Annotated in this window: 50 protein-coding genes (1 of these 50 running past the window's edge); 29 read left to right on the top strand and 21 right to left on the bottom strand. The window is 63.1% G+C overall.

All coding sequences use genetic code 11. From position 1 onward, the window contains the following. On the bottom strand, nt 1–1,923 hold the 5' portion of the coding sequence (locus ACIPW4_RS13945; protein WP_400658716.1) for a transglycosylase SLT domain-containing protein. 6 nt of this gene lie to the left of the window's left edge; the window shows 1,923 of its 1,929 coding nt (coding positions 1–1,923); its start codon is at nt 1,921–1,923; the stop codon falls past the left edge of the window. A gap of 222 nt (nt 1,924–2,145) precedes the next feature. Between ACIPW4_RS13945 and ACIPW4_RS13940 the strand changes: the two genes are divergently transcribed. Further along, nucleotides 2,146–4,074 (top strand): ATP-binding cassette domain-containing protein, encoded by a 1,929-nt coding sequence (locus ACIPW4_RS13940; RefSeq protein WP_400658715.1) that lies wholly within the window; start codon nt 2,146–2,148, stop codon nt 4,072–4,074. 58 nt (nt 4,075–4,132) lie between these two features. On the opposite strand, the gene ACIPW4_RS13935 is transcribed toward ACIPW4_RS13940, so the two are convergent. After that, nucleotides 4,133–4,573, bottom strand: a complete 441-nt coding sequence (locus ACIPW4_RS13935) for a universal stress protein (RefSeq protein ID WP_400658713.1) — start codon at nt 4,571–4,573, stop codon at nt 4,133–4,135. Between the two features lie 110 nt (nt 4,574–4,683). Here ACIPW4_RS13935 and ACIPW4_RS13930 point away from each other — a divergent pair, with 110 nt between their 5' ends. Beyond that, entirely contained in the window at nt 4,684–5,121 is a 438-nt protein-coding gene (locus ACIPW4_RS13930) for a hypothetical protein (RefSeq protein WP_400658711.1), read from the top strand. A gap of 32 nt (nt 5,122–5,153) precedes the next feature. Here the strand turns inward: ACIPW4_RS13930 and ACIPW4_RS13925 are convergent, their stop codons facing one another. Continuing rightward, the gene (locus tag ACIPW4_RS13925; protein ID WP_400658710.1) at nt 5,154–5,576 is read right to left on the bottom strand and encodes a hypothetical protein; all 423 of its coding nucleotides are present in this window, start codon (nt 5,574–5,576) and stop codon (nt 5,154–5,156) included. A 17-nt stretch (nt 5,577–5,593) separates the two neighbouring features. On the opposite strand from ACIPW4_RS13925, the gene fadB reads away from it, so the two are divergent. The 6 genes from fadB to ACIPW4_RS13895 all read left to right on the top strand — a co-directional run bounded on the left by fadB (nt 5,594) and on the right by ACIPW4_RS13895 (nt 12,978). Further along, on the top strand, nt 5,594–7,741 hold the full coding sequence (fadB, locus tag ACIPW4_RS13920; protein ID WP_400658709.1) for a fatty acid oxidation complex subunit alpha FadB: 2,148 nt from the start codon (nt 5,594–5,596) through the stop codon (nt 7,739–7,741). Between the two features lie 31 nt (nt 7,742–7,772). Beyond that, entirely contained in the window at nt 7,773–8,948 is a 1,176-nt protein-coding gene (gene fadA / locus ACIPW4_RS13915; protein ID WP_054883485.1) for an acetyl-CoA C-acyltransferase FadA, read from the top strand. 79 nt (nt 8,949–9,027) lie between these two features. Next, a complete protein-coding gene (locus ACIPW4_RS13910) occupies nt 9,028–9,279 on the top strand; it encodes a DUF1653 domain-containing protein (protein WP_400658708.1) in 252 nt (83 codons plus the stop codon). 100 nt (nt 9,280–9,379) lie between these two features. Further along, nucleotides 9,380–11,992, top strand: coding sequence for a type I DNA topoisomerase (gene topA, locus ACIPW4_RS13905; RefSeq protein WP_400658707.1), 2,613 nt, complete (start codon nt 9,380–9,382; stop codon nt 11,990–11,992). A gap of 186 nt (nt 11,993–12,178) precedes the next feature. Next, the gene (locus ACIPW4_RS13900; RefSeq protein ID WP_400658705.1) at nt 12,179–12,694 is read left to right on the top strand and encodes a DUF6586 family protein; all 516 of its coding nucleotides are present in this window, start codon (nt 12,179–12,181) and stop codon (nt 12,692–12,694) included. Nucleotides 12,695–12,744: 50 nt separating this feature from the next. Next, nucleotides 12,745–12,978, top strand: coding sequence for a hypothetical protein (locus ACIPW4_RS13895; protein ID WP_133970879.1), 234 nt, complete (start codon nt 12,745–12,747; stop codon nt 12,976–12,978). A 39-nt stretch (nt 12,979–13,017) separates the two neighbouring features. Here the strand turns inward: ACIPW4_RS13895 and sulA are convergent, their stop codons facing one another. Together sulA and lexA are read right to left on the bottom strand one after the other, a co-directional pair. After that, complete coding sequence (gene sulA / locus ACIPW4_RS13890; protein WP_400658703.1) at nt 13,018–13,494, bottom strand: SOS-induced cell division inhibitor SulA; 477 nt, start codon at nt 13,492–13,494, stop codon at nt 13,018–13,020. Nucleotides 13,495–13,507: 13 nt separating this feature from the next. Next, complete coding sequence (lexA, locus tag ACIPW4_RS13885) at nt 13,508–14,116, bottom strand: transcriptional repressor LexA (RefSeq protein ID WP_400658701.1); 609 nt, start codon at nt 14,114–14,116, stop codon at nt 13,508–13,510. Between the two features lie 212 nt (nt 14,117–14,328). On the opposite strand from lexA, the gene ACIPW4_RS13880 reads away from it, so the two are divergent. From ACIPW4_RS13880 to nagZ, 3 genes are read left to right on the top strand one after another with little or no spacing between them, the layout of a single operon-like run. Continuing rightward, nucleotides 14,329–15,036, top strand: a complete 708-nt coding sequence (locus ACIPW4_RS13880) for a TetR/AcrR family transcriptional regulator (RefSeq protein WP_400658699.1) — start codon at nt 14,329–14,331, stop codon at nt 15,034–15,036. A 40-nt stretch (nt 15,037–15,076) separates the two neighbouring features. Then, on the top strand, nt 15,077–15,601 hold the full coding sequence (locus ACIPW4_RS13875) for a L,D-transpeptidase family protein (RefSeq protein ID WP_400658697.1): 525 nt from the start codon (nt 15,077–15,079) through the stop codon (nt 15,599–15,601). Between the two features lie 22 nt (nt 15,602–15,623). Continuing rightward, complete coding sequence (gene nagZ, locus ACIPW4_RS13870; protein WP_400659145.1) at nt 15,624–16,622, top strand: beta-N-acetylhexosaminidase; 999 nt, start codon at nt 15,624–15,626, stop codon at nt 16,620–16,622. Nucleotides 16,623–16,731: 109 nt separating this feature from the next. On the opposite strand, the gene ACIPW4_RS13865 is transcribed toward nagZ, so the two are convergent. From ACIPW4_RS13865 to mfd, 3 genes are read right to left on the bottom strand one after another with little or no spacing between them, the layout of a single operon-like run. Continuing rightward, nucleotides 16,732–20,076, bottom strand: a complete 3,345-nt coding sequence (locus ACIPW4_RS13865) for an SNF2-related protein (protein WP_400658695.1) — start codon at nt 20,074–20,076, stop codon at nt 16,732–16,734. 1 nt (nt 20,077) lies between these two features. Beyond that, a complete protein-coding gene (locus ACIPW4_RS13860) occupies nt 20,078–20,650 on the bottom strand; it encodes a CsiV family protein (protein WP_400658692.1) in 573 nt (190 codons plus the stop codon). 9 nt (nt 20,651–20,659) lie between these two features. Continuing rightward, nucleotides 20,660–24,109, bottom strand: coding sequence for a transcription-repair coupling factor (gene mfd, locus ACIPW4_RS13855; RefSeq protein ID WP_400658690.1), 3,450 nt, complete (start codon nt 24,107–24,109; stop codon nt 20,660–20,662). A gap of 168 nt (nt 24,110–24,277) precedes the next feature. Between mfd and ACIPW4_RS13850 the strand changes: the two genes are divergently transcribed. The 3 genes from ACIPW4_RS13850 (at nt 24,278) to sthA (ending at nt 28,572) form a co-directional block, all read left to right on the top strand. Then, nucleotides 24,278–25,741, top strand: a complete 1,464-nt coding sequence (locus tag ACIPW4_RS13850) for a glyceraldehyde-3-phosphate dehydrogenase (RefSeq protein WP_400658688.1) — start codon at nt 24,278–24,280, stop codon at nt 25,739–25,741. A 236-nt stretch (nt 25,742–25,977) separates the two neighbouring features. Continuing rightward, the gene (locus ACIPW4_RS13845; protein ID WP_400658686.1) at nt 25,978–26,976 is read left to right on the top strand and encodes an FAD:protein FMN transferase; all 999 of its coding nucleotides are present in this window, start codon (nt 25,978–25,980) and stop codon (nt 26,974–26,976) included. A 201-nt stretch (nt 26,977–27,177) separates the two neighbouring features. Continuing rightward, a complete protein-coding gene (sthA, locus tag ACIPW4_RS13840; protein WP_400658684.1) occupies nt 27,178–28,572 on the top strand; it encodes a Si-specific NAD(P)(+) transhydrogenase in 1,395 nt (464 codons plus the stop codon). Between the two features lie 48 nt (nt 28,573–28,620). Here the strand turns inward: sthA and ACIPW4_RS13835 are convergent, their stop codons facing one another. Then, nucleotides 28,621–29,337 (bottom strand): glycerophosphodiester phosphodiesterase, encoded by a 717-nt coding sequence (locus ACIPW4_RS13835; protein WP_400658683.1) that lies wholly within the window; start codon nt 29,335–29,337, stop codon nt 28,621–28,623. A gap of 30 nt (nt 29,338–29,367) precedes the next feature. After that, nucleotides 29,368–29,952 carry a PilZ domain-containing protein gene (locus tag ACIPW4_RS13830; RefSeq protein ID WP_400658681.1) on the bottom strand — a complete coding sequence of 195 codons (585 nt, stop codon included), beginning with the start codon at nt 29,950–29,952 and terminating at the stop codon, nt 29,368–29,370. A 93-nt stretch (nt 29,953–30,045) separates the two neighbouring features. On the opposite strand from ACIPW4_RS13830, the gene ACIPW4_RS13825 reads away from it, so the two are divergent. From ACIPW4_RS13825 to ACIPW4_RS13815, 3 genes are read left to right on the top strand one after another with little or no spacing between them, the layout of a single operon-like run. Continuing rightward, nucleotides 30,046–31,296: a lipoprotein-releasing ABC transporter permease subunit gene (locus tag ACIPW4_RS13825; RefSeq protein ID WP_400658680.1), complete on the top strand. Its 1,251-nt coding sequence runs from the start codon at nt 30,046–30,048 to the stop codon at nt 31,294–31,296. A gap of 7 nt (nt 31,297–31,303) precedes the next feature. Beyond that, nucleotides 31,304–31,987 (top strand): lipoprotein-releasing ABC transporter ATP-binding protein LolD, encoded by a 684-nt coding sequence (lolD, locus tag ACIPW4_RS13820; protein WP_400658678.1) that lies wholly within the window; start codon nt 31,304–31,306, stop codon nt 31,985–31,987. 59 nt (nt 31,988–32,046) lie between these two features. Next, the gene (locus ACIPW4_RS13815; RefSeq protein ID WP_400658676.1) at nt 32,047–33,288 is read left to right on the top strand and encodes a lipoprotein-releasing ABC transporter permease subunit; all 1,242 of its coding nucleotides are present in this window, start codon (nt 32,047–32,049) and stop codon (nt 33,286–33,288) included. Nucleotides 33,289–33,404: 116 nt separating this feature from the next. Here the strand turns inward: ACIPW4_RS13815 and ACIPW4_RS13810 are convergent, their stop codons facing one another. Then, a complete protein-coding gene (locus ACIPW4_RS13810) occupies nt 33,405–34,748 on the bottom strand; it encodes a heavy metal sensor histidine kinase (RefSeq protein WP_400658674.1) in 1,344 nt (447 codons plus the stop codon). Continuing rightward, a complete protein-coding gene (gene cinR / locus ACIPW4_RS13805) occupies nt 34,748–35,428 on the bottom strand; it encodes a two-component system response regulator CinR (protein ID WP_400658673.1) in 681 nt (226 codons plus the stop codon). The genes ACIPW4_RS13810 and cinR overlap by 1 nt, the downstream gene beginning before the upstream one ends. Before the next feature lie 244 nt (nt 35,429–35,672). Between cinR and ACIPW4_RS13800 the strand changes: the two genes are divergently transcribed. After that, nucleotides 35,673–36,176 (top strand): plastocyanin/azurin family copper-binding protein, encoded by a 504-nt coding sequence (locus ACIPW4_RS13800; protein ID WP_400658671.1) that lies wholly within the window; start codon nt 35,673–35,675, stop codon nt 36,174–36,176. 68 nt (nt 36,177–36,244) lie between these two features. Then, entirely contained in the window at nt 36,245–37,075 is an 831-nt protein-coding gene (gene queF, locus ACIPW4_RS13795; RefSeq protein ID WP_400658669.1) for an NADPH-dependent 7-cyano-7-deazaguanine reductase QueF, read from the top strand. Nucleotides 37,076–37,107: 32 nt separating this feature from the next. On the opposite strand, the gene ACIPW4_RS13790 is transcribed toward queF, so the two are convergent. Together ACIPW4_RS13790 and ACIPW4_RS13785 are read right to left on the bottom strand one after the other, a co-directional pair. Continuing rightward, nucleotides 37,108–37,371: a DUF4404 family protein gene (locus ACIPW4_RS13790; protein WP_400658667.1), complete on the bottom strand. Its 264-nt coding sequence runs from the start codon at nt 37,369–37,371 to the stop codon at nt 37,108–37,110. Nucleotides 37,372–37,494: 123 nt separating this feature from the next. After that, on the bottom strand, nt 37,495–38,058 hold the full coding sequence (locus tag ACIPW4_RS13785; protein WP_400658666.1) for a phosphonoacetaldehyde phosphonohydrolase-related protein: 564 nt from the start codon (nt 38,056–38,058) through the stop codon (nt 37,495–37,497). A 189-nt stretch (nt 38,059–38,247) separates the two neighbouring features. Between ACIPW4_RS13785 and ACIPW4_RS13780 the strand changes: the two genes are divergently transcribed. Continuing rightward, nucleotides 38,248–38,955, top strand: a complete 708-nt coding sequence (locus tag ACIPW4_RS13780) for a VacJ family lipoprotein (RefSeq protein WP_400658665.1) — start codon at nt 38,248–38,250, stop codon at nt 38,953–38,955. 51 nt (nt 38,956–39,006) lie between these two features. On the opposite strand, the gene ACIPW4_RS13775 is transcribed toward ACIPW4_RS13780, so the two are convergent. Then, nucleotides 39,007–39,306, bottom strand: a complete 300-nt coding sequence (locus ACIPW4_RS13775) for a PilZ domain-containing protein (protein WP_400658663.1) — start codon at nt 39,304–39,306, stop codon at nt 39,007–39,009. A gap of 270 nt (nt 39,307–39,576) precedes the next feature. Between ACIPW4_RS13775 and rssB the strand changes: the two genes are divergently transcribed. Together rssB and rssC are read left to right on the top strand one after the other, a co-directional pair. Continuing rightward, a complete protein-coding gene (rssB, locus tag ACIPW4_RS13770) occupies nt 39,577–40,761 on the top strand; it encodes a two-component system response regulator RssB (RefSeq protein WP_400659144.1) in 1,185 nt (394 codons plus the stop codon). Beyond that, nucleotides 40,758–41,240, top strand: a complete 483-nt coding sequence (rssC, locus tag ACIPW4_RS13765) for an anti-sigma factor antagonist RssC (protein ID WP_400658662.1) — start codon at nt 40,758–40,760, stop codon at nt 41,238–41,240. Before rssB ends, rssC begins: the two co-directional genes overlap by 4 nt. A 3-nt stretch (nt 41,241–41,243) precedes the next feature. On the opposite strand, the gene ACIPW4_RS13760 is transcribed toward rssC, so the two are convergent. The 6 genes from ACIPW4_RS13760 to ACIPW4_RS13735 all read right to left on the bottom strand — a co-directional run bounded on the left by ACIPW4_RS13760 (nt 41,244) and on the right by ACIPW4_RS13735 (nt 48,375). After that, nucleotides 41,244–43,109: an alkaline phosphatase D family protein gene (locus tag ACIPW4_RS13760; RefSeq protein ID WP_400658660.1), complete on the bottom strand. Its 1,866-nt coding sequence runs from the start codon at nt 43,107–43,109 to the stop codon at nt 41,244–41,246. 96 nt (nt 43,110–43,205) lie between these two features. Next, nucleotides 43,206–44,132: a transaldolase gene (tal, locus tag ACIPW4_RS13755; RefSeq protein ID WP_400658658.1), complete on the bottom strand. Its 927-nt coding sequence runs from the start codon at nt 44,130–44,132 to the stop codon at nt 43,206–43,208. Nucleotides 44,133–44,306: 174 nt separating this feature from the next. Further along, a complete protein-coding gene (gene dusA, locus ACIPW4_RS13750; RefSeq protein WP_400658657.1) occupies nt 44,307–45,317 on the bottom strand; it encodes a tRNA dihydrouridine(20/20a) synthase DusA in 1,011 nt (336 codons plus the stop codon). Between the two features lie 129 nt (nt 45,318–45,446). After that, entirely contained in the window at nt 45,447–45,887 is a 441-nt protein-coding gene (locus tag ACIPW4_RS13745; protein WP_400658655.1) for a type II toxin-antitoxin system YafO family toxin, read from the bottom strand. An 8-nt stretch (nt 45,888–45,895) separates the two neighbouring features. After that, nucleotides 45,896–46,399, bottom strand: coding sequence for a hypothetical protein (locus tag ACIPW4_RS13740; protein ID WP_400658653.1), 504 nt, complete (start codon nt 46,397–46,399; stop codon nt 45,896–45,898). A 203-nt stretch (nt 46,400–46,602) separates the two neighbouring features. After that, nucleotides 46,603–48,375 carry a phosphoethanolamine transferase CptA gene (locus tag ACIPW4_RS13735; protein WP_400658651.1) on the bottom strand — a complete coding sequence of 591 codons (1,773 nt, stop codon included), beginning with the start codon at nt 48,373–48,375 and terminating at the stop codon, nt 46,603–46,605. A 481-nt stretch (nt 48,376–48,856) separates the two neighbouring features. Between ACIPW4_RS13735 and ACIPW4_RS13730 the strand changes: the two genes are divergently transcribed. From ACIPW4_RS13730 to ACIPW4_RS13700, 7 genes are all read left to right on the top strand, one after another. Beyond that, nucleotides 48,857–49,114, top strand: coding sequence for a hypothetical protein (locus tag ACIPW4_RS13730; RefSeq protein WP_400658650.1), 258 nt, complete (start codon nt 48,857–48,859; stop codon nt 49,112–49,114). Between the two features lie 217 nt (nt 49,115–49,331). Beyond that, on the top strand, nt 49,332–49,619 hold the full coding sequence (locus tag ACIPW4_RS13725) for a DUF3077 domain-containing protein (protein ID WP_400658649.1): 288 nt from the start codon (nt 49,332–49,334) through the stop codon (nt 49,617–49,619). Nucleotides 49,620–49,964: 345 nt separating this feature from the next. After that, on the top strand, nt 49,965–50,597 hold the full coding sequence (locus ACIPW4_RS13720; RefSeq protein ID WP_400658648.1) for a hypothetical protein: 633 nt from the start codon (nt 49,965–49,967) through the stop codon (nt 50,595–50,597). Between the two features lie 252 nt (nt 50,598–50,849). After that, nucleotides 50,850–51,332 carry a formate dehydrogenase subunit gamma gene (locus ACIPW4_RS13715; protein WP_400658646.1) on the top strand — a complete coding sequence of 161 codons (483 nt, stop codon included), beginning with the start codon at nt 50,850–50,852 and terminating at the stop codon, nt 51,330–51,332. After that, entirely contained in the window at nt 51,326–52,885 is a 1,560-nt protein-coding gene (locus ACIPW4_RS13710; protein WP_400658645.1) for a formate dehydrogenase beta subunit, read from the top strand. Before ACIPW4_RS13715 ends, ACIPW4_RS13710 begins: the two co-directional genes overlap by 7 nt. Then, nucleotides 52,882–55,752, top strand: coding sequence for a formate dehydrogenase subunit alpha (fdhF, locus tag ACIPW4_RS13705; protein ID WP_400658644.1), 2,871 nt, complete (start codon nt 52,882–52,884; stop codon nt 55,750–55,752). Before ACIPW4_RS13710 ends, fdhF begins: the two co-directional genes overlap by 4 nt. Next, nucleotides 55,749–55,952, top strand: a complete 204-nt coding sequence (locus tag ACIPW4_RS13700; RefSeq protein ID WP_400658642.1) for a formate dehydrogenase subunit delta — start codon at nt 55,749–55,751, stop codon at nt 55,950–55,952. Before fdhF ends, ACIPW4_RS13700 begins: the two co-directional genes overlap by 4 nt. Nucleotides 55,953–56,126: the final 174 nt, after the last annotated feature.

The following is a 56,126-nucleotide window of genomic DNA, read 5'->3' as shown; positions in this document are numbered from 1 at the left end:
GTCATCGAAATACCGCTCATGCCAGTCCACCAGCGGCTGTGGCACATTGAGCTTCTGCCCGTAGATCACCGAATACGACAACACGTTCTGCACGTACTGGCGCGTCTCGTCGAACGGGATCGATTCCACCCACACGTCGAAGCTCAGGTGCTTGGCCCCCTTGAGCCACTGCCGCACGCGCCCGGGGCCTGCGTTGTAGGCTGCCGATGCCAACACCCGGTTGCCATTGAACTGGCCGTGCACCTGGCTCAGGTAGGCCGCGCCGACCTGAATGTTCTTCTCCGGGTTGAACATCTGCTGCGGTGAAGCCAGCGGGATGCTGAACTTGCGTGCGGTCTCCTTGGCGGTGGCTGGCATTACCTGCATCAGGCCGCTGGCACCGACCGGTGAGCGGGCATCTTCCATGAAGGCGCTTTCCTGACGGGTGATAGCGAACACCCAGCTCGAATGCAGCCCGCGTACCTTGGCTTCGCGTACCAGGGTGTCGCGGTAGGCCATGGGGAAGCGGATATCCAGGTCATCCCAGTATTTGGCCTGGCTGATGGTGCGAATGGCCGGGAAGTACCAGCGCAGGTCAAAGGCCAGGCGTGCCTGGGCGACCATTTCGTCGCGGGTAAAGTGACGGCTGACGTGGTACCACTCGCGGCGACCCTCGACGACCTGGCCGCGGGCGTGGAACTCCAGGGCGCGCTGGATGCCCGGGGTGTTGCGCACCTTGCTGACCAGCTGCGGGCTCAGTACCAAAGGCCTGTTGTTCAACTGGTAAGGGGTTTTTGCCCGGTCGGCAGCGAGGAAACCGTAGAAGTCGCGCTCAACTGCCACAGTCTTGTACAGCAACGGGATTTGCGGGTTGTTTGGCTGTGCCAGTTCCAGGCTGCGGGCCTGCCAGTATTTCCAGCGGCTGCTGCTGGCCAGGTCCTGTGGCAGGCGCTTGGTCAGTTCGTAGGCATCTTCCCAGCGGCCCAGGCGCAGCAGCAGGCGCAGGCGCCATTCGCTGACCGTGTTGTCGCGCAGCTCGGGGTCGTAGCGGGTCATCAGGTCGAGCGCGCGCGGGTCGTAACGGCGCGCCAGGGTCAGGCCGATCTCGCGGGCGATGGCGACCTTCTCGTCACGCGAGAAGTGCATGCGCTGGGCGTAGTCGTCGAGCAGCGCCATGGCGCGGTCAGGGTCCTGCCGGGCCAGGCGGCGCAGGCCAAGGCTGACCACGTCGGACATGGCCTCGTTGGCCGGGGTGAAGCGTGAGGGCTGGCTCAGCAGTTCGGGCTTCTGCGCCACGTCGATCAGCAAGCGGCCTTGCGGCGCGAGCGTGGTCAGGCCCTGCACCATGGTTTTGGCCAATGGGTAGTTGCGCGCCTGGGCTGCCAGCTTGGCGCGGTTCCAGCGTCTGGCCTCGGTCAGCTGGCCTTCTGCGGCCCACATGCCGAACAAGGTGTCGCAGGCAGCCGGTTGCGACTTGCCGACATTCCACAGTTTTTCGGCGCTGGCGAAGCCCTCGGCGCGCTGGCCGTGGCTCAACTGGTACTGGCCGTTGAGACAGTCCAGTTCGGTGAAGTTGAGCTTGGGGTCGTAATACTTGACGAAGGTGTTCCACTCGCCGCGTTCGGCCAGCCAGCGCAGCCAGCGCAATTTCATCCAGTTGGCCTGGGGCAGGTCGCCGTGCTTGGCCAGGAACCCTTCGATTTCCTCGTTGCTGGCGCTTTTCAGGCGTGCGGTCAGTTCGTCATAGGCCAGGTATGGCGTCAGCGGGTAGTCGCGCAGCGCCTGGCTATAGCGCAGGTAAGGGCCTTTGTCGCCCCTGGCCAGCGCCCGCTTGGCCTCGTCGTAATACTGGCGTTGCTGGGAAAGGTCGATGGCCTGCGCCGCGCTGGCGGTGGCGGCGGTAAGCAGCAGGCAGGAAGCAATCTGTAACAGGCGGCTGCGCATGATACGTCCGGGCAGTTGAACCATGGGGTAGTGACGGCGAAGCCAGCACTGTTGAAATCTGATTGCCTTAGCTTAGCCGTTTGCCGGCGGCGGGTGATAGCGCTGTGCTTGTAACCGGGCGTTAATGCCGACCGGGTGTCGCCAAGCCCCCGTCCGCTAGCCAACTTGATGCCGGAAAGGGCCAAGTCAGGTAGAATGCGCCCCCGCTTTCTGGAGACGAACATGACCCTGCTCAAATTCAGCGATGTGTCCCTCGCATTCGGCGCGATGCCGCTGCTGGACAAGGTATCCTGGCAGATCGCCCGTGGCGAGCGGGTGTGCATCATCGGCCGCAACGGTACCGGCAAGTCGAGCATGCTGCGCCTGGTCAAGGGCGAGCAGAAGGGCGACGACGGCGAGATCTGGCGCGCCCCGGGCCTGAAGATCGGCGAATTGCCGCAGGAACTGCCGGTTGCCGACGAGCGCACCGTGTTCGACGTGGTCGCCGCCGGCCTGGACGGTGTCGGCGAGTTGCTGGCCGAGTTCCATCATCTGAGCCAGAACATCCAGGGCGATGAAGATCTGGAAAAGCTCATGCACGTCCAGCACGAGCTGGAGGCCCGCGACGGCTGGCGCCTTCAGCAGGTGGTGGAAAGCACGTTGAGCCGCCTGCAACTGCCCGCCGACAAGACCCTGGCGGAGCTTTCCGGTGGCTGGCGCCGCCGCGTGCTGCTGGCCCAGGCGCTGGTCTCCGAACCTGACCTGCTGCTGCTCGACGAACCGACCAACCACCTGGACATCGGTGCCATCGCGTGGCTCGAAGAAGCCCTGCGCGGCTTCAACGGTGCCGTGCTGTTCATCACCCACGACCGTTCCTTCCTGCAGAACCTTGCCACGCGCATCCTCGAGCTGGACCGCGGTGGCCTGATCGACTGGAACGGCGACTACGCCAGCTTCCTGGTGCACAAGGAGGCCGCGCTGGCCGCCGAAGAAACCGCCAATGCGTTGTTCGACAAGCGCCTTGCCCAGGAAGAAGTGTGGATCCGCCAAGGCATCAAGGCCCGTCGTACCCGTAACGAAGGCCGTGTACGTGCGCTCAAGGCCCTGCGCGTGGAGCGTAGCGAACGCCGCGAGCGCCAGGGCAAGGCCAACATCCAGATCGAGGCCGCAGACAAATCCGGCAAGCAGGTGATGGTGCTGGAAAACGTCAGCTTCCATCACGCCGATGGCCCGCTGCTGGTCAAGGACTTCTCCATGGTCCTGCAGCGCCAGGACCGTATCGGCCTGCTGGGCGCCAACGGTACCGGCAAGACCACCCTGCTGAAGATGATGCTCGGTGACCTGGAGCCTACGGCAGGCAAGGTCGAGCGCGGTACCAAGCTGGAAGTGGCCTACTTCGACCAGATGCGCCATCAGCTCGACCTGGAAAAGACCGTCATCGACAACCTCGCCGAAGGCCGCGACTTCATCGAGATCGATGGCCAGAACCGCCATGTACTGAGCTACCTCGGCGATTTCCTGTTCAGCCCGCAGCGTGCGCGCACGCCGGTCAAGGCGCTGTCGGGTGGTGAGCGTGCGCGCCTGCTGCTGGCCAAGCTGTTCAGCAAGCCGGCCAACCTGCTGGTGCTCGACGAACCGACCAACGACCTGGATGTGGAAACCCTCGAACTGCTCGAAGAGGTGTTGTGCAACTACAAGGGTACGGTGCTGATGGTCAGCCACGACCGGGCCTTCCTCGACAACGTCGTCACCAGCACGCTGGTGTTCGAGGGTGAGGGCAAGGTGCGCGAGTACGTGGGTGGCTACGAGGACTGGATCCGCCAGGGTGGTTCGGCAAAGCTGCTCGGCGTGACCGAGAGCAAGGGTGGCAAGTCTGAGCTCAACAGTGCCGTGGTCGAGAAGGCGGCTGAGCCGGTGGTGGCAGCGCCTGTCGCCGCGACGCCGGATGCTTCGAAGAAGAAACTCAGCTACAAGCTGCAGCGTGAGCTGGAGATGCTGCCGGGGCAGATCGACGAGGTGGAGCAACGCATGGCCGAAGCGCAGGAAGAAGTGAATGCTGCCGGCTTCTATCAGCGGCCGATTGCCGAGACTTCGGCGGTGCTTGCAAAGATCGAGAAGCTACAGGCTGAACTGGATGTGCTGGTAGAGCGGTGGGCTGAGCTGGAGGGCTGAGTCTGCTATACCGGCCCTTTCGCGGGCTTGCCCCGCGAAAGAGCCGGTACAGGCTACATCATTCCTTCTTCTGTAGCCGCACTGCCAGCACATCGCACGGCGCCCCGTGCAGCACGTCATTGGCGGTGGAGCCCAGCAGCAATGCCAGGCCATGACGGCCATGGCTGCCGACCACGATCAGGTCGCAGTTCTGCTCCTTGGCCAACTGGTGGATTTCCTGACGCGGCTGGCCGTAGGTCAGGTGCGAATCGCCGCGGTTGATGTCGGGGTATTTGTTGAACAGGCGATCCATGCGCTCCTTGGCCTGGTCGAACTGCTGCTGTTGCAGTTGCGACAGGTCCATCGGTACGTCACCGCCAAAGGCCATGGCCATGGGCTCGACGATATGCACCAGCGAGACCTTGGCGCCCGAGGGTTCGGCGAGCTTCATGGCACGCTTGATCACCGGGTCGCACTCTTCGGTAAGGTCGACGGCGACCAGAAGATGTTCGTAGGACATGAGCTGTACTCCTGACAATCGCGATAGTAGAAGTATGGTCGCTTTCCGGCAGGTCATCCGTGAATACTGAGTAACCCGCTCATTTGCAACGCTTTATGGAACCTACAGATATGACGGTATGGCTGGTGGTGTCAATCCTTGCGCTGATTCTCAGTCCGTTTTCCTGGCTGAAATTGTCGCGCAAGCAGGGGCAGCAGATGAGCCTGCGCCTGGAGGCACGGCGCATGGGCCTGGCCATGCAGCTGGCACCGCAGACGTGGCCGCACTGGCTGGAAAAGCAGCCGCCGAGCCCGTGCCCGCAGTATCATCGCGGCCGCCGCCGGGGGCGCCAGGACAGCTGGTGCTACTGGCAGGTCAGTCCTGGCGTGTGGTGGAACCAGTGGAAGGAGGCGTGCGAGGAGCCACGCCTGAACGAGGTGTTCGCGCGCCTGCCGGAGACCGTGTACAAGGTCGAGGCCGACACGCGCATGGTCGCCCTGTACTGGAGCGAGCGCGGTGATGAATCTGTATTGCAGGATATTGCCCACGCCTTCGACACCCTCGCTTGATGCCCCACAACGACAAAGCGGCAACCCGGTAGCTACCAGGTTGCCGCTTTGTCGTTTCTGCCGCGCAGAAAAGGCCAGGCAGGCCGGGAATTTCTTCGATCCAGACGCAGTGTAGCCATTCCCTGCTCGGTTGCATGAGAAAAATGCAGTACCGACTGTTTTCTCATGGTCAATCGCTGACATGAATGATCGGCAATCACTGTCATCATGTTTTGCTCCCCGGCGATACAAAATGACCGGAAAGTCGCGTTTTCACCCCATTCGGGAGCATTTGACAACGCCGACCTTTTCGGAGAATGTGTGCATACCCAAATCAAACGGGCGTATGAATTGAGCGTTTGTATGTCATACCGCTCATACAGAATCCCGACTAGCGCGCTGACGGGTGTGCCTGGGGCGAGGGCGGCGAAGCCTGCTTTTCCACCAGCGATCGGCGTGTACAGTTCAGCTTCCATATCGTGGAGATCAGTTGATGATTTACGAAGGTAAAGCCATCACGGTTAAGGCTCTTGAAAGCGGCATCGTCGAACTGAAGTTCGACCTCAAGGGTGAGTCCGTCAACAAGTTCAATCGCCTGACCCTGGACGAGCTGCGCCAGGCCGTCGACGCCATCAAGGCCGACGCCTCGGTGAAGGGTGTGATCGTCAGCAGTGGCAAGGACGTGTTCATCGTCGGCGCCGACATCACCGAATTCGTCGACAATTTCAAGCTGCCCGAGGCCGAACTGGTTGCCGGCAACCTGGAAGCCAACCGCATCTTCAACGCCTTCGAAGACCTCGAAGTGCCGACTGTGGCAGCCATCAACGGCATCGCCCTGGGTGGCGGCCTGGAAATGTGCCTGGCAGCCGACTACCGGGTCATGTCCACCAGCGCCAGGATCGGCCTGCCAGAAGTCAAGCTGGGCATCTACCCAGGCTTCGGTGGCACGGTACGTCTGCCGCGCCTGATTGGTTCGGACAACGCCATCGAGTGGATCGCAGCCGGCAAGGAAAACCGTGCTGAAGACGCCCTGAAAGTCGGTGCCGTCGATGCCGTGGTGGCTCCTGAATTGCTGCAGGCCGGTGCGCTGGACCTGGTCAAGCGCGCCATCAGCGGCGAGCTCGACTACAAGGCCAAGCGCCAGCCCAAGCTGGAAAAGCTCAAGCTCAACGCCATCGAGCAGATGATGGCCTTCGAGACCGCCAAGGGCTTCGTCGCTGGCCAGGCCGGCCCAAACTACCCGGCGCCGGTGGAGGCCATCAAGACCATCCAGAAGGCCGCCAATTTCGGCCGTGACAAGGCCCTGGAAGTGGAAGCCGCAGGCTTTGCCAAGCTGGCCAAGACCTCGGTTGCCGAAAGCCTGATCGGCCTGTTCCTGAACGACCAGGAGCTCAAGCGCAAGGCCAAGGCCCATGACGAAATCGCTCAGGACGTCAAGCAGGCTGCCGTGCTCGGCGCTGGCATCATGGGTGGCGGCATCGCCTACCAGTCGGCGGTCAAGGGCACCCCGATCCTGATGAAGGACATCCGCGAGGAAGCCATCCAGCTGGGCCTGAACGAGGCCTCCAAGCTCCTCGGAAACCGCGTCGAGAAAGGCCGCCTGACCCCGGCCAAAATGGCCGAGGCGCTCAACGCCATTCGCCCGACCCTGTCGTATGGCGACTTCGCCAACGTCGACATTGTCGTCGAAGCCGTGGTCGAGAACCCGAAGGTCAAGCAGGCCGTGTTGGCTGAAGTGGAAGGCCAGGTGAAAGAGGACGCGATTCTCGCCTCCAACACCTCGACCATTTCCATCAACCTGCTGGCCAAGGCGCTCAAGCGTCCGGAAAACTTCGTCGGCATGCACTTCTTCAACCCGGTGCACATGATGCCGCTGGTAGAAGTGATCCGTGGTGAGAAGTCCAGTGAAGTGGCAGTCGCCACCACCGTGGCCTACGCCAAGAAGATGGGCAAGAACCCGATCGTGGTCAACGACTGCCCGGGCTTCCTGGTCAACCGTGTGCTGTTCCCGTACTTCGGTGGTTTCGCCAGGCTGGTCAGCGCTGGCGTCGACTTCGTGCGCATCGACAAGGTCATGGAAAAGTTCGGCTGGCCGATGGGCCCGGCCTATCTGATGGACGTGGTCGGCATCGACACCGGCCACCACGGTCGCGACGTGATGGCCGAAGGCTTCCCGGACCGCATGAAAGACGAGCGCCGTTCGGCCATCGACGCCCTGTACGAGGCCAACCGCCTGGGCCAGAAGAACGGCAAGGGCTTCTACGCCTACGAGACCGACAAGCGCGGCAAGCCGAAGAAAGTCTTCGATGCCACCGTGCTGGATGTGCTCAAGCCGATCGTCTTCGAGCAGCGTGAAGTGACCGACGAAGACATCATCAACTGGATGATGGTGCCGCTGTGCCTGGAGACCGTGCGCTGCCTGGAAGACGGCATCGTCGAAACTGCCGCCGAAGCCGACATGGGCCTGGTCTATGGCATTGGTTTCCCTCCATTCCGGGGTGGTGCGCTGCGCTACATCGATTCGATCGGTGTGGCCGAATTCGTTGCCCTGGCCGACCAGTACGCCGACCTTGGGCCGCTGTACCACCCGACCGCGAAGCTGCGTGAAATGGCCAAGAACGGCCAGCGCTTCTTCAACTGAGTGGTCAACGAGCTAGAGCGAGAGATTTGATATGAGCCTGAATCCAAGAGACGTGGTGATTGTCGACTTCGGTCGCACCCCCATGGGCCGCTCCAAGGGTGGCATGCACCGCAACACCCGCGCCGAAGACATGTCTGCGCACCTGATCAGCAAGCTGCTGGAGCGCAACGGCAAGGTCGACCCGAAAGAAGTCGAAGACGTGATCTGGGGCTGCGTCAACCAGACCCTGGAGCAGGGTTGGAACATCGCCCGCATGGCGTCGCTGATGACCCAGATCCCGCACACCTCGGCTGCCCAGACCGTCAGCCGCCTGTGCGGCTCGTCGATGAGTGCGCTGCACACCGCTGCCCAGGCGATCATGACCGGTAACGGCGACGTGTTCGTGGTCGGCGGTGTCGAGCACATGGGCCACGTCAGCATGATGCATGGCGTCGACCCCAACCCGCACCTGTCCCTGCACGCGGCCAAGGCGTCCGGCATGATGGGCCTGACCGCCGAAATGCTGGGCAAGATGCATGGCATCAGCCGTGAGCAGCAGGACCTTTTCGGCCTGCGTTCGCACCAGCTCGCCCACAAGGCCACGGTCGAAGGCAAGTTCAAGGACGAGATCATCCCGATGCAGGGGTATGACGAGAACGGCTTCCTGAAGGTCTTCGATTTCGACGAGACCATTCGCCCGGAAACCACCCTTGAGGGCCTGGCGTCACTGAAGCCGGCGTTCAACCCCAAAGGCGGCACCGTGACGGCCGGTACTTCGTCGCAGATCACCGACGGTGCGTCGTGCATGATCGTCATGTCTGGCCAGCGCGCCATGGACCTGGGCATCCAGCCATTGGCGGTGATCCGCTCGATGGCGGTGGCCGGTGTCGACCCTGCGATCATGGGCTACGGCCCGGTGCCATCGACTCAGAAAGCCCTCAAGCGCGCCGGCCTGACCATGGCCGATATCGACTTCATCGAGCTCAACGAAGCCTTCGCTGCACAGGCCCTGCCAGTGCTCAAAGATTTGAAAGTGCTCGACAAGATGGATGAGAAGGTTAACCTGCACGGCGGCGCCATCGCTTTGGGCCACCCGTTCGGTTGCTCCGGTGCCCGTATTTCCGGCACCCTGCTCAACGTCATGAAGCAGAATGGCGGCACCCTGGGGGTGGCGACCATGTGCGTCGGCCTCGGCCAAGGTATCACCACTGTCTTCGAACGCGTCTGATCGCGTTGCGGGGCAGCAGCCGGGGCCTAGTGCCCCGGTTTTTGTTTTTTACAGAATTTGTTTCAAGAGGAAGGGCGACATGCAGATACAACCAGGCGTATACCGGCATTACAAAGGGCCTGAGTACCGTGTCTTCAGTGTTGCACGGCACTCCGAGAACGAAGAGTGGATGGTCTTCTACCAATGCCTGTATGGTGATTACAGCTTTTGGGTAAGGCCTCTGGCGATGTTTCAGGAGTCCGTCGAGGTTGACGGCGAGCAAGTGCCGCGCTTTGCTTTGGTCAAGGCCGAAGAAGGGCTGCCTGAGCTGTCTGGCAAGCCGCAAGCGTGATCGACCACGCTTGACCTCTTTCTTTCGCCACTATATATAGCGGTGCCGCGTCTGGCACCTGACGCGTTTTTCATCTTCAGATTCAGGAATACTCCGATCCATGGGCAAATCGCTGGTCATTGTGGAATCCCCGGCCAAGGCCAAGACCATCAACAAGTACCTGGGCAACCAGTACGTGGTGAAGTCGAGTATCGGCCATATCCGAGACCTCCCCACCAGCGGTTCGGCCAGCGCAAGCAAAGAGCCGGCCGCCAAGCGTGGCAAGGCCGCTGCGGGTGAGGCTCCGGCGCTGTCGCCGAAAGAAAAGGCACGTCGCCAGCTGGTGGCGCGCATGGGCGTCGACCCCGACCACGGCTGGAAGGCCAAGTACGAGATCCTTCCCGGCAAGGAGAAGGTGATCGAAGAACTGCGCCGCCTGGCCAAGGATGCCGACACCATCTATCTCGCAACCGACTTGGACCGCGAAGGGGAAGCCATTGCCTGGCACCTGCGCGAAGCCATCGGCGGTGACGACACCCGCTACAAGCGCGTGGTGTTCAACGAAATCACCAAGAAGGCGATCCAGGAAGCGTTTTCGCAGCCGGGCGAGCTGGACATCGACCGGGTCAATGCCCAGCAGGCGCGGCGTTTCCTCGACCGTGTGGTGGGCTACATGGTTTCGCCACTGCTGTGGGCCAAGATCGCCCGTGGCCTGTCTGCCGGCCGTGTGCAGTCGGTGGCGGTGAAGCTGGTGGTCGAGCGTGAGCGCGAGATCCGTGCCTTCGTGCCGGAAGAATACTGGGAAGTGCACGCCGACCTCGGCACCGCCAAGAACGCCAAGGTGCGCTTCGAAGTGGCGCGCGAGAAGGGCGAAGCCTTCAAGCCGTTGAACGAAGCCCATGCCATGGCGGCGCTGGAAAAGCTCAAGGCTTCCAGCTACAGCGTTATCAAGCGCGAAGACCGCCCGACCAGCAGCAAGCCATCGGCGCCGTTCATCACCTCCACCCTGCAGCAGGCCGCCAGCAACCGCCTGGGCTTCGGGGTGAAAAAGACCATGATGATGGCCCAGCGTCTGTACGAGGCGGGTTACATCACTTACATGCGTACCGACTCGACCAACCTGTCGGCCGATGCCCTGGACATGGCGCGCGATTACATCCAGCGCGAGTTCGGCAAGCAGTATCTGCCGGATGCTCCGCTGGTGTATGGCAGCAAGGAAGGCGCCCAGGAAGCGCACGAGGCGATTCGCCCTTCCGACGTCAACACCCATCCGACCAAGCTCAGCGGCATGGAGCGGGACGCAGAGCGCCTGTACGAGCTGATCTGGCGTCAGTTCCTGGCCTGCCAGATGCCTCCGGCGCAGTACCTGTCCACCAGTGTCACCGTGGCCGCTGGCGATTTCGAGCTGCGTGCCAAGGGCCGCATTCTCAAGTTCGACGGTTACACCCGCGTACTGCCGCAACAGAGCAAACCGGGTGAAGACGATGTGCTGCCGGAAATGGCCCAGGGCGAAGCGCTCAAGCTGATTCAGCTCGATCCGAGCCAGCACTTCACCAAGCCGCCAGCACGCTTCACCGAAGCCAGCCTGGTCAAGGAAATGGAAAAACGCGGCATCGGTCGCCCGTCGACCTATGCGGCGATCATTTCCACCATCCAGGACCGTGGTTACGTCACCCTGCACAATCGCCGCTTCTACTCCGAGAAGATGGGCGACATTGTCACCGAGCGCCTGTCGGAAAGCTTCTCCAACCTGATGGACTACGGCTTCACCGCCGGCATGGAAGAGAACCTCGACGACGTGGCCCAAGGTGAGCGCGACTGGAAAAACGTACTCGATGAGTTCTACGGCGACTTCAGCAAGAAACTGCTGACCGCCGAGTCTGCCGAAAGCGGCATGCGTGCCAATCAGCCGACCATGACCAACATTCCGTGCAGGGAATGCGGCCGGCCGATGATGATCCGCACCGCTTCTACCGGTGTATTCCTCGGTTGCTCGGGCTACAGCCTGCCGCCGAAAGAACGCTGCAAGGCCACCGTGAACCTGGTGCCGGGCGACGAGATTGCCGCGGACGATGAGGGTGAGTCGGAGTCGCGCGTACTGCTGGGCAAGCACCGCTGCCCGATCTGTGCCACGGCGATGGACGCTTACCTGCTGGACGAGAAGCACAAGCTGCACATCTGCGGCAACAACCCCGATTGCGCCGGCTACGAGATCGAAGAGGGCAGCTACCGCATCAAGGGCTACGAAGGGCCAAGCCTGGAGTGCGACAAGTGCGGCAGCGAAATGCAGCTCAAGACGGGTCGTTTCGGCAAGTTCTTCGGTTGCACCAACCCTGCGTGCAAGAACACCCGCAAGCTGCTCAAGAGCGGTGAGGCAGCGCCACCGAAGATGGACAAGGTGGAGATGCCGGAGCTCAAGTGCGAGAAGGTTGACGACACCTATGTGCTGCGTGACGGCGCCTCGGGGCTGTTCCTGGCTGCCAGTCAGTTCCCGAAAAACCGCGAGACGCGTGCGCCGCTGGTGATGGAAATCGTGCCGCACAAGCACGAGATCGATCCGAAGTACCACTTCTTGTGCGATGCGCCACAGAAGGACCCGGAAGGGCGCCCGGCAGTGATTCGTTACAGCCGCAAGACCAAGGAGCAGTATGTGCAGTCCGAGGTCGATGGCAAGCCTACGGGCTGGAAGGCGTTCTACGACGGTGGTAGCTGGAAAGTTGAAGACAAGCGCTAAACCGTTAGCGCTGTAGTTGGGGCCGCTTCGCGCCCCTTCGCGGGCATGCCCGCTCCCACAGATAGGCATCGCCCTCAAGGCTGTTGCAACCCCTGTGGGAGCGGGCATGCCCGCGAAGGGGCGCAAAGCGGCCCCAATCATTTATGATGCAGCTATCTGCCTCGCAGCCTTAGGGAGGGCATAGAAATGGCCCAGGAACTCTACACCCGCACCAACCAGAAACTGTTCTTCGCAGGCCTCGCCCTCGAATCCATGGCCAAGGCCGAACAAAGCCAGGCCATGAACGCCCAGGGCCTGGTCCAGGCAGAGCGTGAGTCGGCGCTGTTCCACCTGTACGGCGCGCTATTGGGGCTGTGTCACGAAATTGGTGGCTTCTACCGCCTGCCTGCGGTGGCGTCGGTCGAGCAGGCGCTTGCCGAAGATGCGCTGAACAACATCGCAATCCCTGAAGTGGCGGAGATGCTCGAGCTGGTTCGCCAGCGCGAAACCTGGCTGGCGCAATTAGTTAGCGCTTATGCCGATTTGTTCCGACCACCTGTCGCGAAGAAAACGCCGAAAACCGACGTCACCCAACCGCTGATTCAGGCCGTCAATCTCGACGAGCCCGAGCATACAGCGTTGTCGAGGGAAGAGCTGGAAAGCTGGCGCAACAATCTCAAAGGCCTGGTGAGGCGATTCCGCGACGCGTTGAGTGAGTGCTGACAGCTGCCATGGCTGGTACACTAACGGCCTTTCGTGGAGAACTGCCTTATATGTCTACGTCGTTTCTGGAAATTGTCGAGTTGCCTGATGGCCGTATCGAGCTGCGTCGCGCCGAGGATGAAGGCTCCCTGGTAACCCTGGATTTCTCGGAAGACGCCAAGGCGTTCCTGCAGGGTCAACATGTCGAGGTTGCCAAGGCCATGCTGAGCGTTGGCGTTCAGATGGCTGGCCGACTGATTGACGGTGAGCTTGAGCGCGACGAAGGGCCGCGCGTGCTGCACTAAATCACCCGCGTGTACCGCTTTACAGGCAAAGCCTGAACATCAGCCGAGGCGGATGTTCAGGCTTTGTGCGTTTCCGGCACTGGCTGCGCGGAGCAGTTGTTGGCGAGCGGTAGCATTGACGCTGCCAAGCCAGCTGACCACGGTGTGGCTGCGGCCGAGCCGCAGCGCTTCGCAGGCCAGTTGCAATGCACTCTGGTTGCCACGAGGATGCAGCAGCAGAATCCGTTCGCGGTTGAGCCCGGCATCACGCAACCACGCCTGGGTAAGGCTGGCGGGCGGGGCAATCAGCGTCAGCCAGCGGGCTTGCTCCTCTTCGCTCAGTTCACGCAAGACCGGGGCCAGCAGGCTCTGGCAATGTTCGGGGGCGCCACGCAGGGACAGTTCGCTGAACAGCTCGGGATGGCTGCTCTTGCGAGCCTGATCGCTGGCCTTCAGGCCTGGCAGTACCGGCTGGGCGAGGAATGCTTCGAACAGCGGAAGCTGGACCTGCTGATGTACTTGGATGGACTGCTGCATGACGCCTCCTGGATCAGCGGCGAATGACGCCGACACTCAAACCTTCGATCACCAGATCCTGTTCTTTCAGGTCGACTTCGATGGGGGCGAACTCGGGGTTCTCGGCGATCAGCCAGACCTTGCTGCCTTCGCGCTTGAAGCGCTTGACCGTCACCTCATCGCCGATGCGGGCAACGACGATCTGGCCATTACGGGCCTCGCGGCAGGTGTGCACGGCCAGCAGGTCGCCGTCGAAGATGCCGACGTCCTTCATGCTCATGCCATGCACGCGCAACAAATAGTCGGCGCGGGGGTGGAAGAAGGCCGGGTTGATGTTGCAGGATTGCTCGATGTGCTGCTCGGCAAGGATCGGTGCACCAGCGGCGACCCGGCCTATGATCGGCAAGCCGTTTTCTTCGGCCTTGGCCTCAAGGCCCGGGATGCGGATGCCACGGGAAGCGCCCGGGGTCATTTCGATCGCACCTTTGCGGGCGAGGGCTTTGAGATGCTCCTCGGCGGCGTTCGGCGATTTGAAGCCCAGCTCCTGAGCGATCTCCGCACGCGTGGGTGGGAAGCCGTTGTCTTCGAGGCAGCGTTTGATGAAAGCCAGGATCTCGGCTTGGCGTGGCGTCAGTTTCAACATGGCGGGCGCTCTGTCTTTTTATACAGTGACTGGGATTATATACAGTACTGGATGCGCTGCAAGCACAAAGCGCCGGGAATTACGCTCGATGACGCTTGCAGCCTGCAGCCTGTCGCTTTTAAATGGCGACCGCCCAGTCACCGAGCCTTGACAGATGCAGGCCTGAAACGTATGTTTCAAACACCTGTTTGTCTCTGTCTTGCGGAGTAGTGATGGCCCAGTCTGAAACCGTTGAACGCATTCTCGATGCTGCCGAGCAGCTGTTCGCGGAACGAGGCTTTGCGGAAACCTCATTGCGGCTGATTACCAGCAAGGCCGGGGTCAACCTGGCGGCGGTCAACTATCATTTCGGCTCGAAGAAGGCTCTGATCCAGGCGGTCTTCTCGCGCTTCCTCGGGCCATTCTGTGCCAGCCTCGAGCGCGAGCTGGAGCGGCGCCAGGCCAAGCCCGAACAGAAGCCCAGCCTCGAAGAGCTGCTGGAAATGCTGGTGGAGCAGGCGCTGGCGGTGCAGCCACGCAGCAACAACGACCTGTCGATCTTCATGCGCCTGTTGGGCCTGGCCTTCAGCCAGAGCCAGGGCCACCTGCGGCGCTACCTCGAGGACATGTACGGCAAGGTGTTCCGCCGCTACATGCTGCTGGTCAACGAAGCCGCACCGCGCATTCCTCCGCTGGAACTGTTCTGGCGCGTCCACTTCATGCTCGGTGCCGCGGCGTTCAGCATGTCCGGTATCAAGGCGCTGCGCGCCATCGCCGAGACCGATTTCGGTATCAACACTTCGATCGAGCAGGTCATGCGCCTGATGGTGCCGTTTCTCGCTGCTGGCATGCGAGCCGACAGTGGCGTCACCGACAACGCCATGGCCAGTGCCCAGTTGCGCCCGCGCAGCAAAACCGGCAGCAGCACAGCCAAGGCCTGAAGGCTGGGCGGGGCAGGGCGCTTCGGCTAAGCTAGCGCCCATGCCCGACCTCGATTTTCTGCACATTTCCCTCGCCGACCAGCGCCTCTACGGCTTTGCCCAAGGGCAGCTATGCGTGCGCCTGGCGGTATCCACCGCACGCAAGGGCGCCGGTGAGCGCAATGGCTCGGGTTGCACGCCGCGCGGGCTGCACCAGGTGCGTGCGCGCATTGGCGCAGGCTTGCCCGTCAATGCGGTGCTGCAGGGCCGGCGCTGGACTGGTGAGGTCTGGTCGCCCGCGCTGCATGCCGCGCATCCGGGGCGAGACTGGATCCTGACCCGCATCCTCTGGCTCAGCGGCTGCGAGCCGGGCATCAACCGCCTGGGTAGCGTTGACACCTTTCGCCGCTTCATCTATCTGCACGGCACGCCTGACACGGAACCCCTGGGCGTGCCGCTGTCCCATGGCTGCATACGTTTGCACAACACCGATCTGCTTGGCCTGTTCGAGCGTGTTCCGGCACATTGCCCGGTGCGCATCGAGGAGGCCGCCTGCCCCCAGTGGGCTTCACTGAATCTGCAATGAAGGATTGCCTATGACCGCCAGCCTGCAAGGCTCCCTGATGGTGGATATCGCCGGTAAATGGCTGACTGCCGAAGATCGCCAACTCCTGCGTCAGCCGGAAGTGGCCGGCCTGATCATCTTTGCCCGCAACATCGAAAGCCCGCGCCAGGTGCGTGAGCTGTGCGCATCGATTCGGGCAATTCGCCCCGAGCTTATCCTTGCGGTCGACCAGGAAGGCGGGCGGGTGCAGCGCCTGCGCCAGGGGTTCGTGCGCCTGCCGGCGATGCGCGCCATCGCCGACAATGCCAATGCCGAGTACCTGGCCGAGCAATGTGGCTGGCTGATGGCGACCGAAGTGCTGGCAGTCGGCCTGGACCTCAGTTTTGCCCCGGTGCTCGACCTCGATCACCAGCGCAGCGCGGTGGTAGGCAGCCGTGCCTTCGAAGGTAACCCTGAGCGTGCCACGCAGTTGGCCGGTGCGTTCATTCGCGGCATGAATGCGGCCGGCATGGCGGCCTGTGGCAAGCACTTCCCGGGGCATGGCTGGGCCGAAGCGGATTCGCATGTGGCTATTCCTACCGACGAACGCAGCCTCGATCAGTTACGCCAGGCGGACCTGGTGCCATTCTCCCGCCTGAGTGGCCAGCTGGCGGCGGTGATGCCGGCGCATGTCATCTACCCGCAGGTCGACAATCAGCCGGCCGGGTTCTCACGCCGCTGGTTGCAGGACATCCTGCGTGGCGAGCTGGGCTTCGATGGGGTGATCTTCAGTGACGACCTGTCCATGGCCGGTGCCCATGTGGTGGGTGATGCCGCCAATCGCATCGAGGCGGCGCTGAGCGCCGGTTGCGACATGGGCCTGGTGTGTAACGACCGGGCGGCAGCGGAGCTGGCGTTGACCGCAGCGCAGCGCTTGAAGGTCAAGCCTTCGCCACGCATTGCGCAGATGCGCGGGCGTGGCTTTGCCCGTACCGATTACCGGCAGCAGCCACGGTGGCTGGAGGCCCTGGGGGCCTTGAAGGAAGCACAGCTGGTCGATTGACCTTATCGGCCTCTTCGCGGGCAAGCCCGCTCCCACAGGAATCTCACAGGATTTGAATCCGGTGCAGTACGTTTGGGAGCGGGATTGCCCGCGAAGAGGCCGGCACAGGCTAGCGCCCGCGCTTGCCTGGTAACGGCGCAAACAGCGCCTCGATCTCTTCATCGCCAAGTCGCCACTGCCCCGCCTGCCCACCATCGAGCAGGCTCGCCGCCAGCGCTGCTTTCTCCTGCTGCAGCGCCTGGATCTTCTCCTCCACCGTCCCTCGGGTAATCAGCTTGAACACGAACACCGGCTTGTCCTGGCCGATCCGGTAGGCGCGGTCGGTCGCCTGGTTCTCGCTGGCCGGGTTCCACCACGGGTCGAAGTGGATCACGGTGTCCGCAGCGGTGAGGTTCAACCCGACGCCGCCAGCCTTGAGGCTGATCAGGAACACTTCGCTGTCACCCTGCTGGAACTGCTGCACCGGTGTACGCCGGTCGCGGGTGTCGCCGGTGAGCAGGCTGTAGCGGATCTTGCGCTTTTCCAGCTCTTGCTCGATCAACGACAGCATCGAGGTGAACTGCGAAAACAGCAGCACCCGACGCCCCTCGCTGAGCAGCTCTTCGAGCATCTCCAGCAGCGCGCCCAGCTTGCCCTTGTCGGCCTGGTTGCCTTTGGTCTCGACCCCTTTGACCAGGCGCAGGTCGCAGCATACCTGGCGCAACTTGAGCAAAGCGTCGAGGATCACGATCTGGCTGCGCGAGGCGCCATTGCGGGCGATTTCGTCACGGACTTTCTTGTCCATGGCGACGCGCACCGCTTCGTAGGTGTCGCGCTGGGCGTCGCTGAGCTCCACCCAGTGCACCATTTCGGTCTTGGCCGGCAGCTCGGTGGCCACCTGCTCCTTGGTGCGGCGCAGCAGGAATGGGCGCACCCGGCTGGCCAGGTGAGCCAGGCGTTCGACGTCGCCGTGGCGTTCGATCGGAGTGCGGTAATCCTGGTTGAAGCGTTTCACGTCACCCAGCCAACCGGGCATGAGGAAGTGGAAGATCGACCACAGCTCGCCCAGGTTGTTTTCCATCGGTGTGCCGGTCAGGCACAGGCGCTGGTTGGCCTGTAGCTCGCAGACGGCAAGGGCGGCCTTGCTGGTGCTGCTCTTGATGTTCTGCGCCTCGTCCAGCACCAGCACATGCCAGGCTTGGGCGCGCAGGTGTTCCCGGTCGCGCGGTACCAGGGCATAGGTGGTGAGCACCAGATCATATTCGTGCAGCCTGGCAAAATGCTTGCTGCGACCCGGACCCTGCAGGGCCAGCACGCGTAGGCCGGGGGCGAAGCGCTGGGCTTCGTCGAGCCAGTTGGGCACCAGGCTGGTGGGCATCACTGCCAATGCCGGGGCTGACAGGCGCCCGGACTGTTTTTCCAGCAGCAGGTGTGACAGGGCCTGCAGGGTCTTGCCCAGGCCCATGTCGTCGCCGAGGATGCCGCCAGTGCCCATTTCGCGCAGGGCCTGCAACCAGTTGAGGCCCTGCTGCTGGTAGGGGCGCAAGGTGGCGTTGAGGCCACTCGGCACTTCGACCTGCAGATCACGGGCGTCGCGCAGGCGTCGGCCGAGGTCGCGCACATGGGCGCCGCCCTCCCAGCGCAGCGGCAGGTGCTCGATATCGTTCAGCAGTGCGGCGTCGGCGCGGTCCATGCGCAGGCTCGGGCCGACCGCGTCTTCGTGCAGGTACAGGTCGCCGAGGGTGCCCATCACGGCCTTGATGCGGCCGTAGGGCAGGGCGACGCGCAAGGCCGGGCTGTCCAGGCGGCCGCGGTTGAGGTCGATCAGCAGGTGCTCGTCGTCGCTGCGCCGCGCCAGTTCGCTGGGGCGCAGCAGTTCAGGGTTGCTGCGCAGCAGTTGCAGCACGATCGGCAGCAGGCTGTGGCGCTGGCCTTCGACCACGATGCCCAGCTCCAAGTCGAACCATTCGTGGCCCGGTGCTTCGTCGATGCTGGCATACCAGTCGTCCACCTCCTGCAGGTTGAAGGCGAAGTCGCGGTGGATGTCGATGTCCCAGCCAGCCTCGCGCAGGCGTGGCAGGCCATTGCGGGCGAAGTGCAGCCAGGCCTCGTCGTCGGGCAGCTGGAGCATCTCGCCGGCGCTGTCGGGCAGGGCCTTGCTCTGCCGGGTGGCAGGCTTGAAGCCGAGGTCGCGCAGCACCTTGCGCAGCGCCTGCTCGGCCTGGGGTTGGCGGCGGATGCGCTGGCTGGTGGCGTCGATGAGGCGGGTCAGCGGTTTGTCGTCGTTGCCACTGGCGCGCAGGCCGTCGTAATCGAAGGCCAGCGCGGCGCGGTGCTGCATCTGCCGTTGCATGCGCCCGGTCTTGGGCATGTAGGCACTGAATTCGAGGCTGCCGAGGGTCAGGTGGGGCCTCGGCTGAATATCGTCAAGCTGTTCGCTGCGTACGGTAGTCGGGGTAGGGACCTTGCGATTGAGCGCGCTCAGCCGATGGCTAAGCGGGATGATCAGGTGCTCCGGAACCGTGGGTGCGCTGGCAAGCTGGCTGGCAACGAACGGGTCAAGGTCATGCGTCAACTTGCCCGTTTGCCCCGTTTTCGAGTCCACGTAGTAAAGCGGATCGAGAGGCAGCGCCTCGACATGGACATTTGGCTCGTGGTGCCAGGCGCCGCGGTAGCTGCCGCTATCGAGCCTGACCCAGCGAAACTCCGCGTGCAGGTCTGGCCCTGTGGAAAGCGGGGTCAGCTGCTGGCCATAGAGCAGGCGCCCTGTGCCCAGGGCAAACTCGTAGAGTTCTGCACCTTTCTTGCCTTCCAGCCTGGCGATGGGAAAGCTGTAGTCCTCGCTGAGGGCATCAATGAGCCTGAGGACGCGCAGGTCCTCATCATTCACGTACTTGGGCGTGTAATAGATGAGCTCTGGCAGCGAACTTGGGCGTCCCAGCTTGAGTTCGCTACCGATCTGACCGGCACCCTTGAATACGCTGAGCATGCACCGGCCATGCTCGATGTCGACAACATAATAAAGCGAGGCACCTTTACGTTTGGCAGGCTCCGAGGTTTTCAGTGGTACTTCCAGTGCTTCGACCCAATTGGCCAGCTCTGGCGTAAGCTCCAGCGATTGTAGAGCGGTCTCGGTGGCCGAGTGGCTGAGCGCGTGATCGCCTTCGGCGAAATCCGGCCCCTGTTCCAGCAGGTAAAGTGCTGCAGCGCAATGCTTGCAGTCTTCTCCAACCGGGCAAGAGCAGGTGGTCTCGCAATACAGGCCATCCTCGGTCATGTCCAGGGTAATGCGCTGATGGTAAGTGCGGCCTGCCGAGCCTTTGCATTGGGCGCGGATCGTCATGCCAAAGATCGACACGATCTCGCTTCTGTCTTCATCGGCATAGTCCTGGCCGCGCCTCAGGGTCTTGCGATCAAACCCCATTTGCCAGCCGTTGAGTGCACGCACGAACATTTGCGCATCGCTTTCGCTCACATCACTGCTCCATCATCTCCGGGTCCATCACCGGCATCTTCGGCGTGCCCGGTGGCGTGATCTTCAGCAGCAGGGCCAGGTGGCCGCCATCAAGGAAGGTCAGCTGGCCGCCTTTCATGTTGCTGTTGTTCTGCTTGAATTGCTCGCTTTGCAGCACGTTGCCGTTGCTGTCGAGCTGGTTGACCCAGAAGTTGGCCTCTACGGCGATGAAGCGGCCGGCGGTGATGCTCAGGTTACCCTCAATGGGGAAGTGGCCGAACTGCTCGCTGCCGTTACCCAGGGCGACGCGGCTTGTGTCGCTGCCGACCGGCTGTTGCCAGGCCTTGTGCAGCAGCACGGTGTAGTCGGCAGTAGCCTCCAGCCGGGTGGCCTCGTCCTGCAGCGCCAGCGGGCGTTCGGCGCCCTTCTCCAGGCGCGGGGCGCCCGCGCTCCAGTCTTCCGGGGCAAACGGGCTGGTGAAGGCGGGCACGCTGTTCTGCCGCACCAGAATCATTTCTACCTGATACATCCCTTCGGCGAAGGCCGCAGGCGCGAACAGCGCAAGCAGCAGGGTCAGGCAACGGATGGCACGCATGGATCTTCCTTAGGCAGGCTGTGGGGTCAGGCGCTCGAACAGCGCCTCCAGGGTATTGAAGCGTTCTTCGGGGCGTTCCATCGGTACCAGGAAACGGAACTGCGTTGCGCCTTCGAACTTGTAGCGTTTGGGCTGGCCCTGGATCAGCTTGATCAGGGTCAGCGGATCGACCGGGGTCTCGGCTTCGAATTCGAGCTTGCCGCCATTGGGGCCGGCGTCGACTTTCTTGATGCCGAGTGTCTCCGCCTGGAGCTTGAGCTGGGTCAGGCGCATGAGGTTCTTGGTCGGTTCGGGCAGCAGGCCGAAGCGGTCGATCATCTCTACCTGCAGGTCCTTGAGGCCGTCTTCGTCGGCTGCCGAGGCGATACGCTTGTAAAGGATCAGGCGTGCGTGCACGTCAGGCAGGTAGTCCTCGGGGATCAGCGCCGGCAGGCGCAGGTTGATCTCCGGGCCGCCGCCCAGGGGTTGTTCGAGGTTCGGTTGGGTACCCTTGCGGATGGCCTTGACCGCGCGCTCGAGCATTTCCATGTACAGGGTGAAGCCCACCGCCTGAATCTGCCCGCTCTGGCCTTCGCCGAGCAGTTCGCCGGCACCGCGGATTTCCAGGTCGTTGGTCGCCAGCACGAAGCCGGCACCGAGGTCCTGGGTGTTGGCGATCGCCTCCAGGCGCTTTTCGGCGTCGGCGCTGATCTTCTGCCGCTGGGGCGTCAGCAGGTAGGCGTAGGCCTGGTGGTGGCTGCGGCCGACACGGCCGCGCAGCTGATGCAGCTGGGCCAGGCCGAACTTGTCGGCGCGCTCGATGACGATGGTGTTGGCGCTCGGCACGTCGATGCCGGTCTCGATGATGGTCGAGGCGATCAGTACGTTGAAGCGCTTGTGGTAGAAGTCGCTCATCACCTGTTCCAGCTCGCGCTCGCGCATCTGCCCGTGGCCGATGCCGATACGCGCTTCCGGAACAAGTTCGGCCAGTTCGGCGGCGCACTTCTCGATGGTCTTCACATCGTTATGCAGGTAGTACACCTGGCCACCGCGCAACAGCTCACGCAGCAGGGCTTCTTTGACCGTGCTCTTGTTCTGTTCCATGACGAAGGTGCGCACCGACAGGCGCCGCGCCGGCGGGGTAGCGATGATCGACAGGTCGCGCATGCCCGCCACCGCCATGTTCAGCGTGCGCGGGATCGGCGTGGCGGTCAGGGTGAGGATGTCCACTTCGCTGCGCAGGGCCTTGAGCTGCTCCTTCTGGCGCACGCCGAAACGGTGTTCCTCGTCGATGACCGCCAGGCCCAGGTCCTTGAAGCGCACGTCATCCTGCAGCAGCTTGTGGGTGCCGATGAGGATGTCGATCTTGCCTTCGGCGAGGTCCGCAGCCGCGGCGGCCACTTCCTTGGCCGACTTGAAGCGGCTCATCACCTCGACCTTCACCGGCCATTCGGCGAAGCGGTCGCGGAAGCTGTTGTAGTGCTGCTGGGCGAGCAGGGTGGTCGGTACCAGCACCGCTACCTGGCGGCCACTGTGCACGGCGATGAAGGCGGCGCGCATGGCCACTTCGGTCTTGCCAAAGCCGACGTCGCCGCACACCAGGCGGTCCATCGGTTTGGGCGCCAGCATGTCGACCCGCACCGCCTCGATGGCCGCTTGCTGGTCGGGGGTTTCCTCGAACGGGAAGCCCGCGCTGAAGGTGGCGTAGTCGGCGGCCGGGTCGGCAAAGGCATAGCCCTTGCGCGCGGCGCGGCGGGCATAGATGTCGAGCAGCTCGGCGGCCACGTCGCGGACCTGTTCGGCGGCCTTGCGCTTGGCTTTCTGCCAGGCTTCGGAGCCCAGCCGGTGCAGTGGCGCCAGGGCGTCATCGCTGCCGGTGTAGCGGGCGATCAGGTGCAGGTTGGCTACCGGCACATAGAGCTTGGCGCCCTCGGCGTATTCCAGGGTGAGGAACTCGGCCGCCTGGCCGTCGATCTCCAGGGTCGCAAGGCCCAGGTAGCGCCCCACGCCATGATCGATGTGCACCACCGGCGCGCCTTCGCGCAGCTCGGTGAGGTTCTTGATGACCGCGTCGTTTGCCGCCTCGCCGCGTTTTTCACGGCGTCGGCGCTGCATCACGCGCTGGCCGAACAGCGGGCTCTCGGCGACCAGGGCGACGGCCGGGTCATCCAGCAGCAGGCCATCGTCGAGCGGGGCGATGGTGATCGCCAGGCGATCGCGGCCGGTAATGAAATCGGCCCAGCTGTCGACCGTCTGCGGGCGCAGCTTGAGGCGTTCGAGCAGCTCCAGCAGCACCTCGCGGCGGCCCGCCGATTCGGCGGTGAACAGCACGCGGCCGCTGAACTGGTCGAGGAACCCGGCCAGCGCCGCCAACGGCTGGTTGGCCTTGGCTTCGATGGCCAGGTTGGGCAGGGCGCGTGCGGGGAAGCGCTCGCGGCCGGCACCGGCTTCGACGTCGTCGGCGCTGACCACCACCCGCGGCCACTGCTTGAGCTGGGCGAAGCAGTCTTCCACGGGCAGGAACAGTTCGGCGGGCGGCAGCAGCGGCCGGGTCAGGTCGCCACGGCGCTCTTCATAGCGCCCGCGCACGTCGTTCCAGAAGTGCTCGGCAGCCTGCTCGACGCCTGGCAGCGAATACACCTGGGTGTTGGCGGGCAGGTAGTCGAACAGGGTCGAGGTTTCTTCGAAGAACAGCGGCAGGTAGTACTCGATGCCGGCGGGGATGATGCCGCTGGCCAGGTCCTGGAAGATCGCGCTGCGGCGGAAGTCGACATCGAAGCGCTCGCGGAAACGCGCCTTGAAGCGGGTCACCTCTTCCTTCTGCATGGGGAACTCGCGCGCCGGCAGCAGGCGGATCGAGTCGACCTTGTCGATCGAGCGCTGGGTTTCCGGGTCGAAGGTGCGCAGGGTCTCGATCTCGTCATCGAACAGGTCGATGCGATAGGGCAGCTTGCTGCCCATCGGGAACAGGTCGATCAAGGCGCCGCGCACGGCGAATTCGCCATGCTCGTAGACCGTGTCGACGCAGCGGTAGCCGGTGGCTTCAAGGCGCGTGCGCATCTGCTCGACGTCGATGGTCTGGCCCACGTCCAGCACCAGGCTGCTGCCGAGCAGGAAGCGCGTCGGCGCCAGGCGGTGCAGGGCGGTGGTGATCGGCACCACAAGGATGCCGTGGCTCAGCTCCGGCAGCCGGTAGAGGCTGGCGATGCGCTGGGAAATGATGTCCTGGTGCGGCGAGAACAGGTCGTAGGGCAGGGTTTCCCAATCGGGGAACGGCAGCACCGGCAGGTCTGGCGCGAAGAAGCGCAGCTCCTGTTCCAGGCGATCGGCCGCCTGGCTGTCGGCGGTCAGCAGCAGGGTGAAGCGACCCGCGCTGCTGGCGGCTTCGGCGATGGCCAGGCTGAGGGCGGCCCCGGGCAGGTTGCCCCAGGTTTGTTTGCCGGCCGTGGCCGACATTTGCGGTAGGCGCAGAACTGACACGGGAGATTGCACTCCAAGCGTTGCGGCAAAGAGACCGATTGTACCGGTGACAGTGCCTGCTGTCAGGCTCGACAGGCCATGAACAGCGGGCTTTGCCATCGGCGACAGGCGCTCATTGCCGGTTACGCGCTGGGGCGTCATAATGTAGCCCCTTTTTTCTGTCCCTACATGTGGAAGGTTCCCGTGACTCAGAAGCCCGACCAGTGTCTTGGTGAGTGGATCGATCGTGAAGCTCTGGCTGAAGCGATGATCCCGCTTATCGGTCAGCTCTACCGCAACAACAACGTGGTGAGCTCGATTTATGGCCGTAGCCTGATCAACCGTTCGGTTATCTCGATCCTCAAAGCCCACCGCTTTGCGCGTCACCGTCAGACTGACGAAACCGAACTGTCCGTACACGAGACATTCCCCCTGCTCAAGGCGATGAGCGAGCTGAAACTGGGTGCCGCTTCGGTCGACCTGGGCAAGCTGGCCAACAAGTTCAAGCAGGAAGGCAACGGCCGCACTGCCGAGCAGTTCGTCCGTGAAGAGCTGGCCGACGTGGTTGGCCAGCAGAACGCTTCGGCCCGCAAGGGTACCGACGTCGTGCTGTACGGCTTCGGCCGCATCGGCCGCCTGTTGGCGCGCATCCTGATCGAGAAGACCGGTGGCGGCGACGGCCTGCGCCTGCGTGCCATCGTTGTGCGCAAAGGTGCCGAGAACGACCTGGTCAAGCGTGCCAGCCTGCTGCGCCGTGACTCGGTGCATGGCCCGTTCGATGGCACCATCACCATCGACGAAGCCAACAACACCCTCACCGCCAACGGCAACCTGATCCAGATCATCTACGCCAAGAGCCCGAGCGAAGTCGACTACACCCAGTACGGCATCGACAACGCGCTGATCGTCGACAACACCGGCGTCTGGCGTGACGCCGACGGCCTGGGCCAGCACCTGACCTGCCCGGGCGCTGCCCGCGTGATCCTCACCGCACCTGGCAAGGGCGCGCTGAAGAACATCGTGCACGGCATCAACCACGGCGACATCACTGCCGATGACAAGATCATCTCGGCAGCTTCGTGCACCACCAACGCCATCGTGCCGGTGCTCAAGGCCATCAACGACCAGTACGGCATTGTCAATGGCCACGTCGAAACCGTTCACTCGTTCACCAACGACCAGAACCTGATCGACAACTTCCACAAGGGCAGCCGCCGTGGCCGTGCCGCGCCGCTGAACATGGTCATCACCGAAACCGGCGCCGCCACCGCTGCCGCCAAGGCACTGCCAGTGCTCAAAGGCAAGCTGACCGGTAACGCCATTCGCGTTCCGACGCCGAACGTTTCGATGGCCATTCTCAACCTGAACCTCGAGAAGCCGACCACCCGCGACGAGATCAACGAGTACCTGCGCCAGACCGCCATGCACTCGGAACTGCACAAGCAGATCGACTACGTCAGCTCGCAAGAAGTGGTTTCGACCGACTTCGTCGGTTCCCGCCACGCCGGTGTGGTGGATGCCGAGGCGACCATCGCCAACGACAACCGCGTTGTCCTGTACGTCTGGTACGACAACGAGTTCGGCTACAGCTGCCAGGTGGTCCGCGTGATGGAAGACATGGCCGGTGTGAACCCGCCAGCGTTTCCACGCTGATACGCTTGTAAGCGCGTGAAAAAACGGGAACCTTCGGGTTCCCGTTTTTTTTGCCTGGCATTTGCCTGTGCCGACGCGGTCGTTGTAGGAGCGGCCTTGTGTCGCGAAAGGGGCGCGCAGCGGCCCCAGCAATGTGTGCATCGCGACCGTAATCCTGGGGCCGCTCTGCGGCCCTTTCGCGACACAAGGCCGCTCCTACAATGACCGTGTTGGCATGCAAAACCGAGAGATCCCGATTGCGCACAGCCCTCCTGTTCATCCTGATGCTCCTCACCGCCTGCAACCAGGGCCCCACCCTGGAGCGCCTGGGCGGCCCGACCATGGGCAGCAGCTACAGCATCCAGTACGTTCGCGAGCCCGGCGGCCCGGCACCGGCCCAGGTCCAGGCCGCAGTCGAAGCGATCCTCAATGACATCGACCAGCACTATTCAACTTACCGCGGCGACTCCGCCGTCAGCCAGTTCAACCTGCTGCCCGCCAACCAGTGCATGGCCTTGCCGCCCGACATGCTCGAGCTGGTCGCCTTCGGCCAGCACCTCGCAGAGCTGAGCGACGGCGCCTACGACCTCACCGTCGAGCCGCTGCTCGACCTCTGGGGCTTCGGCCCGCAGGCCCGCCACGAGCAGGTGCCCGACCCGCAGTCCCTGGCCCTGGCCCGCCAGCGCGTCGGCTACCGCCACCTGCGCATCGACGGCCAGGCACTGTGCAAGGACGCCTCGGTGCAGCTGGACTTCAACAGCATTGCTGCCGGCCAAGCTGTCGACCTGATCGCCGAGCGCCTGCGCGCCATGGGCGTGGCCAGCTTCGTCGCCGAAGCCACCGGCGAGCTCAAGGCCGTGGGCCGCAAGCCTGATGGCAGCCCCTGGCGCATCGCCCTCGAGTTGCCCCGCGAAGACCGCCAGGTCGCCCGCCAGATCATCCCGGTCAATGGCCTGGGCGTTTCGACCTCGGGTGACTATCGCCACTATTTCGAGGACAATGGCCGGCGCTATTCGCACACCTTCGATGCCCGCCTGGGGCGCCCGGTCGGCCACGACCTGGCTGCGGTCACCGTGCTCGATGCCTCGGCGCTGCAGGCCGATGGTTATTCGACCCTGTTGTTGATCCTGGGGCCGGAACGCGGCTGGGATTTCGCCGTGGCTCACGATCTGGCTGCGGTTTTGGTGACTCGGGCCGACGGTGGCTTCGTCTCTCGAGCGACCCCTGCATTCGAGCAGGCGGTGAAAGGCGATTGAAAGCGTTGGCAGGGATGATCGCCGCCAGGGATCGGTTATGACATGTAGTGCAGGCAAAATTGGCCTACGACGCGACCAAGGGTTAATGTGCGCGGCGTTCACGCTTGATTAGACTGCACCCGAATTTTCTCATGACGCCCCGGCGGCATGATCGAGTCCCGCGGGTAACCGTAACCCCGGGCCAGTTCTGAAGGAGTACGCATGGCTGTCTACAACTACGACGTAGTGGTGCTGGGTTCCGGCCCGGCCGGTGAAGGCGCGGCAATGAACGCCGCCAAAGCAGGGCGCAAGGTGGCAATGGTCGACAGCCGCCGTCAGGTCGGCGGCAACTGCACCCACCTGGGCACCATCCCGTCCAAGGCGCTGCGTCACTCGGTGCGGCAGATCATGCAGTTCAACACCAACCCGATGTTCCGGGCCATCGGTGAGCCGCGCTGGTTCTCCTTCCCGGATGTGCTCAAAAGCGCCGAAAAGGTCATCGCCAAGCAGGTCGCCTCGCGTACCGGCTACTACGCCCGCAACCGCGTCGATGTGTTCGTCGGCACCGGCAGCTTCGCCGACGAGCAGACCGTGGAAGTGGTCTGCCCCAATGGCGTGGTCGAAAAACTCAACGCCAAGCACATCATCATCGCCACCGGCTCGCGCCCTTACCGCCCGGCCGACATCGACTTCCACCACCCGCGCGTCTACGACAGCGACACCATCCTCAGCCTCAGCCACACCCCGCGCAAGCTGATCGTCTACGGCGCCGGCGTGATCGGTTGCGAATACGCGTCGATCTTCAGCGGCCTTGGCGTGCTGGTGGAGCTGGTCGACAACCGCGGTCAGCTGCTGAGCTTCCTGGATTCGGAAATTTCCCAGGCGCTGAGCTACCACTTCAGCAACAACAACATCACCGTGCGCCACAACGAGGAGTACGAGCGGGTCGAAGGCCTGGACAACGGTGTGATCCTGCACCTGAAATCGGGCAAGAAGATCAAGGCCGACGCCTTGCTGTGGTGCAACGGCCGTACCGGCAACACCGACAAGCTGGGCCTGGAAAACATCGGTATCAAGGTCAACAGCCGTGGCCAGATCGAGGTCGACGAGGCCTACCGCACCAGCGTGCCGAACATCTACGGCGCCGGTGACGTGATCGGCTGGCCGAGCCTGGCCAGTGCCGCCCACGACCAGGGCCGTTCGGCTGCCGGCAGCATCGTCGACAATGGCAGCTGGCGCTTCGTCAACGATGTGCCGACCGGCATCTACACCATCCCGGAGATCAGCTCGATCGGCAAGAACGAGCAGGAGCTGACCCAGGCCAAGGTGCCGTACGAAGTGGGCAAGGCGTTCTTCAAGAGCATGGCGCGCGCGCAGATCGCCGGTGAGCCGCAGGGCATGCTGAAGATCCTGTTCCACCGCGAAACCCTGGAAATCCTTGGCGTGCACTGCTTCGGCTACCAGGCTTCGGAAATCGTTCACATCGGCCAGGCGGTCATGAACCAGCCGGGCGAACAGAACAATCTGAAGTACTTCGTCAACACCACGTTCAACTACCCGACCATGGCCGAAGCCTATCGGGTAGCTGCCTACGACGGCCTGAACCGGCTTTTTTGAGCGGCTCCGGCCGGTGGCCTGAGCCGGTCGGGGAGACCGATTTCAGCCCTACCCGAGGGTGGTCTTGGCCAAACCGGGAAAGTCTGTAATCAGGCTGTCCACGCCAAAATCAGCGAGCCGGCGCATCAGTGCCGGTTCGTTGACCGTCCACACTGACACATGCAAACCCTGGCCCTGCGCCTTGAGCAGGCGCTCGGGGGTGCACAGTGTCCAGTTCAACGCCAGCAGCTCGCAGTCGTAGTTCTGCGCGACCTTCAGCGGGTCGAGCCAGGCGTATTCGGCAACCAGCCCGCGCTTCACATCCGGTACCAGCTCCTGGGCAGCGCCCAGCACTTCGCGCGAGCTGGAAGTGATGGTCACCTTGTCCAGCAGGCCGTACTGCTGCGCCAGTTCGCGGATTGCCAACACCGTGGTGGCGGCACGGGTGCGCGAGGCGCTCTTGACCTCCAGTTGCCAATGCTCGAAGGCGCACTTTTCGAACAGTTCTTCCAGCTTCGGGATAGGGCAGGGTTGCACATGCCCCGGGCCACCCTTGCGCGCGTCTATCCTGACCAGGTCGGCGGCCGGGTGCTCGACCACCTTGCCGCGCCGGCCGGTGGTGCGCTTTAGGGTGGGGTCGTGGATCACCATCAGCTCGTTGTCGGCCGACAGGTGCAGGTCCAGTTCGCAGCGGTTCACGCCATGGGACAGGCACTGCTGAAAGCTCTTCAGGGTATTTTCGGGGGCTTCGCCCTTGGCGCCGCGGTGGCCGTAGATCAGGGTCACGTTCGTTCCTTCAAATCAGGGGGATAGGGCTCAGGAGGCGGGGCCGTCTTGTTCCAGCTGCTGGCGCCGTTGCTGCTGTTGGCGTTGCAGGATGTAGCGGGCCAGCAGTTGCCGTTGGGCATCGGTCATGTCGGTGAATTCCGTGCCGACCTCGAAATCGCCTTCAGGGCGCGGGTCGCAGTGGGTGACCTTGCCGCGCAGCAGCAGGCCGTGGGCGCGTGGCATCAGCACCATCTTCACCTTCACCCGCGTGCCGGGGGCGATCTGCCGAGGTTGCGCGAATTCGATCCCGCCTTCGGAAATGACCACCCGCTGTGGCTGGCCGATCTCGCCGAGCAGGGTTTGCGCGACCACTGCGCTGAGCAGGTCGAGGCGCTTGCTCTGCGCGCGCAGGAAGGCTGCCAGGGTGCGGTCCTTTTCGCTCAGCTGGCGCAGCAGGTGCTGCGACTCGAAGTCGGACAGGTGCAGCTCGCTGAGCAGGTTGAACAGTGGCGAATCATCCTGCAACAGTTCTGCTTCAAGGGCTTCGGCCGCGCTCAGGGGGCTGATTTCCAGTGCGATCCGATCTTCGATGCGGTAGTATTCGCGGCGATCTTCTTCGTCTAATGTCGTCATGGCGAACCCATGGTTGCGGCGGTGGTCCGAGTGTAAAGCCGCCGTAGGCGCCTCGCCACAAGGACGTTCCCTTTCATCCGAACAAGCCCCGACATGTTCAGACCTCTTTTCGCATTCATCGGTACGCGTTACACCCGTGCCAAGCGCCGTAACCATTTCGTCTCGTTCATTTCCCTGACCTCGATGATCGGCCTCGCCCTGGGCGTGGTGGTGATGATCGTGGTGCTCTCGGTCATGAACGGTTTCGACCACGAGATGCGTACCCGCGTGCTGGGTATGGTCCCCCACGCGACGCTGGAGAGCGGCCAGCCGATCAACGACTGGTCTGCCCTTGCCCAACAAGTAAAGCAGAATCCGCAGGTGCTGGCGGTTGCCCCGTACACGCAGATGCAGGGCCTGCTGACCCATGAGGGCAAGGTGCAGAAAGTGTTGCTCAACGGCATCGATCCGGCGCGCGAGCGCGAGGTGTCGATCATTGACAACTTCATCCTGCAGGGCAGCCTCGACAAGCTGGCGCCGGGCGAGTGGGGCATCATGATCGGCGACAAGGCCGCGGCCAAGCTGGGCGTGGCCATCGGCGACAAGCTGACCTTCGTCGCGCCCGAGGTCAGCGTGACCCCGGCCGGCATGTTCCCGCGCATGAAGCGCTTCACCGTGGTTGGCACCTTCCACGTGGGCGCCGGCGAGATCGACGGCTATCTGGGCCTGACCAACATCGCCGACTTGTCCCGCCTGCACCGCTGGAAGCCGGACCAGGTGCAGGGCCTGCGCCTGAAGTTCGAAGACCTGTTCCAGGCGCCGCGGGTGGCCTGGAGCATCGCCCAGCAGCTGGGCGACCAGGAATACTACAGCCGCGACTGGACCCGTACCCACGGCAACCTGTACCAGGCGATCCGCATGGAGAAGGCCATGATCGGCCTGCTGTTGCTGCTGATCGTGGCGGTGGCGGCGTTCAACATCATTTCCACCCTGGTGATGGTGGTCAACGACAAGCGCGGTGACATTGCCATCCTCCGTACCCTGGGCGCCACGCCCGGGCAGATCATGCTGATCTTCATGGTCCAGGGCACGGTGATCGGCGTAATCGGCACGCTGATCGGCGCGGTGGTCGGCATCGTCGCCGCGCTGAACGTGAGTGCGGTGATCGCTGGCATCGAGAAGCTGATCGGGCACAAGTTCCTCAATGCCGACGTGTATTTCATCGATTACCTGCCGTCGCAGATCCAGGCCCAGGATGTGTACATGGTCTGCGGTGCGGCGTTGGTCCTGAGTTTCTTCGCCACCCTGTACCCGGCCTGGCGTGCGGCCCGCACCCAGCCGGCAGAGGCGCTACGTTATGAGTGAGTCGCGCATGAGTGATAAAGCCGTTCTGAGTTGCCGCAACCTGGGCAAGTCCTACGACGAGGGCCCGGAGTCGGTGCAGGTGCTGTCCGGCCTCAACCTGGAGCTGCATGCCGGTGAGCGCGTGGCCATCGTCGGCAGCTCCGGCTCTGGCAAGAGTACCTTGCTCAACCTGCTCGGCGGCCTCGACCGGCCGACCCAGGGCAGTGTGTGGCTGGCCGGTGAAGAGCTGTCGGCCCTTGGCGAGCGTGCCCGCGGGCTGCTGCGCAACCGCGCGTTGGGTTTCGTCTACCAGTTCCACCACTTGCTGCCCGAGTTCACCGCCATGGAGAACGTGTGCATGCCGCTGCTGATCGGCCGCACCGCCATCCCGGAAGCCCGTGAGCGGGCCGAGGCGCTGCTAAAGCGGGTCGGCCTGGGCCATCGCCTGCACCACAAACCGGCCGAACTGTCCGGTGGCGAGCGCCAGCGTGTGGCGATTGCCCGGGCCCTGGTCAACCGTCCGGGCCTGGTGATGCTCGACGAGCCGACCGGTAACCTCGACCATCACACCGCCCAGGGCATCCAGGAACTGATGCAGGAGTTGTCCAGTGCGTCGCGTACGGCCTTCCTGGTGGTGACCCACGACCTCAACCTGGCGCGCCAGATGGACCGCGTATTGAAGCTCGACGACGGTCACCTGGTGGCAATCTGACCGAGTGCACGGGGTGGCAGGGCCGCCCCGTTTCCCCGTTTTAATTGGGTATTTCCTACATGTTCAGACCCTTGCCCATCTTCATCGGCGCGCGCTACACCCGGGCCAAACGCCGCAACCACTTCATCTCGTTCATTTCGATGACCTCGATGATCGGCCTGTCGCTGGGCGTGCTGGCGATGATCGTGGTGCTCTCGGTGATGAACGGCTTCCAGCGTGAAATGAGCTCGCGAATTCTCGGCCTGGTGCCGCATGCCTCGATCCTCGGCGTGCAGCCGCTGGACGACTGGCGCAAGGCTGCCGACGCTGCGTTGCAGAACCCGGCAGTGATGGCCGCAGCGCCGATCACCGAGATGGAAGGCATGCTGTCGTACAAGGGCGCGATGCAGCCGATCCAGGTCAGCGGTATCGACCCGGCGGAGGAAGGCAAGGTGTCCATCGTTGGCCAGCATATCGTCCAGGGCCGTCTGCAGGACCTGCAGCCGGGTGAATACGGGGTGGTCATCGGCGAGCTGACGGCGCGGCGCTTCCGCCTCAATACCGGCGACAAGCTGACCCTGATCGTGCCTGAAATCAGCAAGGACCCCGGCGGCATCACCCCGCGCATGCAGCGCCTGACCGTGGTCGGCATCTTCAAGGTCGGCGCCGAGCTGGATGGCTCGCAGGCATACATGCACGTTGCAGATGCCGGCGAAATGCAGCGCTGGGCACCCGGCCAGGTGCAGGGCGTGCGCCTGAAGCTGCACGACCTGTATGCTGCGCCGCAGGTGTCCAGGGCGATTGCAGCCGGTCTGGGTGATGGCTACCGCGCCGATGACTGGTCGCACACCCAGGGCAGCCTGTTCAGTGCGATGAAGATGGAGAAGACCATGATCGGTCTGTTGCTGCTGATGATCATCGCGGTGGCGGCGTTCAACATCATTGCCACCCTGGTGATGGTGGTGAACGACAAGGGGCCGGATATTGCCATTCTGCGTACCCTGGGCGCCACCCCAGCGCAGATCATGGGTACCTTCATGGTCCAGGGCAGCCTGATCGGCGTTGTCGGCACTTTGATCGGTGGCGTGCTTGGGGTGATCGCCGCGCTCAATGTCAGCCAGATCGTCGGCTGGCTGGAGCGGGTAAGCGGGCAGCACATCTTCACGTCCGATGTGTACTTCGTCAGCAGCCTGCCGTCCGAGCTTCAGGGGGGGGATGTGCTGATGATCTGCGCTGCCGGGTTGGTGATGAGCTTCCTGGCGACCATTTACCCGGCTTACCGGGCGTCGCAGGTGCAACCGGCGATTGGCTTGGCAGTTTGATGTTTGCTGGGGGCGCTTTGCGCCCCTTTCGCGACGCAAGGCCGCTCCTACAAGGGATCGTGATCTCCTGTAGGAGCGGCCTTGTGTCGCGAAAGGGCTGCAAAGCAGCCCCGATTTCACCGGGTTTCGGGTAGCTCGATCACAAACCTGGTCCAGCCATCCTGACACGCTGCCTGAATAGTCCCGCCATGGGCCTGCACGATCGACCGGGTAATCGCCAACCCCAACCCCGCATGTTCGCTGCTGCCTTCGCGCCGCGCCGGGTCCACCCGGTAGAAGCGATCAAACAGGCGCGGTAACGCTGCCGCGCCAATTGCCGCCCCGGTGTTGGCCACGCAAATCCGCAAGCCCGGCTCCAGCGTCACCCGTATCTGCCCGCCTGCCGGGGTAAAGCGCAGGGCGTTGTCGAGCAGGTTGGACAAGGCCCGGCGCAGCATAGGTCGGTCGCCCTGCAATACCGCCTCGCCCTCGCGCAGCAATTGCACTTCGTTGTCCTCGGCCAGTGGCGCGTAATACTCCAGCAATGCATCCACTTCCTCGTGCAACGCCAGCGGCGCCTGCCCCGGCACCAGCAGGCCATGATCGGCCTTGGCGAGGAACAGCATGTCGTTGATCATCTGCGCCATCCACTGCAGTTCTTCAAGGTTGCCATGCAGTGCCTCGCGGTAATCCTCCAGGCTGCGCGGGCGGGTGAGGGTGACCTGGGTGTGGGTCAGCAGGTTGGACAGCGGCGTGCGCAGTTCGTGGGCGATGTCGGCGGAGAATGCCGACAGGCGCTGGAAGGCGTCGTCCAGGCGTTGCAGCATGGCATTCACGGTAGTGGCCAGTTCCGCCAGCTCCTCGGGCATCTGCGTCACTGGCAGGCGAGTGGTCAGTGAGCGCGCCGAGACGCTGGCGGCTACCTGGCCCATCTGGCGCAAGGGGCGCAGGCCACTGCGGGCGGCCCAGGCACCGAGCAGGGCAGTGGCCAGGGCCGACAGCCCGACGGTGAGCCAGATCAAGCGCTGCATGCCTTGCAGGAAGTGCTGGTGATGGGTGATATCGAGAAACAGCGTCAGTTGTGCAGCCGTCTGATCGTCCGGCGGTACGGCCAGGCTTCGATAATCGACGCCGTCTGCGTGCAGGGTCGTCAGCCCGGGCGTTGACGGTGTGCCTGGCAGGCCGTCGCGGCTGGCGAACCAGTTCGCACCGTCGCGGCCGTCGATACGCAGCGCCAGGTCAGCCTGATGGCTGAGCTCGTTGCGCAGGGCTGGCAAGCGGCTTTGCAGTTCGTCAGGGCCCTTCAGGCCGGCGAGCTGGCTGCGAAACAGGGAAAGGCGCGACTCCAGCAGTTGCTGGTCCAGCTCAACGAAATGCTGCTCGCTGGCACGGTTGAACAGCAGCCCCGCGCCCAGCGAAACGCTGGCGGTGCAGGCGGCGAACAGCAGTGCCAGGCGCGTGCCGAGGGAAAGCCTGCGCATCAATCGTGGCGCTCTTCGAGCACGTAGCCCATGCCCCGCACGGTGTGGATCAGCTTGTTCGGGTGCGGATCGTCGATCTTCAGGCGCAGGCGGCGCACCGCCACCTCGATCACGTTGGTGTCGCTGTCGAAATTCATGTCCCACACCTGCGAGGCGATCAGCGATTTGGGCAGCACTTCGCCCTGGCGGCGCAGCAGCAGTTCGAGCAGGGCGAACTCCTTGGCGGTCAGGTCGATGCGCGCGCCGTCCCGTTCGGCGCGGCGGCGGATCAGGTCCAGGCGCAGGTCGGCCAGGGTCAGTGTGGTGTCCTGGCTGGGGCTGGCGCCGCGGCGCAGCAGGCTGCGAACCCGGGCCAGCAGTTCGGAGAAGGCAAATGGCTTGACCAGGTAATCGTCGGCACCCAGTTCCAGGCCGTGTACGCGGTCTTCGACAGCGTCGCGAGCGGTGAGGAACAGCACCGGGGTGTCGAGCCCGGCATTGCGCACCGCCTGGAGGATCTGCCAGCCGTCACGACCGGGCAACATTACGTCGAGGATCAGCAGGTCGTGGTCGCCGGTCAGGGCCAGGTACTGGCCGGTTTCGCCGTCGGCGACCAGCTCGGTGGCGAAGCCGGCCTCGCTCAGGCCCTGGCTCAGGTACTGGCCGGTGCGGGCCTGGTCTTCGACGATCAACAGCTTCATGCTCTGTCCACAATCATTCGGGTTATGCGGACCTGTGGGAGCGGGTTTACCCGCGAAAGCGTCGGTGCATTCGCCGCAGCATTCGCGGGTAAACCCGCTCCCACAGGGGCCGATGTGATGGCTGAAATGATACGTGACTATCTTGAACGTCGCCCAAGCTGACAAAGTTGTAATCTTCTCGTCAGCTAACCGCCAGCCGCAGCTTCATAGAGTGGCCGTATCCGCTTGTCGTACTGGAGTCATCATGAAACACCTGTTCATCGCCGCCGCTCTCGCCGTGGTCAGCCTGCCCAGCCTGGCAGGCGACGCGAAAACCTTCGCGTTCGGCGAGCCCGCTCAGGCAGCCAAGGCGACGCGCACCGTGGAAGTGGTACTCAAGGACATTGCTTTCGAGCCCGCCAGCCTGCAGGTGAAAGCTGGCGAAACCGTGCGCTTCGTATTGGTCAACGAAGGCAAATTGCCCCACGAGTTCAACCTGGGTGACAAGGCCATGCACGCCGAACATCAGAAAGAAATGATCGCCATGCAGGGCAAGCTGTACAACGCCGCTGCGCAGCATGAGGGCATGGACCACTCGCAGATGGGGCACGGCACTCACGGTCATGATGCCGGCAATACTGTACTGGTACTGCCCGGCCAGCGTGCCGAGCTGACCTGGACCTTCAGCAAGTCGGCGCCCATCGAGTTTGCCTGCAATGTGCCGGGGCACTACCAGGCCGGCATGGTCGGAACGCTGACCATCGAGTAGGCGGGCCTCCAAGGCGGGGTGCAAAACCGGTAGACTAGGGGCAATTTCGAACCTTCAGGTCAGTTTCCATGCATCCCGCTGCCGAACACTCCCCGCTGGGCAAATCCAGCGAATACATCGCCACCTACACACCCTCGTTGCTGTTCCCGATCCCGCGCACGGCCAAATGGGCTGAACTGGGCGTGACTGCCCAGACCCTGCCATGGCAGGGCGTGGACTACTGGAACTGCTTCGAGCTGTCGTGGCTTCTGCCCTCGGGCAAGCCTGTGGTGGCCATCGGTGAGTTCGCCATTCCCGCCGATTCGCCGAACATCATCGAATCGAAGTCGTTCAAGCTCTACCTCAACTCGCTGAACCAGACCGTGTTCGCCTCGATCAGCGAGCTGCAGGCGTGCCTGGTCAAAGATTTGTCGGCCGCCGCCGGCAAGCCGGTGGCCGTGCAGGTGCGTACGTTGGCTGAAGTGGAGGCGCAGGGCGTGGTTGCCTTGCCCGGGCAGTGCATCGATGCGCTGGATGTGGCGATCGACAACTACGAGCAGCCGCAACCTGAGCTGCTGAGCTGCAACCCGCAGCGCATTGTCGAAGAGGCCGTGCACAGCCATCTGCTCAAATCCAACTGCCCGGTAACCGGCCAGCCGGACTGGGGCAGCGTGGTGGTCGAGTACAAGGGCAGGGCACTGGACCATGCCAGCCTGCTGACCTACCTGATCAGCTTCCGCCAGCATGCCGACTTCCATGAGCAGTGCGTGGAGCGGATCTACCTGGATTTGAAGCACCTGCTGCAGCCCGAGCACCTGACGGTGTATGCGCGGTATGTGCGCCGCGGCGGGCTGGATATCAACCCGTACCGCAGCACCGGGGCGATCAGCCCAGCGAACCTGCGACTGGTTCGGCAGTAATGATTGTGGCCGCTAAAGCGGCCACGGTTGTTTCAGATCCCCATGCTGTGCAGCGAGTTGGCAATGCTGCGCAGGGTAGCGGTAAGGTCTGGGTGGTCGGCCTCGAAGCGTTCGATCGCCAGGTTCACCCCGTCGACCAGATTGTTGTCCTGCGTGGCTGTCTCGAGCTTCAACTGCGCTTCGATCTGCCTGGCCTCTTCGTGCAGGGCGGCCAGTTCTTCATCCGAAAGCGGTACGTTGCGGTCCAGTTGCTCGCGCAGGCGGTTCAAGCGCTCTTGCAATTCGCGGGCAGGCATTGGCTGTTCTCCATCAATGGCTTGGCAAGGCATTGACCTCAGCGAAGCGGCAAAGGTTCTCGCCTGTCTTCTAGCGTAATCCACTCGCTGGTGCTTTGCATGATCCGCATCAATGGGGCTGTATCAGGGTTTTTCGCCCTTGCTGCAGCGCAGGGCGATGTCGGCCAGGCAGGTGTCCAGCTCTTCGAGGTGGTCGATCACCGAATGCACGCCCAGGCTGAACAAGGCCAGCGTGGCCTTGCCGCGGGCTAGATCCTGCTCTTGCTGGCTCATGGCCTGCCATTGCGCGGAGGCAAGGTCGCACGAGGGGCTGCAGGCCGCCAGGCCCACCGTCCACAAGCCGGCGTTGAGGCCCGATTGCAGGAGCTTTGGCTCGCCGCTGACCAGCACGCAACCCTCCAGGCGTTCGCTGTCCAGGCTCATCAGGGCTTGCCAGCAGGCGTTCGGTGCCGGCCAACGCACGCCATTGGCCGAATGACCCGGCAACCAGTCTGGCAGGACGCTTGCCAGGCGCCGGCTCTGCAGGCTGCTCAGGTCGTCCAGCCAGATGCACGGCACCTGCGCGTGGCGCAGGCCGGCCAGCGTATCGAGGGCGCCCGGGGCGGGCAGGGGGGTGCCGTTGGCGGCCTGGACCAGGCAACCGCGCAGGCCGAACAACACAGCGGTAATGGCGGGTGCAGCGAGCATGGTAACGTCCCTGAAATAGTCCGCAGGCTATTGGACGATTGTTACCGTGCTGTGACGGGCAACAGATGTTCACAAATTATTGAGCAAAAATGTGTAAAGCTGTTTATCAGCGTGCAAGCCTCTATACTGGCGCCGTACAGCAGCGCACCCGGTGCGCTTGCGGCCGAGAATTTCGATGGAGAAACATCTATGCGTAGGATCGGTGCCGGTGTGATCGAGCGAGTCACCCACGCCTTTGTCTGCGCCAGCTTGCTGCTGGCGCCAGTGGCAGCCACCCAGGCTGCCACCGAGGAAGACCCTTGGGAGACTGTCAACCGACCGATCTTCCGTTTCAACGATGCGATCGACACATACGCCCTCAAGCCATTGGCCAAGGGTTACCAGGCGGTCACGCCGCAGTTCCTGGAGGATGGCATTCACAACATCTTCCGCAACCTCGGTGATGTCACCAACCTGGCCAACGACCTGCTGCAATTCAAGCCCCATGCAGCAGGCGTGGACACCGCGCGGCTGATCGTCAATACCACGTTCGGCCTCGGTGGCTTCTTCGATGTAGGCACCAAGATGGGCCTGCAGCGCAACGACGAAGATTTTGGCCAGACGCTCGGTTACTGGGGCGTGCCAAGCGGCCCGTATGTGGTCATTCCGCTGCTGGGCCCGAGCACCGTGCGTGACGGCCTGGCGAAGTACCCGGACACCTACACCAAACCCTACCGTTACATCGACCACGTGCCGACGCGCAACTCGATCTTCGCCCTCGACGTGGTCGATACCCGCGCCAGCCTGCTCTCGGCCGAAAAGCTGATCCAGGGTGACAAGTACATCTTCCTGCGCAATGCCTACCTGCAGAACCGCGAGTTCAAGGTCAAGGATGGTGAAGTCGAAGACGACTTCTGATCCTTGCAGGCATGAAAACGGCGACCCTCGGGTCGCCGTTTTTGTTACAACTCAATGCATGGCCAGAATGCGCAGGCCGAGCTTCTGCTGGCCACCGGGTTGATCGGCGATCCACACCACTTCGGTGCTGGCATGCAGCCCCTTGAGTGCCGGATGATCGGAATCGATGCGCACCTCAAGGTGGTCACCGACCTTGAATTGCTGCGGCGCCTGTACCTGCATGCCACCGCTGGATAGGTCCAGGCACACCGCAGCAATCACCTGCCCCTCATGCAGCAGGCTGACCTCGGTGTCGATGCGCATGCGGATGAAATCGCGTTTCTCGCTGTGTTCGGAGGGCGTATGAGGCATGCTGCATCCTTCCCAATAGGTTGTACTGGTTGGCTTTCTTATAACGCTCGGTGATTTGCCCTGTAAAGAGCAGCGAACTCGACCGACGTATGCTTGAAACGCCTGGCGGATGGGAGTACCGTCTGCGCCTTACGAGTTACCTCTGCTGGTTGCCTGGCCCGAGTTCTTGGCCTACAACTCAAGTAGAGCGTTACCACAGAGTATTCCAGCAGTTGGATGTCAGCCTTGCAGACGCCCCTGCACCAACCCAAATCGGCGCCGTTCGCCCACATGCAGAAAATCAGTGCAACGCTGCTGATCATCGATGATGACGACGTGGTCCGTGCGAGCCTCGCCGCCTATCTGGAAGACAGTGGCTTCAGCGTCCTCCAGGCCGGTAATGGCCAGCAGGGGCTCCAGGTCTTTGAAGAACACCAGCCCGACCTCGTGATCTGCGATCTGCGCATGCCGCAGATGGGCGGCCTCGAACTGATCCGCCAGATCAGCGAGCGCGCGCCGCAGTTGCCGGTGATCGTGGTGTCCGGTGCCGGCGTGATGAGCGACGCGGTCGAGGCCTTGCGCCTGGGTGCCGCTGACTACCTGATCAAGCCGCTGGAAGACCTGGCCGTGCTCGAACACTCGGTGCGCCGGGCGCTTGACCGTTCGCGCCTGGTGCTGGAAAACCAACGCTACCGCGACAAGCTGGAGGCGGCAAACCGCGAGCTGGAGGCCAGCCTGCATCTGTTGCAGGAGGACCAGACTGCCGGTCGTCAGGTGCAGATGAACATGCTGCCGGAAAGCCCCTGGAAGCTCGGTGAATTCACGTTTGAGCATCAGATCATCCCGTCGCTGTACCTGTCGGGCGACTTCGTCGACTACTTCCGCGTGGATGAGCGGCGCATTGCCTTCTACCTGGCCGATGTCTCTGGGCATGGTGCGTCGTCGGCATTCGTCACGGTGTTGCTGAAGTTCATGACCACGCGGCTGCTGTTCGAAATCAAGCGCAGCAGCAAGTTGCGCGAATTCAAGCCTTCGCAAGTGCTCAGCCATATCAACCGCGGCCTGATCAATTGCAAGCTGGGCAAGCACGTGACCATGGTCGGTGGCGTGATCGACGAAGAATCCGGCCTGCTGACCTACGCCGTAGGCGGCCACCTGCCACTGCCGGTACTGTATACCCCGGGCGAGGCGCGCTACCTTGAGGGCCGAGGCCTGCCAGTCGGGTTGTTCGACGAAGCGACGTACCAGGATTTGGTGATCGAACTGCCGCCGCAGTTCAGTCTGAGCCTGATGTCCGATGGCATTCTGGACCTTTTGCCTGGCAACACGCTCAAAGATAAAGAAGCTGCCTTGCCGGATATCGTCAAGACGGCGGGTGGTAGCCTGGATGGGCTGCGCCAACGTTTCGGATTGGCTACGCTTGGGGAGATGCCGGATGATATCGCCCTATTGGTGTTGAGCAGGAACCTTCAATGAGTACCGGTAGAATCCAGTTCGCCGAGCAGAGCGGTACCTTTGTACTGAAATTCGTCGGTGAAGTGCGCTTGACCCTGTGTTCGGCGCTGGATGCGACGATCGAGAAGATTTTCACCGCGCTGAACTTCTCGGCCATCGTCATCGACCTGACCGAAACCGAAAGCATCGACAGCACCACACTGGGCCTGCTGGCCAAGCTGTCGATCCTGTCGCGGCAGAAGGTGGGCCTGTTGCCGACTGTGGTCACCACCAACCCGGACATTTCGCGCTTGCTGCAATCCATGGGCTTCGACCAGGTGTTCAACATCGTCGACCGCCCGGTGCCGCGCCCTGAGTGCCTGACCGACCTGCCGTCGCAGGATCAGAACGAGGATGTGGTGCGTTCCAAGGTGCTGGAGGCGCACAAGATTCTCATGGGGCTCAATGACTCCAATCGCGAAGCTTTCCATGATCTGGTGAATGCGCTGGAGCGCAGCTGACTTTCAGCCTGTGCTGGCCTCCACAACGCCATCAGGCCGCGCAAACTCGGTCGCTTCGCTACCGTCAGCACTCAGCTGCAAGACTCGCGCTGGCCGCCCCTGATCATCGAAGAACACCTGCCCCAACCCCGCGCCATTCCACAACCGCTCCCCGGCCTTGCTGCGGCTGGGCGTGCGTGGCACCACCTCCATCTGGCGGCGCTTGGTGAACCAGTTCAGCGGTGAACGTGGCGAGTACAGCCAGCGGTTGAGCCGATCCAGCACGTCCAGCAGGCGCCGCGGGAACTCGTTCTTGATCCCGCTGCTGGTCACCTGCCACAGATGCGGGCTGCGCTGGCGATGGCGGATCAACACCTCGTAGACGAACGAGTAATGCACATCACCCGACAGGATCACGTAATGCCCCGGTGTACGCGAATGGCGGAAGATGTTCAGGATCACCTGTGCCGCGCCGCGGTGGGCCATCCAGTTCTCGGCATCCACAAGCAACGGGTAGCCCAGCCAGCTAAACACCTTCTGCACGGTCTCGATCAGTTTCACGCCAAAGATCGGTGCTGGTGACACGATGATTGCCGACGGGTGATCCAGCAGCGCCTGCTGCAGCTCGCTCAGCGCTTCCCAGTCGAGCAGGCCGGACGGCTTGCCCAGGTCGCTTTCACTGCGCCAGCGGCGTGTGCGGGTGTCCAGCACCAGCAGTGGTGGCTCGCTGGGCAGGCTGTACTGCCAGCCCTGGAAGCGCAGCAGTTCGCCAATCAGCTCGTCCTGCTGCCGGGTCAGTGCCAGGCATTGCCCGACCAGCCCGTTGCAGGCATCCGGGTCATTGCCCCACGCCTGGCACAACAGGTAGCCGAGCAGCGCATTGCCAATGATCCGCCGCGAGAACGGGTGGCCATAGGCAGTTTCCTCCCACTGCGCCGAGAGGTTCCAGTCGTCGGTGATGTCGTGGTCGTCGAAGATCATCAGGCAGGGCAGATGAGCCATGACCCGCCCCACGTGGCCCAGGTTGGCGGCGAAAGCCTCGATCAGCGGCAGCTCATCGCGGTAGCGCTGCTGGTGCTCAGGCGGCAGCCCGGCAGGCATGCTCAGGTCTGCCAGGAGCCAAGGCTGCGGCGACCACACCAGCAGGTACATGGCCATGACTTCGGCGAAGGTCACCAGGTGGTTGTCGGCATTGCTGGAAGAGAAGATCGGTTTGCGCTTGCCGCCGAAGAAGCGCTCGCGCAGGGTTTCATTGCGTTCCTGGGCCGGCAACAGGTCTGCGCGGTGATAGTAGCTGGCCGGGTGGCGGTAGAGCGCCTGGCTGTCAGCGACCACTGCGCCGTCCAGCGCCTCGTCGAACAGGCCCAGGCGCTCGATCAGCGAATGAATGGCGCACAGCATCGGGCCAGCAACGTCATCGGCGTAAACCTGATCGCCAGTCATCAGCAGCACGGCAGGGCGGTCTTCCGGCTTTTCGCAGGCCTGCAGCAGGCGGTCGGCGCAGAGCAGGCCATCGGCGGCTGGGTGATGCGGTTTGCGGCACGAGCCATGCAGCAACTGATCGAGGCGGTCGCGCAACACCAGGCTGGGGCGCAGGCTGCCTGGGTAAAGCAGGTGCGGGGCCCAGCCAGCGATGCCCTGGCCGTCGATCAGCAGGTCGTACTCGATGGCTACGTTGCGTGGCAGGGGCTCGGCGAAGTAGATGTCCAGCAGGTGAACGAAGGCATGCCGGCCGATTGCAATGATCTGGCAATCAACCCTGGCGGTGCCGTCGAAGATGAATTGCGGTTGCAGGGCCTGGCTGCCGACCAGCCAGATGGCCAGCCTTTGCGGCTCGAGGCGGCGCAGTACCGGGCCGGCGAGCACGAGGGGCAATGGAGATGAAGTCATTTTGCCTTTGAGTTCAGAACGCTTTTACAGCCCGCAGAAACAAATCGGGCGGGAAATGCTGAAGATTCCCCGCCCGCTTGGCAAACCGTAGATGTATCAGGCTTTTTCAGCCATCACTGTCTCCAGTTTTTCCTGATCCCGGGCAAACTGGCGAATGCCTTCGGCCAGCTTCTCGGTACCCATTGCATCTTCGTTCATGGCCCAGCGGAACTGGCTTTCGTTCAGCACCTGCTTGGCCTCACCGGCATTGCCCGGCTTCAGGATACGCGGCAACTCGCCCTGGTCGCTGCCCAGCTTGTCCAGCAGGTCCGGGCTGATGGTCAGGCGATCGCAGCCGGCCAGTTGTTCGATCTGGCCGATATTGCGGAAGCTGGCGCCCATGACCACGGTGTCGTAGCCATTGGCCTTGTAGTAGTTGTAGATGCGCGTGACCGACTGTACCCCCGGGTCTTCAGCACCGACGTAGTCCTGGCCGGTGCTCTTCTTGTACCAGTCGTAGATACGGCCCACGAACGGCGAAATCAGGAACACCCCGGCGTCGGCGCAGGCCTGGGCCTGGGCGAAGGAGAACAGCAGCGTCAGGTTGGTCTGGATGCCTTCCTTTTCCAGCTTCTCGGCGGCGCGGATGCCTTCCCAGGTGGAGGCCAGCTTGATCAGCACGCGGTCTTTCGACACACCTGCCGCTTCGTACAGGTCGATCAGCTGGCGCGCCTTGGTCAGCAGCGCTGGCTCATCGAACGACAGGCGAGCGTCCACCTCGGTGGAGATACGCCCCGGGATGACCTTGAGAATGCCCGAGCCCACGGCCACGGCAAACTTGTCGCAGGCCAGGTCGACATTGCCCTTGGCATCGGCCTTGACCTGCTTGAGCAGCTCGGCATAGCCCGGCATGGCGGCGGCCTTGAGCAGCAGCGACGGGTTGGTGGTGGCATCGACCGGTTTGAGGCGGGTGATGGCATCCAGGTCCCCGGTGTCGGCGACCACGGTGGTGAACTGCTTGAGTTGTTCCAGCTTGGAGGTCATGGGCGTGCTCTGTCCTGTGCATTTACTCGACATTACCCGACGCCAGACGGGCGCTCAAGAGGCCTGTGGGGCGGGGGACAATTGCCGAAGGTGAGGATTCGAGTCGCCAGTGGGCGCGAGGTTCCCCAAGCCATTCCAGATGTAGCGCGCCCCCTGTAGGAGCGAGTATGAGGGTTACCGCCCCTGCATCAACTCCGCCGCCTGATCGAACACCACCAACGGTTCCGCCGCCTTGTGAATATCCGCCGACAACAACTGCCGGAACCGCCGCGCCCCCGGGAACCCTTGGCCAAGCCCCAGAATATGCCGGGTGATGTGATGCATCGCGCCGCCACTCTCCATATGCGCCACGATATAAGGCCGCAGTTGCTCCAGCGCCTCGCTGCGGCTGACCACCGGCGCTTCGCTGGCAAACAGCTGCTGATCCACCTCCGCCAGCAGGTAGGGATTGTGATATGCCTCACGCCCCAGCATCACGCCATCGAAGGTCTCAAGATGCGCCTGGCACTCCGCCAGTGTCTTGATCCCGCCATTGAGCACGATTTCCAGGTCCGGGAAGTCGGCCTTCAACTGCGCGGCCACGTCGTAGCGCAGCGGCGGGATCTCGCGGTTTTCCTTCGGCGACAGCCCCTCGAGAATCGCGATCCGCGCATGCACGGTAAAGCTCCGGCAACCGGCCTCACGCACCTGGCCGACGAAATCGCACAGTTCGGCATAACTGTCGCGGCCGTTGATACCGATGCGGTGCTTCACCGTCACCGGCGTGGACACCGCATCCTGCATGGCCTTGACGCAATCGCCCACCAGCGCCGGGTGGGCCATCAGGCAAGCGCCGATCATGTTGTTCTGCACCCGGTCGCTCGGGCAGCCTACGTTGAGGTTGACCTCGTCGTAGCCGGCTTCCTCGGCCAGCCTGGCGCAGGCGGCCAGGTCGGCCGGCACGCTGCCGCCCAGCTGCAGGGCCAACGGGTGTTCGGAGACGTCGTGGCGCAGGAAACGGTGGGCGTCGTTGTGGAGGAGGGCGCCGGTGGTGACCATTTCGGTGTAGAGCAGGGTGTGCTTGGAGAGCAGGCGCAGGAAGAACCGGCAGTGGCGGTCAGTCCAGTCCATCATCGGTGCAACAGAAAACCGCCGCGTTGGATCAGGACGTTGGGCTGCCGGTGTTCCGGCGAGTACTTGGGGCATCTGAGACACGTGTTGGGTACCAGGCTCGGCGTGGCTGAGCAGAAGAGGATAGGAAATTGCCATAGTCTACCAATTTGACGTGTCTCGCGTCCGAGGCAGTGATGGTTGGCGGGCGCCAGTTTTCGGTTGCTAATTCAGGTCCCGCCACTCCTTGGCCAGGCGCGCCAGATGCCGCATAGCTGAAACATCGCGGGCCTTGGCGTGAGCGTCTGGCCACAAAAAGGCGAGCAGCAGGTAGCGATCCTCGTATAACTCACCGGGTACATAGATCAAAGCGGCATCCTCTCCAGGTTTACCGTTTTTGCAGACCCTGTCCCGCTGCGGTACATTCTTGGGAAAGACAGCGGGCGGAATTCTAATATGGATGTGCATCATGCAGGCCTGTAGCGCCAGAGGCGGCTGCGTGTAGGGCACATCTCGCCCGAATATTGAAGGAATGGAATGTCGTTCGGACTCTATGTAGCGCTCGAACTCGCTTTTCAATCGACCGGAGAGGTCAGGATACTTTGCATCGAGAGGCGCGAAAAAAGCTTCATACGTGCCAGGATGGAAGGCAACCTCGATTGACATCCGTTGGCTCAGCCCAGATGGCGAACTTTGTCTGAAGTATGGTCAGCCAGGTCCCGAAGGGCCTCACCACTGAGCTCACTCTGGAACTCGGCGGGCTTGACCAGAAACTGCTGGTAGAAACTGTCGATAGCGACCATTCGGGTCCGCACCCTGGCTACCGCTCTGCGCAGGCCCAAGTGCTCGTTTTGAAGCGCTGTCGGCACGCTGGCACCCTTAAGGTCACTCTCCAGCTGCCTCACGGCCTTGAGCAGTTCGATGTTTTTCACGTACTTGGCGTTGTCGAACGCATCCGCACTGACAAGCGTGACCACGTTTTTGGCATAGATCGAGTCCAGCTCAAGCCAGCCCTGCGTGATCAGGCCAATCACGCCACTGAGGTCCGAGAGGCCCGACGGGGCGGCGCTGGCTTCGCGAACCTGAGCGAAACCGCCCTGGCGTGACAATGTGGAGTAATCACCGACCAAGGCGAGAGCGGCAACGATAAGTGCCGGTGCTGCCGCTTTGATTGACATGAGTACCTCCAGTTTGCCCAGCAGATCCGCTGAATTCGGAAGGCGATTATCGACCGCAGGGCACAAGAGTCAATTGCTGGCGCGCCACGAATTTGTAAAAACGATAAACGTGGCGCTCAGGATCACTATAGTCGAGGCAGGTGATGAGGCAGAAGTTCAGTCCAGAGGGCTTCACGTTCAGCCTCAATTGCGCAGAGTGCTACTCAAGGCTTGGCAGGCTGCACCTTGCTGATTTCCGCCGTCTCTTGTACTCGGTCTGCCTTGCCCTGCGGCAACAGGTCAAACTCATGCAAGCCATCCTTGCGATACGGGTCGCCAATCCACCGAGGTGACGCAGCGAACTGCGCGTTCACCAGGCTCTTGGCCGGCTCGTACTTGTCATAACTCAACCCTGCCAGGTCCGACAACGTATGAATCAGGTGCGAGCTGCTGTAGGCGCGATTCGCCATCGCCTGCAGGTCGCGCGGATGCTCGGCCTGCCAGCTCGGTGAAGTCCACAGCAGGAACGGCACGGTGTACATCGGCCGGGTTGGCGCGCCTTCGTTGCGGCCCAGGCGGTCGTGGTTGCCGGAGCTGTACACGTCTTCGCCATGGTCGGACAGGTAAACCAGGAAACCGTTGGGGGTGGTTGCCGAATACTGCCTGATCAGGCTCGACACCACGAAGTCGTTGTAGCGCACCGCGTTGTCGTAGAAGTTGTAGGTTTGCACCTGGTCTTCAGTCAGCGCAGCGGGCGCGCCTTTGCGGTCGGTGAAGTGCTGGTAGGCATCCGGGTATCGGTAGCGGTAGTCCATGTGCGTGCCCAGCAGGTGGACGATGATGAACTTCTTCGGCGCCGGGTCCTTCAAGGCTTTTTCAAACGGCGGCAGCACCACTTCGTCGTACTGGCTGGCGTTCTGGTTGCGCTGGTTGTTCAGGTACACCGGCACGTCCGTCTGCTGCGAGAAGGTGGTGAGCATGGTGTTGCGCTTGGTCATCGTCTGCTGATTGGTGATCCAGAAGGTCTTGTAGCCTGCCTGTTTCATCAGGTTGATCAGCGAGGGGTCGGTGAGGAAGCGATCCGGGTGCTCTTCGTCGCCGAAGGTGAGGATCTGCTGCATCACTTCGATGGTGTAGGGGCGCGGGGTGACCACGTTCTGGAACACGGTCAGACTCTTGTCGGCGGCGGCCAGTGCATCCAGGTTGGGGGTGGTGTCGCGGTTGTAGCCATACAGGTGCATGTGTTCGCGGGTGGTCGATTCACCGAGCACCAGCACCAGCGTGCGCGGGGCTTCGCCGCTGCTGTCCTGGAGGTTCTGCAGGGGCGGCAGGGCGGCGTTCTGGGCCAGCAGGTGCTGCATGTTGTTCAGTTGCTGCAGGTACTGGCGGTAGCCGACCACCAGCTGCCATGGCACGGCAGGCTCCATGCGTTGCTGCACTTTCTCTGCCGCATCGGCGAAATTGCGTTCCTGGGTGACCATCTGCTTGTAGAACGGCAACACCAGGTTGGCGACCAGCAACAGCACCACCACCGGAATACGACTGCGCAGGCTGAGGGTGACCGGGCGGATGCGCGTCCACAGCAGCACGGCAACAGCGGTATAGGCCAGCAGGCCGAGCATCAGGCCGATGCTGAAGTACTGGCTGAAGTATTCGCCCGCTTCGGCGGTGTTCGACTCGAACATCACGAAGATGACGCTTTGCGAGAATTCCTGGTGGTAAATGCCGAAGTAGCTCAAACCCACCAGGGAGGCAGCCCACAACACCACGCCGATGACGGCGGCGAGGGTGCGGGTCAGGCGTGGTAGCAGCAGGACTGGGACGAGCCACAGGGTGCTGAGGAACAGGGCATCGCGGAAGCCGGCGAAACCGGTGGTGCCACTGAACAGCAGAAGCGCCTGGGTGACGCCGGAGAAGTACCAGAAGAACAGCAGGAGCCAGCCCAGGCCGGCCCAGTCCACGCGCTTGGGCGCGAATGGGGGTGCGGTGTTTGCCACGTGTGCCTCGTTGAACCATGGCGGCAGCTGGAAAGAGGGGGCTGCCGGAGAGGCTGAGACGCTAGAGGGCGGATCGTGAAAAATTTGTTAACGAATTATGCAAAAAGTCTTAACAAATCTTTACGGCGAGGGTGGAAATCAGTGGTTCCTACAAAAGATGAAACAGTTTTTTCCTCTAGCTTGTAGGACGCGTCTGAATCAGTCTTTGGGGCATTGCGGTGGGAAACTTAGCTCCCTAGGCTGGCGGTGCGGTTGCAAATTCAATGGCCAGGTCTGCAAGCCTGTGGGTTCACTAGGAATACCACCATCAGCTGATCGTGTTTCGCACCCGGCTGCGTTTTATGGTGGCTACGTACGGGTGATCTTCGGATCAGCCGGGGTTTCTAGTTGACCTGGTCTTGCAGGCCTGTACGTAGCCGCCACCCAATCATCTGCAAGTGAGCAGGTGGCGATTTTTTCAGTTCAACTAGAGATTTTCGCCATGCTCAAAATAGTACCTGACCCACCCTTCGTCCCCGACGCATCCTACTACCTCGAAGACACCCTGATAGAGGCCACCGAACACCTGCTCTGCGGCCTTGCCGTGGCCCAGCAGGCCGTCACCACGCTGCCCAAGTCATCCGCCACCGTAATGACTCTGTCGATGATGCATGAGATGGAGGCGGTGCGCGCGCTGCTGGAGTCGGCGATTGCGCAGGTACAGTTGAAGAGCCCTCGGCAGGCGCACACCCTGCACTGATCCGACTTCCGATATCTACAGGTAAATCGCTGCTATCAAGCCATACACGGCTTTTGTGGGAGCGGCCTTGCGTCGCGAAAGGGCCGCAAAGCGGCCCCCGGATTCCGGCAGTGTCGCAACTATCGCGGGGGCTGCTGCGCAGCCCTTTCGCGATGCAAGGCCGCTCCCACAATGGACCGTGCATGGTTGGATAGTGGCGCAGGCAAGAGGATTGCAAATGGAAAAGGAATACCCCGAAGTAACCGGCAGGCTTGGCATCACTGTCGGCTCAGCCACCTGCCTGGAAGGCCTGGCCAAAGGCAAGCGCCTGTTCCGCGTAGAGCCCGGCAACTGCTGCGACCACGCCATGGCGCAAGCCTCGGTATTGATGGACTGCTCGCGCCGCGCCTCCTTCATCGGCGTGATGGACGACGAACCCGTGCTGGTCTGGGCCTCGCACTACCTGTGCGAGATGGCCAAGGCACTGATGGATGATGCGCACCTCGGAATGCTCAAGACCAAGTGAAGCAATGCGTGGCATTCGACACATTACGCAAAGCCGTGAAAGCGGCGGTTACATTGCTGAGCGCCGTCGCTCGCCCAAAGCGCCCATCGTTCATCCGGCATTCCGGATTTTTTTCACTGCTTGGCCAAGTGCCGTTGGTCACCTCGGATGGCGTGAGCATGGCAATGATCCGGGTTTTGTACGATGATTTTCGTATTGCTAGGGACGAGCTATGGAAATTGGCTTCAAGAACACCAGGCGGGCAGTCATTGCTGCCCTTGAGTCAGGCAGTTATCTGCACGTGTCGCGTGGTATGGAGCCAGACACCTGGTTCATCAGTGTTCACCAGTAGTGAGTAATCCGATCATGAAGATTCTGTTCGAAGGGGATGCCGGCAAGGCGCTCTGTGAGCACTGCCAGGCGGTGGTGCCAACGCACTACAGCCGCCGGGACGTTCCGTTCAGTGATGGCCAGGGTGTTGCCAAGGATATTCTCGTGGGCATATGCAGCCAGTGCGATACCGTCGTGGCCATACCCCCGCAGTCCACCCCGGCCATTCGCGAGGCCCGCAAGCAGCAGCTGAAATCCATCGAGGCACGTTTGCCTGCCGTTTACCTGGATGTGCTGGATGCTGCCATGCATGCGGTCAGCTGCGACGCTGGGGCAAATCTGCGCAAGCTGTTTCTCGCTCATTACTTCCAACTGTTGGTGCGAAGTCACCAGAGTGATCAGTTGCAAACCGCACATGACGCGTTCATGCAAAGCCTGGAGCAGCATCGGCAGCAGCGTGGGTTGGCGCCCTCCAGCTCGACACGGCGTCTGTCCATGAAGGTAAACCCTTACATGGCGGAGGACTTTCTGGCCCTTCAGCAGCAGACCCACATGAATCAGACCGAACTGCTCAAGTCGGTCATCGCTCGGATTCAGTCGGATGTTCTTGAGCACAGGAATCAGAACGTGATTCATACCCTGCAGCATTTGGCCCGGCTAGCGGTATAGAAGCGACAAAACCGGCACAGACCCGAGGTCGGTTTCAGAATGCGCCTGGTCGCTCGCACACTACCGTTTGCCGCCACAAGTGCCATGCTTAGTGGATGCCCATGAGCCCAGTGCGCGCAGACGCACGGCCATCGGCAAGGAGGCCCCCGCGCCCACGCCACCGTGACGTGGCCGGTGTGCCGCAGCAGAACACGCCGGATACCTGCCCCCCACAACCATTCAGGCAGGGTCCGTGATGCCGAGGTCCGCTGTATGCCTGATGAACTGCTTCATCTGCCGGTAATCCAGAGCATCCTGATCCGTGAGAAGGACACCCCCGGCGCGCTATTGCCGATCCTCCACGCTGTCCAGGAAGCTGTCGGTTTCATCCCCGAAGCTGCCGTCCCTGAAATCGCCCATGCCCTGAACCTCAGCCTCGCCGAGGTGCGCGGGGTGATCAGCTTCTATCACGACTTCCGCACTTCGCCGCCTGCCCGCCACACCCTGCGGCTATGCCGTGCCGAGTCGTGCCAGAGCCGAGGCAGCGAAGCCCTGGCCGCGCAACTGCGCGAACAGCTGGCGCTGGATGACCACGGCACCAGCGCCGACGGGGCCATCAGCCTGCGCCCGGTGTATTGCCTGGGCGCCTGCGCCTGTTCGCCGGCGCTGGAGCTGGATGGCCAGGTGCATGCACGGCTCACCCCCGAGCGCCTGCGGGCGCTGGTGAACGGTTGCCTGGAGGGCCAAACATGCTGAAGTTGTTTATTCCCTGTGACTCGGTCGCCCGTGCAGTCGGCGCCGATCAGGTCGCCGATGCACTAAAGGCCGAGGCCGAGCGCCGCCAACTGGCCATCGACATTCAACGCACCAGCTCGCGTGGCCTGTATTGGTTGGAGCCGCTGCTGGAATTTGAAAGCCCCGAAGGGCGCCAGGGCTTTGGCCCGGTCACCCCGGCAGACGTCCCGTCGCTGCTCGATGCCCTGGCCAGTGGGCCCGGCGGCCATTCGCTGGCGCTGGGCCCGGTCGAAGACATCCCCTACCTGAAAACCCAGCAACGCCTGTTGTTCGCTCGCGCCGGCATCACTCGCCCATTGTCGCTGGACGACTACCGCGCTCACGGCGGTTTCAAGGGCCTGGAAAACGCCGTTGCGCTGGACGGCGCCGCCGTGGTTGCCACCGTGCTCGATTCCGGCCTGCGCGGCCGGGGCGGGGCGGCGTTCCCGGCCGGCATCAAGTGGCGCACCGTGCGCGAGGCCAAGGCAGGGCAGAAGTATGTGGTGTGCAACGCCGATGAAGGCGACTCCGGCACCTTCGCCGACCGTATGCTGATGGAAGGCGACCCATTCCTGTTGATCGAGGGCATGATCATCGCCGGCCTCGCTGTCGGGGCCGACAAAGGCTACATCTACGTACGCTCGGAATACCCCGACGCTATCCGTGTGCTCAACCAGGCGTTCACCATCGCCCGCGACGCCGGCTACCTCGGCGGCGACGTGGCTGGCAGCGGCCAGGCCTTCGACCTGGAAGTGCGGGTGGGCGCCGGCGCCTATATCTGCGGCGAGGAAACCGCGCTGCTCGAGTCCATCGAAGGCAAGCGCGGCATCGTTCGCGCCAAGCCCCCACTGCCCGCGCTCGAAGGCCTGTTCGGCCTGCCGACGCTGGTGCACAACGTACTCACGCTGGCCTCGGTGCCGACCATCCTGGCCGAGGGCGCGGCGTTCTACCGCGATTTCGGCATGGGCCGTTCGCTGGGCACCATGCCGTTTCAGCTGGCCGGCAACATCCGCCACGGCGGCCTGGTGGAACGCGCCTTCGGCCTCACCCTGCGCGAGCTGGTGGAAGGCTACGGCGGCGGTACCGCCAGCGGGCGCCCGCTCAAGGCCGCCCAGGTCGGCGGGCCGCTCGGCGCCTGGGTGCCGCCCAGCCACTTCGATACACCGCTGGACTACGAGGCGTTCGCTGCCATGGGCGCGATGCTCGGCCACGGCGGCGTGGTGGTGGCCGACGATACCCTGAACATGGCCAGCATGGCGCGCTTCGCCTTGCAGTTCTGTGCCGAGGAATCCTGTGGCAAGTGCACCCCCTGCCGGATCGGTTCGACCCGCGGCATGGAGGTGGTCGACCGGCTGATCGCCACCCGCGACTTCAGCGAACGGCATGACCAGGCCCTGCTGCTGCGCGACCTGTGCGACACCATGCAGTACGGCTCGTTGTGCGCCATGGGCGGCATGACAGCCTACCCGGTGGCCAGCGCCCTCAAGTATTTCCCTGCCGATTTTGGGCTGACCACCCCGGAGGCCACGCAGTGATCAACTACTTCGACCCCGAGACTGATCTGGGTACCCCGGCCCGTGAAAGCGACGTGCAGATCAGCCTGAACATCGACGGCCGCAGCATCAGCGTGCCCGCCGGCACTTCGGTGATGCGCGCCGCCGCCATGCTTGGCACCAGCATCCCCAAACTATGCGCCACCGACAGCCTGGAAGCCTTTGGCTCGTGCCGCATGTGCATGGTGGAAATCGACGGCATGCGTGGCTACCCGGCCTCCTGCACCACGCCGGTCAGCGAAGGCATGGTGGTGCGAACGCAAACCCCGCGCCTGGCCGACCTGCGCCGCAACGTGATGGAACTGTACATCTCCGACCACCCGCTGGACTGCCTGACCTGCTCGGCCAATGGCAACTGCGAGCTGCAGACCGTCGCCGGCCAGGTCGGTTTGCGCGAGGTGCGTTACGGCTACGACGGCGCCAACCACCTGGCCGAGAAGAAGGACACCTCCAACCCGTACTTCGACTACGAGCCGAGCAAGTGCATCGTCTGCAGCCGCTGCGTGCGTGCCTGCGAAGACATCCAAGGTACCTTCGCCCTGACTATCACCGGGCGAGGGTTCGACTCGCGGGTGGCAGCGGCGGGGGGCGACAATTTCCTGGCCTCCGAATGCGTGTCGTGCGGTGCCTGCGTGCAGGCCTGCCCGACGGCGACGCTCACCGAGAAGAGCCTGGTTCAGCTTGGCCAGCCCGAGCGCGCGGTGATCACCACCTGTGCCTACTGCGGTGTGGGCTGCTCGTTCCGCGCCGAGATGAAGGGCGACCAGCTGGTGCGCATGGTGCCGGACAAGAACGGCGGCGCCAACCACGGCCACGCCTGCGTCAAGGGCCGTTTCGCCTGGGGCTATGCCACCCACCCCGACCGCATCACCAAGCCGATGATCCGCAAGCGCCTGGAAGACCCTTGGCAGGAAGTCAGCTGGGACGAGGCGGTGACCTACGCCGCCAGCGAGCTGCGCCGTATCCAGCTCAAGTACGGGCGCGATTCCATTGGTGGCATCACGTCCAGCCGCTGCACCAACGAAGAAGCCTACCTGGTGCAGAAACTGGTGCGCACGGCGTTCGGTAACAACAACGTCGACACCTGCGCGCGGGTGTGCCACTCACCGACCGGCTATGGCCTGAAGCAGACCCTGGGCGAGTCTGCCGGCACCCAGAGTTTCGATTCGGTGATGCAGGCCGACGTGGTCCTGGTGATCGGCGCCAACCCCACTGACGCCCACCCGGTGTTCGGCTCGCAGCTCAAGCGCCGCCTGCGCCAGGGCGCACGGCTGATCGTCATCGACCCAAGGCGCATCGACCTGGTCGACTCGCCCCACGCCCGTGCCGACCTGCACCTGCAACTGCGCCCTGGCACCAACGTGGCCATGCTCAACGCCCTGGCCCACGTGATCGTCAGCGAAGGCCTGCTGGCCCAGCGCTTCATCGACGCCCGCTGCGAGACCGAGGATTTCGCCCGCTGGCGCGACTTCGTCAGCCTGCCGGAAAACGCCCCGGAAGCCCTCGGGCCTGTCTGTGGCGTGCCTGCCGAGCAGATTCGCGCCGCCGCCCGGCTGTATGCCACTGGCGGCAACGCGGCGATCTACTACGGGCTGGGCGTGACCGAGCACAGCCAGGGCAGCACCGCCGTGATGGGCATCGCCAACCTGGCCATGGCCACCGGCAACATCGGCCGCGAAGGGGTAGGGGTGAACCCGCTGCGCGGGCAGAACAACGTGCAGGGCTCCTGCGACATGGGCTCGTTCCCCCATGAGCTGCCCGGTTACCGGCACATCTCCAACCAAGGTGTGCGCGCCGAGTTCGAGCAGGCCTGGGGCGTGACCCTGCAGCCCGACCCGGGCCTGCGTATCCCCAACATGTTCGAAGCGGCGCTGGATGGCAGTTTCAAGGCGCTGTACTGCCAGGGCGAGGATATCGCCCAGAGCGACCCCAACACCCAGCACGTCACCGCCGCCCTGCGGGCGATGGAGTGCGTGGTGGTGCAGGACATCTTCCTCAACGAGACGGCCAAGTTCGCCCACGTGTTCCTGCCGGGCAGCTCGTTCCTCGAGAAGGACGGCACCTTCACCAACGCCGAGCGGCGCATCTCGCGGGTGCGCAAGGTCATGGAGCCGCTGGCAGGCAAGGCCGACTGGGAAGCCACCGTGGCCCTGGCCAATGCTTTGGGCTACCCGATGAACTACCGCCACCCCGGCGAGATCATGGACGAGATTGCCCGCCTGACGCCGAGTTTCCACCGCGTCAGCTATGCCGAGATCGACCGCCACGGCAGCCTGCAATGGCCGTGCAACGACGCCGCCCCGGACGGCACCCCGACCATGCACATCGACCAGTTCGTGCGGGGCAAGGGGCGCTTCATGCTGACCGGTTATGTGCCCACCGACGAGAAGGTCAACAACCGCTACCCGCTGCTGCTGACCACCGGGCGCATTCTCAGCCAGTACAACGTCGGCGCCCAGACCCGGCGTACCGGCAACACTGCCTGGCACGATGCCGACCGGCTGGAGATCCACCCCAGCGATGCAGAAAGCCGTGGCATCCGCGACGGCGACTGGGTAGGGATCGGCAGCCGCGCAGGGCAGACCGTGCTACGCGCCAAGGTCAGTGCGCGCGTGGCGCCGGGGGTGGTATACACCACCTTCCACTTCCCTGAGTCCGGTGCCAACGTGATCACCACCGACAACTCCGACTGGGCCACCAACTGCCCGGAATACAAGGTCACTGCGGTGGAGGTGGTGAAGGTGTTCCACCCGTCGGAATGGCAGAAGCGCTACCAGGACTTCAGTGATGAACAGCGGCGTCTGCTCAAGGAGCGCCGCACTGCGGAAAAAGCCGAGGTGCGTCGATGAGCAGCGAGAACCTGGTCAAGATGGCCAACCAGATCGCCCATTACTTCGACAGCGAGCCAGACCGGGCGCTGGCGGTGCAGGGGGTGAGGCAGCATCTGAACAGTTTCTGGACACCGGCGATGCGCCGGCAGCTGGGGGACTGGATTGCTGACCATGGCCAGGACGGGCTGGATGCCAAGGTAGTGGAGGCCCTGGCTTAGCGCTGGCCTGTGCCGGCCTCTTCGCGGGCTTGCCCGCTTCCACAGGTACTGCGCAGGCCTCAAGGCCTGTAGAGAACCTTGGACTGCCCCCCAAAAGTTGGACAGTTTTAAGCTGCCGCCTGGGTCCTGTACTCGACAGGGCTCAGGCCATTGAGCCTCAGCTTGATGCGGTCA

This window comes from Pseudomonas sp. NPDC089996 (assembly GCF_044748405.1).
In the GTDB taxonomy this organism is placed as follows: Bacteria; Pseudomonadota; Gammaproteobacteria; order Pseudomonadales; family Pseudomonadaceae; genus Aquipseudomonas.
This window is presented reverse-complemented; position numbering and strand designations above follow the sequence as displayed.

Excerpts from the sequence above, each read along its gene's own strand:
- ACIPW4_RS13940 (WP_400658715.1), top strand. The coding sequence starts at position 2,146 with ATGACCCTGCTCAAATTCAGCGATGTGTCCCTCGCATTCGGCGCGATG.
- ACIPW4_RS13935 (WP_400658713.1), bottom strand. The coding sequence starts at position 4,573 with ATGTCCTACGAACATCTTCTGGTCGCCGTCGACCTTACCGAAGAGTGC.
- ACIPW4_RS13930 (WP_400658711.1), top strand. The coding sequence starts at position 4,684 with ATGACGGTATGGCTGGTGGTGTCAATCCTTGCGCTGATTCTCAGTCCG.
- ACIPW4_RS13925 (WP_400658710.1), bottom strand. The coding sequence starts at position 5,576 with ATGGAAGCTGAACTGTACACGCCGATCGCTGGTGGAAAAGCAGGCTTC.
- fadB (WP_400658709.1), top strand. The coding sequence starts at position 5,594 with ATGATTTACGAAGGTAAAGCCATCACGGTTAAGGCTCTTGAAAGCGGC.
- fadA (WP_054883485.1), top strand. The coding sequence starts at position 7,773 with ATGAGCCTGAATCCAAGAGACGTGGTGATTGTCGACTTCGGTCGCACC.
- ACIPW4_RS13910 (WP_400658708.1), top strand. The coding sequence starts at position 9,028 with ATGCAGATACAACCAGGCGTATACCGGCATTACAAAGGGCCTGAGTAC.
- topA (WP_400658707.1), top strand. The coding sequence starts at position 9,380 with ATGGGCAAATCGCTGGTCATTGTGGAATCCCCGGCCAAGGCCAAGACC.
- ACIPW4_RS13900 (WP_400658705.1), top strand. The coding sequence starts at position 12,179 with ATGGCCCAGGAACTCTACACCCGCACCAACCAGAAACTGTTCTTCGCA.
- ACIPW4_RS13895 (WP_133970879.1), top strand. The coding sequence starts at position 12,745 with ATGTCTACGTCGTTTCTGGAAATTGTCGAGTTGCCTGATGGCCGTATC.
- sulA (WP_400658703.1), bottom strand. The coding sequence starts at position 13,494 with ATGCAGCAGTCCATCCAAGTACATCAGCAGGTCCAGCTTCCGCTGTTC.
- lexA (WP_400658701.1), bottom strand. The coding sequence starts at position 14,116 with ATGTTGAAACTGACGCCACGCCAAGCCGAGATCCTGGCTTTCATCAAA.
- ACIPW4_RS13880 (WP_400658699.1), top strand. The coding sequence starts at position 14,329 with ATGGCCCAGTCTGAAACCGTTGAACGCATTCTCGATGCTGCCGAGCAG.
- ACIPW4_RS13875 (WP_400658697.1), top strand. The coding sequence starts at position 15,077 with ATGCCCGACCTCGATTTTCTGCACATTTCCCTCGCCGACCAGCGCCTC.
- ACIPW4_RS13860 (WP_400658692.1), bottom strand. The coding sequence starts at position 20,650 with ATGCGTGCCATCCGTTGCCTGACCCTGCTGCTTGCGCTGTTCGCGCCT.
- ACIPW4_RS13850 (WP_400658688.1), top strand. The coding sequence starts at position 24,278 with ATGTGGAAGGTTCCCGTGACTCAGAAGCCCGACCAGTGTCTTGGTGAG.
- sthA (WP_400658684.1), top strand. The coding sequence starts at position 27,178 with ATGGCTGTCTACAACTACGACGTAGTGGTGCTGGGTTCCGGCCCGGCC.
- ACIPW4_RS13830 (WP_400658681.1), bottom strand. The coding sequence starts at position 29,952 with ATGACGACATTAGACGAAGAAGATCGCCGCGAATACTACCGCATCGAA.
- ACIPW4_RS13825 (WP_400658680.1), top strand. The coding sequence starts at position 30,046 with ATGTTCAGACCTCTTTTCGCATTCATCGGTACGCGTTACACCCGTGCC.
- lolD (WP_400658678.1), top strand. The coding sequence starts at position 31,304 with ATGAGTGATAAAGCCGTTCTGAGTTGCCGCAACCTGGGCAAGTCCTAC.
- ACIPW4_RS13815 (WP_400658676.1), top strand. The coding sequence starts at position 32,047 with ATGTTCAGACCCTTGCCCATCTTCATCGGCGCGCGCTACACCCGGGCC.
- ACIPW4_RS13810 (WP_400658674.1), bottom strand. The coding sequence starts at position 34,748 with ATGCGCAGGCTTTCCCTCGGCACGCGCCTGGCACTGCTGTTCGCCGCC.
- cinR (WP_400658673.1), bottom strand. The coding sequence starts at position 35,428 with ATGAAGCTGTTGATCGTCGAAGACCAGGCCCGCACCGGCCAGTACCTG.
- ACIPW4_RS13800 (WP_400658671.1), top strand. The coding sequence starts at position 35,673 with ATGAAACACCTGTTCATCGCCGCCGCTCTCGCCGTGGTCAGCCTGCCC.
- queF (WP_400658669.1), top strand. The coding sequence starts at position 36,245 with ATGCATCCCGCTGCCGAACACTCCCCGCTGGGCAAATCCAGCGAATAC.
- ACIPW4_RS13790 (WP_400658667.1), bottom strand. The coding sequence starts at position 37,371 with ATGCCTGCCCGCGAATTGCAAGAGCGCTTGAACCGCCTGCGCGAGCAA.
- ACIPW4_RS13785 (WP_400658666.1), bottom strand. The coding sequence starts at position 38,058 with ATGCTCGCTGCACCCGCCATTACCGCTGTGTTGTTCGGCCTGCGCGGT.
- ACIPW4_RS13780 (WP_400658665.1), top strand. The coding sequence starts at position 38,248 with ATGCGTAGGATCGGTGCCGGTGTGATCGAGCGAGTCACCCACGCCTTT.
- ACIPW4_RS13775 (WP_400658663.1), bottom strand. The coding sequence starts at position 39,306 with ATGCCTCATACGCCCTCCGAACACAGCGAGAAACGCGATTTCATCCGC.
- rssB (WP_400659144.1), top strand. The coding sequence starts at position 39,577 with ATGCAGAAAATCAGTGCAACGCTGCTGATCATCGATGATGACGACGTG.
- rssC (WP_400658662.1), top strand. The coding sequence starts at position 40,758 with ATGAGTACCGGTAGAATCCAGTTCGCCGAGCAGAGCGGTACCTTTGTA.
- ACIPW4_RS13760 (WP_400658660.1), bottom strand. The coding sequence starts at position 43,109 with ATGACTTCATCTCCATTGCCCCTCGTGCTCGCCGGCCCGGTACTGCGC.
- tal (WP_400658658.1), bottom strand. The coding sequence starts at position 44,132 with ATGACCTCCAAGCTGGAACAACTCAAGCAGTTCACCACCGTGGTCGCC.
- dusA (WP_400658657.1), bottom strand. The coding sequence starts at position 45,317 with ATGCCCCAAGTACTCGCCGGAACACCGGCAGCCCAACGTCCTGATCCA.
- ACIPW4_RS13745 (WP_400658655.1), bottom strand. The coding sequence starts at position 45,887 with ATGTCAATCGAGGTTGCCTTCCATCCTGGCACGTATGAAGCTTTTTTC.
- ACIPW4_RS13740 (WP_400658653.1), bottom strand. The coding sequence starts at position 46,399 with ATGTCAATCAAAGCGGCAGCACCGGCACTTATCGTTGCCGCTCTCGCC.
- ACIPW4_RS13730 (WP_400658650.1), top strand. The coding sequence starts at position 48,857 with ATGCTCAAAATAGTACCTGACCCACCCTTCGTCCCCGACGCATCCTAC.
- ACIPW4_RS13725 (WP_400658649.1), top strand. The coding sequence starts at position 49,332 with ATGGAAAAGGAATACCCCGAAGTAACCGGCAGGCTTGGCATCACTGTC.
- ACIPW4_RS13720 (WP_400658648.1), top strand. The coding sequence starts at position 49,965 with ATGAAGATTCTGTTCGAAGGGGATGCCGGCAAGGCGCTCTGTGAGCAC.
- ACIPW4_RS13715 (WP_400658646.1), top strand. The coding sequence starts at position 50,850 with ATGCCTGATGAACTGCTTCATCTGCCGGTAATCCAGAGCATCCTGATC.
- ACIPW4_RS13710 (WP_400658645.1), top strand. The coding sequence starts at position 51,326 with ATGCTGAAGTTGTTTATTCCCTGTGACTCGGTCGCCCGTGCAGTCGGC.
- ACIPW4_RS13700 (WP_400658642.1), top strand. The coding sequence starts at position 55,749 with ATGAGCAGCGAGAACCTGGTCAAGATGGCCAACCAGATCGCCCATTAC.